The 57,671-nt window shown below is 49.1% G+C and carries 52 protein-coding genes (2 of these 52 cut by a window edge); 19 read left to right on the top strand and 33 right to left on the bottom strand.

Going from position 1 to position 57,671, the window contains the following annotated elements:
* The 8 genes from HA050_RS08160 to tkt all read left to right on the top strand — a co-directional run.
* Window positions 1-443: the 3' portion of an aminoglycoside phosphotransferase family protein gene (locus HA050_RS08160; protein WP_166824400.1), read on the top strand. It extends 550 nt beyond the left edge of the window; 443 of the gene's 993 nt are visible here — the last part of the coding sequence; the start codon falls outside the window, past its left edge; it ends in the stop codon at window positions 441-443.
* Window positions 443-1,135 (top strand): N-acetylmuramate alpha-1-phosphate uridylyltransferase MurU, encoded by a 693-nt coding sequence (murU, locus tag HA050_RS08155; RefSeq protein ID WP_166824397.1) that lies wholly within the window; start codon window positions 443-445, stop codon window positions 1,133-1,135. Before HA050_RS08160 ends, murU begins: the two co-directional genes overlap by 1 nt.
* 231 nt (window positions 1,136-1,366) lie before the next feature.
* Complete coding sequence (locus tag HA050_RS08150; protein WP_306475241.1) at window positions 1,367-1,897, top strand: iron transporter; 531 nt, start codon at window positions 1,367-1,369, stop codon at window positions 1,895-1,897.
* 117 nt (window positions 1,898-2,014) lie between these two features.
* Window positions 2,015-2,335: a cupredoxin domain-containing protein gene (locus tag HA050_RS08145; protein WP_166824394.1), complete on the top strand. Its 321-nt coding sequence runs from the start codon at window positions 2,015-2,017 to the stop codon at window positions 2,333-2,335.
* A gap of 416 nt (window positions 2,336-2,751) precedes the next feature.
* Entirely contained in the window at window positions 2,752-3,567 is an 816-nt protein-coding gene (locus tag HA050_RS08140; RefSeq protein WP_166824391.1) for an FTR1 family iron permease, read from the top strand.
* On the top strand, window positions 3,564-4,931 hold the full coding sequence (locus tag HA050_RS08135; protein WP_166824388.1) for a 4Fe-4S binding protein: 1,368 nt from the start codon (window positions 3,564-3,566) through the stop codon (window positions 4,929-4,931). Before HA050_RS08140 ends, HA050_RS08135 begins: the two co-directional genes overlap by 4 nt.
* Window positions 4,932-5,051: 120 nt before the next feature.
* Window positions 5,052-6,767 (top strand): PHA/PHB synthase family protein, encoded by a 1,716-nt coding sequence (locus HA050_RS08130; RefSeq protein ID WP_166824385.1) that lies wholly within the window; start codon window positions 5,052-5,054, stop codon window positions 6,765-6,767.
* 665 nt (window positions 6,768-7,432) lie between these two features.
* Complete coding sequence (gene tkt, locus HA050_RS08125; protein ID WP_166824381.1) at window positions 7,433-9,427, top strand: transketolase; 1,995 nt, start codon at window positions 7,433-7,435, stop codon at window positions 9,425-9,427.
* An 87-nt stretch (window positions 9,428-9,514) separates the two neighbouring features.
* Here the strand turns inward: tkt and HA050_RS08120 are convergent, their stop codons facing one another.
* The 3 genes from HA050_RS08120 to HA050_RS08110 form a co-directional block, all read right to left on the bottom strand.
* On the bottom strand, window positions 9,515-10,015 hold the full coding sequence (locus HA050_RS08120) for a GNAT family N-acetyltransferase (protein WP_166824378.1): 501 nt from the start codon (window positions 10,013-10,015) through the stop codon (window positions 9,515-9,517).
* Window positions 10,016-10,061: 46 nt separating this feature from the next.
* Window positions 10,062-12,404: a bifunctional diguanylate cyclase/phosphodiesterase gene (locus HA050_RS08115; RefSeq protein WP_166824375.1), complete on the bottom strand. Its 2,343-nt coding sequence runs from the start codon at window positions 12,402-12,404 to the stop codon at window positions 10,062-10,064.
* Between the two features lie 78 nt (window positions 12,405-12,482).
* Window positions 12,483-12,830, bottom strand: a complete 348-nt coding sequence (locus tag HA050_RS08110; RefSeq protein ID WP_166824373.1) for a YkgJ family cysteine cluster protein — start codon at window positions 12,828-12,830, stop codon at window positions 12,483-12,485.
* 226 nt (window positions 12,831-13,056) lie between these two features.
* Between HA050_RS08110 and HA050_RS08105 the strand changes: the two genes are divergently transcribed.
* Window positions 13,057-13,335 (top strand): peptidylprolyl isomerase, encoded by a 279-nt coding sequence (locus HA050_RS08105; RefSeq protein WP_115229987.1) that lies wholly within the window; start codon window positions 13,057-13,059, stop codon window positions 13,333-13,335.
* A 54-nt stretch (window positions 13,336-13,389) separates the two neighbouring features.
* Here HA050_RS08105 and HA050_RS08100 read toward each other — a convergent pair whose 3' ends face one another.
* From HA050_RS08100 to argS, 3 genes are all read right to left on the bottom strand, one after another.
* Window positions 13,390-13,965 carry an outer membrane beta-barrel protein gene (locus tag HA050_RS08100; protein WP_166824370.1) on the bottom strand — a complete coding sequence of 192 codons (576 nt, stop codon included), beginning with the start codon at window positions 13,963-13,965 and terminating at the stop codon, window positions 13,390-13,392.
* A gap of 290 nt (window positions 13,966-14,255) precedes the next feature.
* Window positions 14,256-14,798 (bottom strand): outer membrane beta-barrel protein, encoded by a 543-nt coding sequence (locus HA050_RS08095; protein ID WP_166824367.1) that lies wholly within the window; start codon window positions 14,796-14,798, stop codon window positions 14,256-14,258.
* 285 nt (window positions 14,799-15,083) lie between these two features.
* Window positions 15,084-16,799, bottom strand: a complete 1,716-nt coding sequence (gene argS, locus HA050_RS08090; RefSeq protein WP_166824364.1) for an arginine--tRNA ligase — start codon at window positions 16,797-16,799, stop codon at window positions 15,084-15,086.
* Window positions 16,800-17,145: 346 nt separating this feature from the next.
* Here argS and HA050_RS08085 point away from each other — a divergent pair, with 346 nt between their 5' ends.
* Window positions 17,146-18,732, top strand: coding sequence for a response regulator (locus HA050_RS08085; RefSeq protein WP_166824361.1), 1,587 nt, complete (start codon window positions 17,146-17,148; stop codon window positions 18,730-18,732).
* An 85-nt stretch (window positions 18,733-18,817) separates the two neighbouring features.
* Here HA050_RS08085 and HA050_RS08080 read toward each other — a convergent pair whose 3' ends face one another.
* The 4 genes from HA050_RS08080 to HA050_RS08065 all read right to left on the bottom strand — a co-directional run bounded on the left by HA050_RS08080 (window position 18,818) and on the right by HA050_RS08065 (window position 23,414).
* The gene (locus tag HA050_RS08080) at window positions 18,818-19,942 is read right to left on the bottom strand and encodes an ABC transporter ATP-binding protein (RefSeq protein WP_166824358.1); all 1,125 of its coding nucleotides are present in this window, start codon (window positions 19,940-19,942) and stop codon (window positions 18,818-18,820) included.
* A gap of 141 nt (window positions 19,943-20,083) precedes the next feature.
* Window positions 20,084-20,914 (bottom strand): carbohydrate ABC transporter permease, encoded by an 831-nt coding sequence (locus tag HA050_RS08075; RefSeq protein WP_166824355.1) that lies wholly within the window; start codon window positions 20,912-20,914, stop codon window positions 20,084-20,086.
* Between the two features lie 210 nt (window positions 20,915-21,124).
* Window positions 21,125-22,039 (bottom strand): carbohydrate ABC transporter permease, encoded by a 915-nt coding sequence (locus HA050_RS08070; protein ID WP_166824352.1) that lies wholly within the window; start codon window positions 22,037-22,039, stop codon window positions 21,125-21,127.
* 127 nt (window positions 22,040-22,166) lie between these two features.
* The gene (locus HA050_RS08065) at window positions 22,167-23,414 is read right to left on the bottom strand and encodes an ABC transporter substrate-binding protein (protein ID WP_166824349.1); all 1,248 of its coding nucleotides are present in this window, start codon (window positions 23,412-23,414) and stop codon (window positions 22,167-22,169) included.
* A 391-nt stretch (window positions 23,415-23,805) separates the two neighbouring features.
* Between HA050_RS08065 and HA050_RS08060 the strand changes: the two genes are divergently transcribed.
* From HA050_RS08060 to HA050_RS08050, 3 genes are all read left to right on the top strand, one after another.
* Window positions 23,806-25,026: an ABC transporter substrate-binding protein gene (locus tag HA050_RS08060; RefSeq protein WP_166824346.1), complete on the top strand. Its 1,221-nt coding sequence runs from the start codon at window positions 23,806-23,808 to the stop codon at window positions 25,024-25,026.
* Window positions 25,027-25,223: 197 nt separating this feature from the next.
* Complete coding sequence (locus tag HA050_RS08055) at window positions 25,224-25,940, top strand: response regulator (protein WP_166824343.1); 717 nt, start codon at window positions 25,224-25,226, stop codon at window positions 25,938-25,940.
* Entirely contained in the window at window positions 25,930-27,375 is a 1,446-nt protein-coding gene (locus HA050_RS08050; RefSeq protein ID WP_205836344.1) for an ATP-binding protein, read from the top strand. The genes HA050_RS08055 and HA050_RS08050 overlap by 11 nt, the downstream gene beginning before the upstream one ends.
* 10 nt (window positions 27,376-27,385) lie before the next feature.
* Here the strand turns inward: HA050_RS08050 and HA050_RS08045 are convergent, their stop codons facing one another.
* The 10 genes from HA050_RS08045 to HA050_RS08000 form a co-directional block, all read right to left on the bottom strand.
* Complete coding sequence (locus HA050_RS08045) at window positions 27,386-29,527, bottom strand: CHASE domain-containing protein (RefSeq protein ID WP_166824340.1); 2,142 nt, start codon at window positions 29,525-29,527, stop codon at window positions 27,386-27,388.
* Window positions 29,528-29,601: 74 nt separating this feature from the next.
* On the bottom strand, window positions 29,602-29,973 hold the full coding sequence (gene rsfS / locus HA050_RS08040; RefSeq protein ID WP_374700470.1) for a ribosome silencing factor: 372 nt from the start codon (window positions 29,971-29,973) through the stop codon (window positions 29,602-29,604).
* Window positions 29,974-30,086: 113 nt separating this feature from the next.
* The gene (nadD, locus tag HA050_RS08035) at window positions 30,087-30,713 is read right to left on the bottom strand and encodes a nicotinate-nucleotide adenylyltransferase (protein ID WP_166824337.1); all 627 of its coding nucleotides are present in this window, start codon (window positions 30,711-30,713) and stop codon (window positions 30,087-30,089) included.
* Window positions 30,713-31,969: a glutamate-5-semialdehyde dehydrogenase gene (locus tag HA050_RS08030; protein ID WP_166824334.1), complete on the bottom strand. Its 1,257-nt coding sequence runs from the start codon at window positions 31,967-31,969 to the stop codon at window positions 30,713-30,715. Before HA050_RS08030 ends, nadD begins: the two co-directional genes overlap by 1 nt.
* A 32-nt stretch (window positions 31,970-32,001) precedes the next feature.
* The gene (locus HA050_RS08025) at window positions 32,002-32,778 is read right to left on the bottom strand and encodes a trypsin-like serine peptidase (protein ID WP_166824331.1); all 777 of its coding nucleotides are present in this window, start codon (window positions 32,776-32,778) and stop codon (window positions 32,002-32,004) included.
* A 131-nt stretch (window positions 32,779-32,909) separates the two neighbouring features.
* Window positions 32,910-33,461, bottom strand: coding sequence for a histone (locus HA050_RS08020; protein WP_166824328.1), 552 nt, complete (start codon window positions 33,459-33,461; stop codon window positions 32,910-32,912).
* A gap of 131 nt (window positions 33,462-33,592) precedes the next feature.
* Window positions 33,593-34,891, bottom strand: a complete 1,299-nt coding sequence (locus HA050_RS08015; protein WP_166824325.1) for an ATP-binding protein — start codon at window positions 34,889-34,891, stop codon at window positions 33,593-33,595.
* Window positions 34,892-35,050: 159 nt separating this feature from the next.
* Window positions 35,051-35,776 (bottom strand): two-component system response regulator RstA, encoded by a 726-nt coding sequence (rstA, locus tag HA050_RS08010; RefSeq protein ID WP_115229392.1) that lies wholly within the window; start codon window positions 35,774-35,776, stop codon window positions 35,051-35,053.
* A gap of 134 nt (window positions 35,777-35,910) precedes the next feature.
* Window positions 35,911-36,156 (bottom strand): YfhL family 4Fe-4S dicluster ferredoxin, encoded by a 246-nt coding sequence (locus HA050_RS08005; protein ID WP_099399701.1) that lies wholly within the window; start codon window positions 36,154-36,156, stop codon window positions 35,911-35,913.
* Window positions 36,157-36,160: 4 nt separating this feature from the next.
* On the bottom strand, window positions 36,161-36,457 hold the full coding sequence (locus tag HA050_RS08000; RefSeq protein WP_166824322.1) for a hypothetical protein: 297 nt from the start codon (window positions 36,455-36,457) through the stop codon (window positions 36,161-36,163).
* An 18-nt stretch (window positions 36,458-36,475) separates the two neighbouring features.
* On the opposite strand from HA050_RS08000, the gene HA050_RS07995 reads away from it, so the two are divergent.
* Window positions 36,476-36,874 carry a YidB family protein gene (locus HA050_RS07995; protein WP_166824319.1) on the top strand — a complete coding sequence of 133 codons (399 nt, stop codon included), beginning with the start codon at window positions 36,476-36,478 and terminating at the stop codon, window positions 36,872-36,874.
* A gap of 60 nt (window positions 36,875-36,934) precedes the next feature.
* Here HA050_RS07995 and HA050_RS07990 read toward each other — a convergent pair whose 3' ends face one another.
* The 5 genes from HA050_RS07990 to HA050_RS07970 form a co-directional block, all read right to left on the bottom strand.
* Entirely contained in the window at window positions 36,935-38,260 is a 1,326-nt protein-coding gene (locus HA050_RS07990; RefSeq protein WP_166824316.1) for an NAD(P)/FAD-dependent oxidoreductase, read from the bottom strand.
* A 97-nt stretch (window positions 38,261-38,357) separates the two neighbouring features.
* Window positions 38,358-39,317, bottom strand: coding sequence for a lysylphosphatidylglycerol synthase transmembrane domain-containing protein (locus HA050_RS07985; protein ID WP_166824313.1), 960 nt, complete (start codon window positions 39,315-39,317; stop codon window positions 38,358-38,360).
* Between the two features lie 61 nt (window positions 39,318-39,378).
* Window positions 39,379-40,353 (bottom strand): glycosyltransferase family 2 protein, encoded by a 975-nt coding sequence (locus HA050_RS07980; protein WP_205836343.1) that lies wholly within the window; start codon window positions 40,351-40,353, stop codon window positions 39,379-39,381.
* 45 nt (window positions 40,354-40,398) lie between these two features.
* Window positions 40,399-42,411, bottom strand: a complete 2,013-nt coding sequence (locus HA050_RS07975) for a DUF2298 domain-containing protein (protein ID WP_166824310.1) — start codon at window positions 42,409-42,411, stop codon at window positions 40,399-40,401.
* 201 nt (window positions 42,412-42,612) lie between these two features.
* Window positions 42,613-43,407 (bottom strand): AraC family transcriptional regulator, encoded by a 795-nt coding sequence (locus HA050_RS07970; protein ID WP_166824307.1) that lies wholly within the window; start codon window positions 43,405-43,407, stop codon window positions 42,613-42,615.
* 117 nt (window positions 43,408-43,524) lie between these two features.
* Between HA050_RS07970 and HA050_RS07965 the strand changes: the two genes are divergently transcribed.
* Window positions 43,525-44,406, top strand: a complete 882-nt coding sequence (locus tag HA050_RS07965; RefSeq protein ID WP_166824304.1) for a DMT family transporter — start codon at window positions 43,525-43,527, stop codon at window positions 44,404-44,406.
* A 638-nt stretch (window positions 44,407-45,044) separates the two neighbouring features.
* Complete coding sequence (locus tag HA050_RS07960) at window positions 45,045-46,034, top strand: collagen-binding domain-containing protein (protein WP_166824301.1); 990 nt, start codon at window positions 45,045-45,047, stop codon at window positions 46,032-46,034.
* An 84-nt stretch (window positions 46,035-46,118) separates the two neighbouring features.
* Here HA050_RS07960 and metK read toward each other — a convergent pair whose 3' ends face one another.
* Window positions 46,119-47,285, bottom strand: coding sequence for a methionine adenosyltransferase (metK, locus tag HA050_RS07955; protein ID WP_166824298.1), 1,167 nt, complete (start codon window positions 47,283-47,285; stop codon window positions 46,119-46,121).
* 139 nt (window positions 47,286-47,424) lie between these two features.
* Here metK and HA050_RS07950 point away from each other — a divergent pair, with 139 nt between their 5' ends.
* Together HA050_RS07950 and HA050_RS07945 are read left to right on the top strand one after the other, a co-directional pair.
* Entirely contained in the window at window positions 47,425-48,306 is an 882-nt protein-coding gene (locus HA050_RS07950; protein WP_166824295.1) for a lysophospholipid acyltransferase family protein, read from the top strand.
* Window positions 48,303-49,166, top strand: coding sequence for a lysophospholipid acyltransferase family protein (locus HA050_RS07945; RefSeq protein WP_166824292.1), 864 nt, complete (start codon window positions 48,303-48,305; stop codon window positions 49,164-49,166). The genes HA050_RS07950 and HA050_RS07945 overlap by 4 nt, the downstream gene beginning before the upstream one ends.
* Before the next feature lie 150 nt (window positions 49,167-49,316).
* Here the strand turns inward: HA050_RS07945 and ptsP are convergent, their stop codons facing one another.
* From ptsP to HA050_RS07910, 7 genes are all read right to left on the bottom strand, one after another.
* Window positions 49,317-51,050, bottom strand: coding sequence for a phosphoenolpyruvate--protein phosphotransferase (ptsP, locus tag HA050_RS07940; RefSeq protein WP_166824289.1), 1,734 nt, complete (start codon window positions 51,048-51,050; stop codon window positions 49,317-49,319).
* 152 nt (window positions 51,051-51,202) lie between these two features.
* Window positions 51,203-51,475, bottom strand: coding sequence for an HPr family phosphocarrier protein (locus HA050_RS07935; RefSeq protein WP_099396356.1), 273 nt, complete (start codon window positions 51,473-51,475; stop codon window positions 51,203-51,205).
* A gap of 163 nt (window positions 51,476-51,638) precedes the next feature.
* On the bottom strand, window positions 51,639-52,040 hold the full coding sequence (locus HA050_RS07930) for a PTS sugar transporter subunit IIA (protein WP_166824286.1): 402 nt from the start codon (window positions 52,038-52,040) through the stop codon (window positions 51,639-51,641).
* A gap of 81 nt (window positions 52,041-52,121) precedes the next feature.
* A complete protein-coding gene (locus HA050_RS07925) occupies window positions 52,122-53,150 on the bottom strand; it encodes an FAD:protein FMN transferase (protein ID WP_166824283.1) in 1,029 nt (342 codons plus the stop codon).
* 106 nt (window positions 53,151-53,256) lie between these two features.
* Window positions 53,257-54,204, bottom strand: a complete 948-nt coding sequence (gene gshB / locus HA050_RS07920; protein ID WP_166824280.1) for a glutathione synthase — start codon at window positions 54,202-54,204, stop codon at window positions 53,257-53,259.
* 152 nt (window positions 54,205-54,356) lie between these two features.
* On the bottom strand, window positions 54,357-55,619 hold the full coding sequence (gshA, locus tag HA050_RS07915; RefSeq protein WP_166824277.1) for a glutamate--cysteine ligase: 1,263 nt from the start codon (window positions 55,617-55,619) through the stop codon (window positions 54,357-54,359).
* Window positions 55,620-55,713: 94 nt separating this feature from the next.
* On the bottom strand, window positions 55,714-56,328 hold the full coding sequence (locus tag HA050_RS07910) for a TetR/AcrR family transcriptional regulator (protein WP_166824274.1): 615 nt from the start codon (window positions 56,326-56,328) through the stop codon (window positions 55,714-55,716).
* 155 nt (window positions 56,329-56,483) lie between these two features.
* Between HA050_RS07910 and HA050_RS07905 the strand changes: the two genes are divergently transcribed.
* Window positions 56,484-57,671 carry the 5' portion of an NAD(P)/FAD-dependent oxidoreductase gene (locus HA050_RS07905; protein ID WP_308418895.1) on the top strand. Its footprint extends 99 nt past the window's final position, so 1,188 of the gene's 1,287 nt are visible here — the first part of the coding sequence; the start codon lies at window positions 56,484-56,486; the stop codon falls past the right edge of the window.

Below are 57,671 nucleotides of genomic sequence, written 5' to 3'. Positions count from 1 at the left end.
ATCGTGATTTTCACTCCCGCAATATCATGGTGCAAGGTAATGAACTGCGTCTGATTGATTTTCAGGATGCGGTGCTTGGCCCCATTACTTACGATCTGGTGTCTTTGCTTAAAGATGCTTACCTCGCATGGGATGAAGCCTTTGTGCTTGATTTGGCGATTCGTTACTGGGAGCAAGCCCGTGCTGCCGGCTTGCCGGTGCACGAAGACTTTGGCGATTTTTATCGCGCATTCGAATGGCAGGGCCTGCAACGCCATCTTAAAATTCTGGGCCTGTTTGCCCGGCTGAAGCACCGCGATGGTAAAGAGCAATATCAGGCTGATATTCCGCGTGTATTTGAATATGTACGCAAAGTTTGCCTGCGTTACAGCGAATTAACGCCGTTGGGCCGCTTGCTGCTTAATCTGCATGGCGAGCCTGTGGCAACAGGATTCACCTTCTGATGAAAGCCATGATTCTTGCCGCGGGGCGCGGCGAGCGCATGCGCCCCCTGACTGATGCTTGCCCTAAGCCCTTGCTGGAAGTGGGCGGTACGCCGCTCATAGGCTGGCATTTACGCCGTCTTGCTGCTGCGGGGGTTACCGATATAGTGATCAACCACGCCTGGCTGGGCGCCATGATAGAAGAGCGCCTGGGGGACGGCAGCAGCTACGGCGTAAATATCCGGTATTCAGCCGAAGAAGCCGCGCTGGAAACAGCAGGGGGGATTGCTAAGGCCTTGCCGCTATTGGGGGACGAGCCATTTGCCGTGATTAATGGTGATATTTTTACTGACTATGATTTTGCCAGGTTGCCAGCGATTGCCCGGGATTTGGGTGAAAACCTGGGGCATTTAGTCATGGTAAAAAAAGCGGATTACCCTACTGGCCGTGATTTAGCGATTAATGCCCATGGCAAGGCAAAGCTGTGCGAAGAGGGCGATCAGGCCATGACGTTTGCAGGTGTGGCGGTTTATCGTCCTGCGTTTTTTGCAGATCTCGCAACAGGGCAAGCCGCAGCGCTTCTTCCTTCATTTATGCGTGGCATGGAAAAATCTCAGCTGCAGGCAGAGTCATTTTCCGGGCTGTGGCTGGATGTGGGGACGGTGGAAAGGCTCAATCAGGCCGATGCCATGCTCAAGGCGGGTTTGGCCTGAATAAATACCGGATACTCCCGCCCTGCGTATTTATTAACTATGGCTGGCGGGGTTTTACCATCCAGTAATCGCTGCGCGTTTATTGATTTAGATCAATAAAACGCATTTACCTGCTTTCATCGTAAATAGAACCTTTTTAAGTTACAGCGATAGGAATAATATTGATAGTAGTTCGTATTCAATAATGAGTACGACATATATCGCTGTTTTTCTTCGCTTAAAGGTATGTTTATGAAATATCTGGTCCCCGCGATTGCGCTCGCGCTGTCTGCTCAAGCCTACGCTGCAGAGTATCCGATTGGTAAGCCAACGATTAAAAATGGCATGGAGCTGGCGGCAGTTTATTTGCAGCCGGTTAAGATGGATCCGGATGGCATGATGCGTAAGGCGGAAGCTTCGGATATTCACCTTGAAGCCGATATTCATGCGGCCAAAGGCAACCCGAATGGCTTTGGCGAAGGTGAATGGGTGCCTTACTTACTGATTAAGTACGAGCTGCAAAAAGTGGGCAGCAAAAATGTGATTAAAGGCGATTTTATGGCCATGGTAGCCAGTGATGGCCCGCATTATGGCGACAATATCAAGCTGGAAGGCCCGGGTAAGTACAAGCTGAAATACACCATTTTGCCGCCATCCGAAAACCCGCACGCCCACTTTGGCCGCCATGTGGATAAAGAAACTGGTGTTGCACCCTGGTTCAAGCCTTTTGATCTGAACTATGAATTTACCTACGCCGGAACAGGCAAGAAGGGCGGTTACTAATATCGCCTGACTCAACGGCTTCAGCCTTAGCGCTGAGTGAGTAAAACCCCTCGTACGCAGAGGGGTTTGTGCTTTCTTATGGCTTAAATTGTTGTTGGTTTATGGGATGGAATTTTTATGCGACGTATTGTGGTGGCTTTGTTAAGCACATGCAGCCTGATGGCGGGTGCGGATGATTTGCTGACTTTCAGGGTAGAGCTTAACGATGGCAAGGTCACGCCAACGCGTATCGAAGCCCCGGCAAAAACCAAATTTAAGCTGATTCTGGTGAATAAGGGCAAGTCGCCTGCTGAATTTGAAAGCCTGCCGCTGCGCAAAGAAAAAGTCCTCGCCCCCGGCGTGGAATCCTTTGTGGTGATTCAGGGCGTTTCGGCTGGTGAATATATCTACTTTGACGATTTCCACCCGCAGGCGCGGGGTGTGATTGTGGTGAAGTAAGGGTGTTGTTCAGCGATCATCTTTTTAGTGCCTTCGGCACGTTGATTTTGGAGCGGGTGCCCCCGCTGGGGCGTTCTTTTCTTGAACGGCCAGGAAAAGAACCAAAGCCGCAATCCCAAACGCACGAAACCCCTCACTGCGGACAGCGGCGGCTGCGGAACTCGCTTCGCTCAGACAGGCATCAAAGAAATCCCGCCCGCTTGTTCCTCGTGTCGCGGCTTCAAGGGGGGTGATGTAAGCCCCGTGCCACGATAAAGGGAAAGTTTTGGGTCACGAAGAGTTTGAAAGTACCCAAAACCTTAAAACAAACATCTTAATTTAAAACCTGTTTTTCTCCGCGTTCTCTGTGTCCTCCGTGGTTCAGTATTTAGGTTTTTGTTCTCTTGTGTTGTTGCAAATTTTAAAGGTTAAAGGCTATGGAACAAGTCGCATTTATTGTCTGGCGCGAAAGTGTGGAAGCGCTGCTTGTAGTCGGAATTTTATATGCGTGGTTGCGTGCCAATCCGGTGGCGGGCCAGCGTGGTATGGCTTATCTCTGGGGCGGTGTGGGCTTAGGTTTAGTGTTGTCGGGCTTGCTGGCGCTGACGCTATTGGGTGTTTCCAGCTGGCTGGATGATACGGCGCAGGAGTATTTCCAGGCCGCTATGCCACTCGTGGCCGCCGCGCTGATTGTGCAGATGGTGGTGTGGATGCGTAAGAATGGCCGCAGCCTCAAGCGTGAATTAGAGGGGGGCCTTGCCAGTAATGCAGCGGAGAAAAACTGGTGGGGTTTGCTGTTTTTAGTGGCGCTCGCGGTGGCACGTGAAGGCAGTGAAACCGTGGTGTTTTTATACGGCAGCGTGGCAGGCAGCAGCAATGGCGGATCATTAGCGCTGGCAGGTTTGGGCGGTTTTGTGGCTGCGTTGGCGACATTTATGCTCTTGCAATTGGGCGGTAAATATATTTCCTGGCGCTGGTTTTTTAAGGTGACCGAAATTTTGTTGCTGCTGCTGGCGGGTGCGATGTTGAACTCCGGCGTTGAACATTTGATTGGCATGGGTGTTTTGCCTGCGATTATTGATCCGCTGTGGGATAGCTCTGCCTGGCTGGATGAAAGCGCGAGTGTGGGTAAATTGCTGGCCGATTTTGCCGGTTACCGCTCGCACCCGGCTTTATCTTTGCTGGTGATTTGGAGTGGCTATTGGATTGCCACCACATATTTGCTGCGCCGTGTGAGTCGTAAAGGGCAATGACTATTTTGAATTCTCGCACCGCTCAGTTCGGCAATTTTTTACGGGACCACGCTCATTGGCTGCGCAAGCTGCAATGGGTGGTGGTTTTCTTTTATTTATTTCTGTTGATTATTCCCACTTTAGTCAGCCTGCCTGATGAAAGCGCGCGGGTTTTTAATCATCTGGTGATTTTTGCGCAGTTTGCCTTTTGGGGGATCTGGTGGCCGTTTGTGCTGATCTCCATGCTGCTGATGGGCCGTGTCTGGTGTGGCTGGTTTTGCCCGGAAGGCATGCTGACAGAATGGGCGAGTGAGCGCGGGCGGAATCATACGATTCCGCGCTGGATACGCTGGCAGGGCTGGCCCTTTGTGGCCTTCGCCTGTACCACCGTGTACGGGCAGCTGCTGAGCGTGTACCAATATCCTTTGGCCGCCATGCTGGTGCTGGGCGGTTCCACCCTGGCGGCGGTGGGTGTTGGCTATTGGTATGGCCGCAGTAAGCGGGTGTGGTGCCGTTATCTGTGCCCTGTGAATGGCGTGTTTAATTTACTAGCCAAGCTGGCACCCTGGCATTACAAGGTAGACGTGGAGGCATGGAAAACACCGCAAGCCAAAGTGATTCCGATTAACTGTGCTCCGCTGGTGCCGATGCGCAATATGCAGGGCGCAACCGAATGCCATATGTGCGGGCGTTGCAGTGATTATCGCGGCGCAATTGCCCTGAGCGTGCGCTCGCCGGAAGCTGAAATCACCCAGGTAGCGAAGGGCAGTGGCTGGGAAACCGTACTGATCTTATTTGGCCTGATGGGGCTTGCCGTTGGCGCATTCCAGTGGACGGCCAGCCCATGGCTGGTGGATGCCAAGCAGATGATGGCCGAGTGGCTGGTGAACCGCGATATCTTCTGGCCGCTGCAAGACAACGCGCCATGGTGGATTCTGACGCATTACCCCGAGGTGAACGATAGCTTCTCCTGGCTCGATGGCGGCCTGATCGTGGCCTATATCGGCTGCAGCATGCTGTTTCTGGGCGGCAGCCTCTATTTGTGCTTAAAACTGGCCGATTGGATCTTGCCCAAGCGCGATACTTTAAGCGTGCATAAGCTGGCGCAATCGTTTATCCCCGCAGCGGCATGTGGTGTGTTTTTAGGCCTGTCGGCACTGACGGTGAATTTACTGAAGCATGAAGGTGTTGCAACGGCATGGGCACCTGCCACCAGAGCCTTGCTGCTGAGCCTGGCGCTCTTGTGGTCTCTGCGCTTGTTTTGGCGCCTGGCGGGCCAGCGCACGATGCAATGGGGGCCGCGTTTGGGCGCGCTGACATTGGCAAGTTTAGGTTTGGCTTTATATGGCTGGGCCTGGGTATTGTTGTTTTTTGTGTGGGCCTGACGCAGAGGGTAGCAATTTGACATATTTTGGCTTAATAATCAGCGGGCTCTTTGATCTTACACATTGAGTTCTGCTGCACTGCAACCTAAGCTGGAACAACGATCTCAAGGGGGGACGGCCATGTCAGAGTTTACTTTTTTTTCAGAACAATCTCAGCGCTACGCCGATTTACAGCACAAATTAAGGCAATCGACCGATCCCTTTGGCTTGCTTGCCAGCTCGATTAAGGCTCAGCAGGCATGGCTGCAAAATCCCATGGCCTTATCCAATGAGCTGTTTCGCTATCTGAATGATGTAAGTAAGTGGCAAAACTTTACTACGCGGCGTTTCTGGGGCGAAGCTGATAGTGATGTTTTTCCGCCTCATCCGGAAGACGTGCGTTTTTCCGACCCGATCTGGAGCGACAGTCCCTATTGGGATGGCATTAAAGAATGGTATTTACTCAATACTCATTGGCTGCAGGATGCGCTTTATGCCACACCGGACATGGGCGAGCACGAGCGTAACCGCAGCGCATTCTGGCTTCGGCAGGTGCTGAACGCAGCGGCCCCGACAAATTTTTTGCTGACGAATCCGGTGGCAATTGCCAGAGCATTAAGTACCAATGGCGAAAGCCTTGTTGCAGGTTATAAGAACTTTAAAGAAGACAAAGCGCGTGGCGATATCAGCATGACTGATATGAACGCGTTTAAAGTAGGGGAAAATCTGGCGACGACTGCAGGATCGGTGGTGTATCGCGGGCGTTTGCTTGAAGTGCTGCATTACGAGGCGACTACACCCACTGTGCACAGCGTGCCGCTGGTCCTGGTGTCCCCATGGATTAATAAGTATTACATCCTCGATATGAACGAGAAAAAAAGCCTCGTGAAGTATCTGGTTGACCAGGGCTTTTCGGTGTTTATCACCAGCTGGAAAAACCCTGATGGCAGCATGCGCGATGTATCGTTTGATGATTATCTGAATGATGGTGTGGCACAAATTATTAAAGTGGCACAGGAAATCAGCGGCAGCGAACAAGTCCATTTATTGGGCTACTGCCTTGGCGGCACGCTTGCTACCACGTACCTTGCGTGGGCCAATAGAAAAATGCCGGGCAAGGTGCCGGTGGTGTCAGCAACCTTACTCACTACGCTGACTGATTTTGAATATCCTGGTGATATCGAAGTTTTTCTGGATGAAGAAGGCCTCGATTTTATTGATAGTGTGATGGAGAAAAAAGGCTATCTGGACGGCAAAGATATGGCCGCCTCTTTCAGAATGCTGCGCTCCAACAGCCTGATCTGGAATTACTGGGTAGATAATTATTTGCTGGGCCAGACACCAAGCGAATTTGATGTTTTATATTGGAATATGGATTCCACCCGTATGCCAATGAAAATGCACCGCACCTATTTGCGCGAATTGTATTGGAAAAATAAACTTATTCAGCCTGATGCCTTAGAAATTGCCGGGCAAAAAATCGATTTAGGCCAAATTAAGCAGCCGCTGTTTATGGTGAGTGCTGAAGAAGACCATATTGCGCCCTGGCGGCAAACGTACACCCTGGCAGATCGCAGCGGGGGCGATGTCACCTTTACCCTCTCCACATCAGGCCATATTATCGGCATCGTCAATCCACCCGGGCCATCATCCAAACGCAGCTACTGGCAAGGCGTGCCTGAGGCAGGCGAAAGCGCCGAAGACTTTTTAGCACGGCAAAAAAAGGTAGCCGGTTCATGGTGGCCTAACTGGGTAGAGTGGCTTAAACCGCAGTGTGGCAAGCAGGTCAAACCAAAATTATCCAGCCGTGCCCATCCACAACAAGGGGCGGCACCTGGGACTTATGTTTTGGAGTAGTGGCTAAAATTCAAATTCTTTAATATGAAGACCACCAAGGTTCACGGAGAAAAAGTTGCTTGAAATGTGGTCAATATAACTTTCCTGATTACGGACCGCTGGCGCAGCTTGGGTTAGCAGGTTTATTAGCGGTTTTCTTGCGGATAAACCTGCGTAACCCAAGGGGCTCTGGTGAAAAAAATATTGGATTACATGAAATATCGCTGAGCGAGGTAAACCTTGCATGCAGACCGCTATCTCAAAGCTATAAAATCGCGTTATTCGGGAAGTTATGCACGTGTTTATTAATGTGAGTTCACCACAGCGTAATCTCCGTTTTTAAGTAAAAACATCTACGGGTTTTAATTTATTCTAAGGCGGGCGAAAGCCCGCCTTAACACTTTGAGCCAGCTCAACGCTATGCGCGTTATCTCGTGTTAAAAATGATATGGTAATTTGATATTGTTGCAGACACAGTCCCTCAGTGATAATGGGGGCAGCGATTCGCTCTTATGCCTTTTTACGGCATTTAGAGTCATAAAAAGACTTGATGATGATTGGCCTTCCGGCCAAGGCAACGGGGCTTCCTGACAGATAGGGCAAGTCGCCCTGGCCTCCCTCCCCCTTAGCTTCTCTATGCAAGAGAGGCGGGCGCAGTTTCACCTTAATGCACACAAGGAAAAGATATGGCAACGCGTAATGATCTGGCAAATGCAATCCGCGCTTTAGCAATGGATGCTGTTCAAAAAGCGAATTCCGGCCACCCTGGCATGCCTATGGGCATGGCGGAAATCGGCTTGTCGCTGTGGGGCAACCACATGCGTTTCAATCCGACTAATCCACAGTGGGCTGATCGCGACCGTTTTATCTTGTCTAACGGCCACGGCTCCATGTTGCAATACGCTTTGCTGCATCTGACTGGCTATGATGTAACGCTGGACGATCTGAAAAACTTCCGTCAGTTCCACTCCAAAACGCCAGGCCATCCTGAAGTGCATTACACCCCGGGTGTAGAAACCACGACCGGCCCGCTGGGACAAGGGATCACGAATGCGGTAGGTTTTGCTCTGGCTGAAAAACTGCTGGCACGCGATTTCAACAAGCCAGGTCTGGATATCGTTGATCACCACACCTATGTATTCCTTGGCGATGGCTGCCTGATGGAAGGTATCAGCCATGAAGCTTGCGCTTTGGCGGGTACATGGGGTCTCGGTAAGCTGATTGCATTCTGGGATGACAACGGTATTTCTATCGACGGTCATGTAGAAGGCTGGTTTACTGACGATACCCCTAAACGTTTTGATGCCTATGGCTGGCACGTTTTATCCGTGGATGGCCACGATGTAGATGCGCTGGATGCTGCCATCGTTGCTGCTAAAGCGGTTACAGACAAACCAACACTGATCTGCTGCAAAACCATTATCGGTAAAGGCTCGCCCAATAAAGCGGCCAGCCACGATTGCCACGGCGCGCCACTGGGCGATGCAGAAATTGCCGCGACTCGCGCAGCCATTGGCTGGAACCACGGCCCGTTCGAAATCCCTGCTGATGTATACGCAGGCTGGGATAAAAAAGAATCCGGTGCGCGTTTAGAATCAGATTGGAATGCGCTGTTTGCTAAATATGAAGCCGCATATCCTGTAGAAGCTGCAGAATTCAAACGCCGTATGAGCAATGAATTGCCAGCCAACTGGCAAGATGTGGTGAAAGCGGCGGTAAGTGATGCCAATACCAAGGCAGAAACAATCGCCTCACGTAAGGCATCACAAAACGCACTGAATGCCTATGCGCCGCAAGTGCCAGAACTTCTTGGTGGTTCGGCGGATCTGACCGGCTCTAACCTGACCAATTGGAAAGGCTGCGTTTCACTGAAGCGTGAAGGCAATGAGCTGATTGGTAACCATATCAGCTACGGCGTGCGTGAATTTGGCATGAGCGCCATTATGAATGGCGTGGTGCTGCACGGTGGTTTCCGTCCTTACGGCGCAACCTTCCTGATGTTCTGCGAATACGCACTCAATGCCCTGCGTATGGCCTCCCTAATGAAGACCAATAACCTCTTCGTTTATACCCATGATTCGATTGGTCTGGGTGAAGATGGCCCGACGCATCAGCCGGTAGAGCAGCTGCAAACGCTGCGTTGCATCCCTAATCACCATGTATGGCGTCCATGCGATACCGTAGAATCCATGGTGGCCTGGGCGCATGCCATTGAGCAAAAAGCAACGCCATCATCCTTGATCTTCAGCCGTCAGAATCTGATGTTTATGGCGCGTGATGAAGCCACTATCGCCAATATTAAGAAAGGCGGTTATGTATTAAAAGAAGTGGCAAATCCGGCTGTTATCCTGATTGCAACCGGTTCTGAAGTAGAGCTGGCTGTGAAAGCGGCTGAAGCACTGGCAAGCGAAGGCATTGCTGCCCGTGTGGTTTCTATGCCATCGACCAATGTATTTGATGTGCAAGATGCCGCTTACAAGGCCGCAGTATTGCCGCGTGGCGTAGCACGTTTGGCCATTGAAGCTGCAACTTCAGATTTCTGGCGCAAATATGTAGGTCTGGAAGGTGATGTGATTGGTATGGATACCTTTGGTGAATCCGCACCGGCTGGCCAACTGTTTAAACACTTTGGCTTTACTGTAGAAAATGTAGTGGCTAAGGCTAAAGCAATTATTGCTTAATTGCTTTGGGCTGAAGAGGGGGTGCTAACAAAGCCCCCTGAATAAAAAAACGGGCATTTATGCCCGTTTTTTTATGATAAAAATAATTTAAAGCTCAAGGGCGAATAATTTTAGTTCTTTATGCAGAGACAGCGTTTTAATCAGTTTAAAGTTTAATTTATTCAGCAATTGCATTGATGTTTGATTATTTAAATCTGTTGTTGCCAGCAGGCGGGGCATATTTAATACTTCTTTAGCGTATTTAACAACACCCGTGGCCGCCTCAAATGCAAATCCCTGGCCCCAGTATTGCGGCAAAAAGGCATAGCCTAAGTCTGCATCTTCCAGATAATCTCGTTTTAACAGGCCACAGAGGCCAATGGGTGTTGCTGAATCTTTTAGTTTTACAATATATAAGCTAAAACCAAGCCGGTTTTGCATATCAACAGGGCCATTTATAATTGCAGTTTGTGCATCTTCTAAAGTGCGAATTCCCCGGTCACCAATAAATTGATGCCACGACGGCTCGTTCAGAAGCTGCAGATAAAATGCAGCATCATGAATGCTGATTGTACTGAGACAAAGGCGGGCGGTTGAGATGTGAGGCATGGCAGTATCTGCGAAATGGGTAGAATTCAATTCTACCGCGATTTGCCTAATGTATAAGTTTTGGGCTGGTTTCCTGATGAGTAAAGTTAAACAGCCACATGGATAATTCAGCCGTAGCCATCGGCTTTGCATAAAGATAGCCCTGAATGTAGTCGCCACCAAGTTGAGTAATACAGCTGGCTTGCCCGGTGGTTTCTACTCCTTCGCAAATGACTTTCATATTTAAACCATGAGCCATTTCGATGACAGCCTTAATCAGTGTTTCTCCTCCCTCGCCAATTCTGTTAACAAAAGCACGATCAACTTTTAATATGCTGATAGGCAGCGCATGCAGGCGTGCTAAAGAAGAATAGCCAGTACCAAAATCGTCAATATGAAATTTTATTCCCAATTCGCAGCATTTCAGCATGGTTTCGGTTAGCTCAGATTCATTTTTTGCAAATAAAGACTCGGTTACTTCCAGATTTAATAAATGAGGAGGGAAATCAGTTTCTAATAGGATGGCGTGCAAATCATCAAAAAAGTCATTTTCCAGCATTTCCTGAACACTGATATTAACAGAGAGGCGTAAATCCGGATAAACTCCAAATTCCATTTTAGCCACCATGCAGGCTTTTTTTAGTACGCCCAAAGTATAGCGGCGGATAAGCCTGGCGTTTTCTGCAATAGGAATAAAACGATCCGGGCTGATTAAACCAAGCCGGGGATGAAACCAGCGCCCTAATACTTCCAGTGATTCCAGCTTTTTTCCATCTGTAGATAAAATAGGCTGAAAAGAAATATCAATTAATTCCCCATCAACGCTTGATCTTAAATCGTTTTCTAATTTTTCATATTCATCGAGCAGAGATTCCATGGCCTTATCAAAAATAACAGTCCTGTCCCGCCCGGCCTGTTTGGCCTGATACATGGCAATATCTGCCTGCTTGATAATATCTTCGGGAAGTAATGTTTTACTAATATTATTATTTAAATACACTAGGCCAATACTGGCTGAAACGCGTAATGTTTTATTCGCAAAATCTACAGGTAATGAAAGTTGTACGCGAATTCGTTCTGTGATTTGCTCCGCAATAGGCATGCTAAGCGGGTTTGTCAGCATAATGGCAAATTCATCCCCTCCCAGCCGTACTGCACAATCACTTTCACGTATGGTTTCTAAAATTCGTTTAGAAAGCACAATAAGCAGCTGATCGCCGGCCGGGTGTCCGTGCACATCATTAATCATTTTAAAACCGTCTAAATCAATTAATAACAAGCACAGTGCCTGCATTGATTTTCTGCGCAATAAACTAAGCGATAACTTTAACTGCTCATTTAAACGGCTGCGGTTGCCAAGCGATGTTAGCGGATCATAAAGTGCATCTCTGATTAGTTTTTGATGCTGATTTTCTATTTCATCGAGTAATTCATTGACGGAAAGGGCAAGAAAATCTATTTCATCAATGCCAGAATGTTGCAGGCGCCCGTCTGATTGTTCTCCTAAGCGAATTCTGTGCAGTTTCTGGCTGTAAAAGGTAATCCGTTTAATGACCAGGTGGCCCAGCCCCAGCATGACTAATATCAGAGAAATAGCCCAGACAGAAATTAAATTAATAAGCAGTAAAATATAAGCAAATTGCCCTTCTTTATAGAGCGGGCGTACACCATCAATGCTGATGATAAATGGGTGGGCATCTTTGATTTGCCGTATTGCATGGTATTTCTGATCACTAAAGCTGATATTTTCTGCCTGAACATCAGGGGGTAAGAGTTTAAATGGTGTCTGGCTTAGTTTTTGCATATGCTGCAGCCGGCTGGCACTAATATGCCTGCCCATAATCGTCATTCCCATTGCCGGGCCACTGCCATTGCTTTTTACGATAGGTGAAAATGCTAAAATATAGGCCTGATCATTTAAAAAATATAAAGCTGACCTTGAGCTGGTGATGGCCATTTCTTTTTTAATATTTAGTTTTTTTAAAAGCGTGTCAGTTTCTCTGCTGTTTGAATTAATGATGGATTTTCCTGATTCCTCTCCAAGAAAGTCGCTGAGAATCACAGACAGCGCTATTTCACCATTTGGATGAATTAAAAATATGAAATCATTTCCCATATTGCTAATGGCTTCATAAGTGTAATTTGAAGCAATATATTTTTTATTACCATCTTTCATAAAAGTGCATGTGTCATCCCAGACAGAATAATCGGTTGCAAACTTTTTATGAGAGAGGAGTTGTTCGTTAATCAGTAAATTAGCAGCATCTAAATCACTTTGGATGCTTCTTTTTTCAAATTGGGTGAATTTTTCAGAGAGTATCTGGTAAGAAAAATACGAGCCAAAGCTAACGGTCACCAATAGTGTGATGCCGAGCAGGCGTAATACTCTGATTCGTAATTTGCTGATCAAGAGATAAATCCTAGTGCAGGGTCTATGTCAGCATAGTTCTTGAATGATTATTTTGCTTGTGGGCCGTTGCTGTTTTTACTAAACCAGAACCTGGCGCGTTTCTTTAAAAAATTGATAAATCTGTTGCTCAATAACCTCGTCTATCATCATTTCCGGGCGTTTGCCATGTGGGCAGGCCAGGGCGGGAGTGGTGCCAAATAGTCTGCAAATCAGCGGGCGCTCTGAATAGACGGTACAGCCTTTCCCCGCGAGGTGGGGGCAGCTCAGGTTTTCCAGTGCATCGGCTTGTTCTGCGGCGCTTTTGCGGGGCAGGCGGGCCATTTCTTCACTGGATGTGGTGACGGGGCCGCAGCAATCGTGACAGCCTGGAATGCATTCAAATGAGGGAATTCGCTGTCGGAAAAAACGGATTTTTTGACTATTCATCGTTTGGCCACGGTGCATTAAAAGGGAGGACGGGCTATTTTATGGCACTTTGCTTTTTTGTATCGAAAAAGTGCGGCCATTAATCTGCTGTGATGGTATGACTGTGGTGTTTTTTCATGTTTTTACTTGAAATTGATCATAAAGGCATCATATTGCCTTTTAACCTATGCGCTCAGCGCTTTTTAATGATGCCACAGAGTGGCGTCATCTTTTTTGGAGTTTTGAAATGGTACAAGCGACAGCAAGCCACCTTTTAGTAAGCAGCGAAGCCAAGTGCGAAGAATTAAAACAAGAAATTCTGGCCGGTGCTGATTTTGCTGCCGTAGCTAAAAAGCACTCCAGCTGCCCTTCATCTGCTCAAGGTGGTGATCTGGGCTCGTTCGGCCCGGGCATGATGGTGCCGGAATTTGATAAAGTTGTTTTCAGCGCGCCATTGAACGAAGTTCAAGGCCCGGTAAAAACGCAATTTGGTTATCACCTCTTGATCGTAACCAGCCGCGGTTAATAAACGGCCAGTTTTAAAAAAAGCGCACTCCGGATGGGTGCGCTCTTTTTTTGCTTAGAATTTGAAGTTAGCACCCAGGGAAAGTGAGCTTATATTGTGGTCGCCGGTATATTCGCTTAATTCCGTACGCAAACTGATTTGTTTTGTAATGGCAAATTCAACGCCCAGCCCGAGTAATGCTTTTGTGTCGTTATGGTCCTGGTAGGTATAGCGGTTATCTTTTAACGTGCTTTTAAGTTGAGCCACGCCAAGGCGGCCAAATACACTAAATCTGCTGGTAAATGGATAGGTGCCAATAAGGGATGCCTGAATGGCACTGGCTTTGGATTGGGTCTGTGCAACTGTAAAATCAATATCACCCAAATCGCGGTAAGCAACTTCAGTGGCGAAATAAGGCGAAAATTGATAGCCGGCATGAATGCCCCAGCCCACTCCTGTTTTATCTTCTACTGAGCGGTTGTTTATTTCCAGGCTGGCTCCACGGGCATTAATTTCAGTGCCTAAATAGAATCCTTCTGCAAAGGCAGGGGTAGTCAGGATAGAAACAAGAATTAATGGAGCTAAAAACAACTTTTTCAAAGGATATCCTTTCTTTTTGTATGTGCAGAATGTATTTTTATTATCTTTCATGATCTGTAATGCATGGCAAGGGTAGGTTTTTTTGATTCATTTGTCATGTGAATATTGCCATTTTTACTTTAATAATCATTTCATGTGAGTCATGATTTTGGTTGTGAATGATTATAAATTTTGGACGTTGCGGTATTCGGTAATTAACAAATGCAGGTAGGTTTTAAGCAGAACAGCTAAGGCAGCGAGAAAATGGGGGATTTAATATTCAGAGACATCATGCAAAAAAAAAGCGCAATCTCATAAAATGAAATTGCGCTTTTCAAAGCTAAAAATGATTTAATTCATTTTTAGAAGCTGTAGTTTGCGCCAATAGTGATCGCAGACAGTTTTACATCTTCGATTTCAGCATATTGCGTGTATTCGGTACGCATGCTCAAGTTCTTATTGAATGAGTATTGAGCGCCGATACCAAACAGTGCTTTAGTGTCTGTTTGATCATTTTGAGCATTGTAGAAATCGCTGCTAATTTTTGATGTTGTTTTGATACTTGCAACACCTAAGCGACCATAAATATTAAATGCTTCAGAAAATGGGTATGAACCGATTACCGAAGCTTGAACTGCGCTGGCTTCAACAGAGCCTTTCATAAAGGAGTAGTTTTCTTCAAACTTGCCAAAGCTGCGATAGCCCAGTTCTGCAGCTAAATAAGGAGAAAACTTATAACCACCATGAATTCCCCATGCGGTGTCACTTTTTTCAATAGAATAGCCATTAGAATCAGCTTTTGCCTTGCTGCTACCTACATCAGCACCAATGTAAAAACCTTCAGCAAATACGGGTGAAGCAATCAAAGCGGATAAAACTAAGGAAGCAAGAATATTCTTTTTCATTTTTTTTCTACAAAGAAGTATTAGAGAGTTGCGTCAGAATGTATAGGTAAAACCCCTTATTTTTCTGACGCTGCCTGTAAATCGGCGGAAAATATTAGCACTCTCTTTTGGTTTATCTATTGTGAATATTCCCGTGCCATATTGGGGGAGTAGTTGAATGTTGTATTTGCTAATTATGTTTTTTTTGTAAAGCTATATTTTTCAAAGACTTATCTAAAATAAAAAAACGCCACTCTATTTTTTATAAAGTGGCGTTTATTCATTTTAAAGAACGGATGTTTAATATTACATCTCTTGCAGCACTTCAATTCCTAATAAATCCAGACCCGTTTGCAGGGTTTTAGCTGCTGCCTGGCAAAGGGCTAAGCGGCTGCTGCGAATCTCGCCTTCGGCTTTAAGCACAGGGCAAGCATCGTAAAAGCGTGAGAAGCGGGTGGCCAGGGTATAGAGATAGCTGCATAAAACGTGCGGGCAGGTGTCGTTTGCGGCTTGTTGCAAGATATCCGGAAATTGAACCAGGGTGAGTGCAAGCGCGTGCTCGGCTGGCTCGATTAACTCGATTTTTGCATTGGCGTCTACATCACCCGCCTGACGGAAGATGCTGGCGATACGGGTGTAGGCGTATTGCAGATACGGCGCGGTATTGCCTTCAAAGCTGAGCATGCTGTTCCAGTCGAATACATAATCGCTGGTGCGGTGCTTGGACAGATCCGAGTATTTCACCGCAGCAATACCTACCGCGTGGGCGATATGGTGGCGGGTGGCTTCATCCATATTTGGATTTTTGCTGCTGACCAGATCAAAGGCGCGGCTTTCCGCTTCGGAGAGTAAATCCACCAGCTTAATCAGTTCGCCACTGCGGGTTTTGAATGGCTTGCCATCGTCGCCCATCATCGTACCAAAGGCGACGTGTTCCATATGGGTGTCGGCAGGCACAAAGCCTGCTTTACGGGCCACGGTAAACAGCTGCTGAAAGTGCAGGCCCTGACGGGCATCAACCACATACAGAATGCGGTTTGCGCCCAGCACGCCGGTACGGTAGCGGGCTGTGGCTAAATCGGATGTGGAGTAAAGAAAGCCACCGCCTTGTTTTTGCACGATAAAAGCGGCTGCATCGCCATCTTTATTGCGAAACTCTTCAAGGAATACAACCTGTGCGCCCTGGCTTTCGGTGAGCAAACCTTGGGCACGCAGATCATCGATCACGACGGGTAAATCATCATTATAAGAAGATTCGCCTTTTACATCATCGCGGGTCAGCAGCAGGCCCAGTTTTTGATAAACATCTTCGCAATGCTTCATCGAGATATTCAGGAAACGCTGCCACAGCGCGCGCACTTCAGCGTCGCCCGATTGCAGCTTCACGACGTATTCGCGGGATAAATCAGCAAAAGCAGGGTCGGCATCAAAGCGCACTTTGGCGGCGCGGTAGAAGCCTTCCAAATCGCCCAGCGCTAATTCTGAATTTTGGTTTTCGTTTTCCAGCATATAGGCAGTCAGCATGCCAAATTGCGTGCCCCAATCGCCAACGTGATTCTGACGAATTACATTGTGGCCCAGGTAGCTGTAAATACGTGTCAGCGAATCGCCAATAATGCTGGAGCGCAAATGGCCCACATGCATTTCTTTAGCGAGATTCGGCGAGGAATAATCAATTACCACTGTTTCTGCTTTGGCCACCGCGGTGCCAAGCCGGGCGTCGGCCTGCTGGGTGCTAAGGGTTTGCGACAGAAACGCATTACTCAGTGTGATATTTATAAAGCCCGGGCCCGCGATTTCCAGCTTATCAGCAATGCCTGCCAGATCAACACAGGCCAGCACTTGTTCAGCCAAGGCGCGAGGATTGGTTTTCAGGGCTTTTGCAGCGCCCATAATCCCATTTGCCTGGTAGTCGCCAAATTCTGGTTTGGATGCTACTTGAATATTTGGTGACGCATCAGGAGCGCCAACCTGGGACAGTGCAGCAGCAAAGCGGGAGGTGAGTAGTTGGTGAATAGCCATAATGGGGACTCGGTATGAATTTAGCCTCTATTGTAATCGCATTCGAAAGGCAAGCGGACGTAGATGTCATGATTGCCGTTGTTTTAACCTTATTGGGTGGCGCTGATTAACTGAATACAGAATCTGTTTTATCAAACTGCCCGTATTGCCTTAGTTCCCGGATGCTTTTTTTATGCAAAGATGATTTATCGCAGAGTGTGCTTGTTCAAAAATAATGGATTAAGTGCGGTGATCAAGGCTTGGCATTGCTTGTTAATCACTCTATTCTTAAATGAAAAATATATTGATTCAGGCAAACCAGCCGGGGCCGCCTCGAAGCATGAGTTTGAACTCAGGAAAAAAATTAATGGCACTTGATCATGATGAAGACTGGATGCTGGAGGATGATGAGAATGATGCGTCAGCCTCTGCTGCGCTTGTTCGTCAGCCTTGGAAGCTGCTCATTGTGGATGATGAGCCTGATGTTCATCGGGCTACGATTCTGGCCTTAAAAAATATCGTTTTTAAAGGGCGTGGTTTAGAAATTCTCCATGCTTATTCCGGGCAGGAAGGGTTTGAGAAGCTCGCGGAGCATCATGATATTGCTTTAGCGATTTTAGATGTGGTCATGGAAACCGATGACGCAGGCTTACGCCTCGTGCGGCGTATTCGTGATGAATTAGGCAATCAGCTGGTACGTATTGTGCTGCGTACCGGGCAGCCGGGACATGCTCCGGAGCAGCAGGTGGTACTTGAATACGATATTAATGATTACAAAACTAAAACCGAGCTGGTCGCGAATAAAATATTTACCACGGTTATTGCTTCATTACGCAGTTTTGAGAGCCTGCATGCTTTAGAAAAAAGCAGCCAGGGCTTAGCCAAAATATTGGAAGGTGCAACCAATCTTTATCAATTGCATTCCTTAAAAGAATTTGCCTCCGGTGTTTTGAAGCAGGTCGGTGCGATTTTAAATTTGGGCGAATACGGCATGCTCTGTGCTCAGTCCAAAAATAATCAGCAGCATTTTGAGGTACTTGCGGCAACAGGCCCGTTTACGCCTCTTTTAGATGGTCAATCCCTTGCAGAAGACAGCCGTTTGTTGACTGCTCTGAATACGGCATTGCAAAAAAAATGCAGCCAGTCTGATTATCCTTACGAAGTGCTATATATCGCCGGGCGTAACAGCTACGACTTTGTGGTGCATTTCTCACCGCCATGGCCTTTAGAGGCGGTAGACAGAAACCTGCTGGATATATTCTGTGAGCGTATTTCTGCTGCTATGGATAATTTATATCTTTATCAGCAATTACGCCGTTCGCAAGAGGCCACGGTAATGGCCTTGGCTGATTTAGGAGAGTTCCGCGATCAGACGACGGGCGATCATGTCTTACGCGTGCAAAAACTGACTGACGCAATTGCGGGCCGGCTCAAAGCCAAAAATGCTTTTCCGGAGCATATGGATAATGCATTTATGGAAATGGTTGGCATGGCCAGTATCTTGCATGATGTGGGCAAGGTGGGCACGCCGGATCATATTTTATTTAAGCCGGGCAAGCTCACAGCAGAAGAGCGGGAGATTATGAATCAGCATTCACCTATGGGGGCGGCCATTTTAGCCAGAACGGTGGCGCTGGTTGAGGGGACAACTTATTTATCGCTGGGAGCCGAAATAGCGGGCGGCCACCATGAGCATTTTGATGGTAATGGCTACCCCTTGGGGATTAAGGGCGAGGAAATTCCGCTTTCAGCAAGGATTGTGGCTTTGGTGGATGTGTTTGATGCCCTGCTGCATAAGCGCCCTTATAAAGAACCATGGACGCTGGATGAAACCATGGCTTATGTCAGAGAGCGCTCTGGCACACAATTTGATCCGCTGATTGTGGCTGCGCTGGATGAGGTGGTTGCCGAAGGCCTGCTGCCTTTGGATTTATTGAAAGACCCTGATGCTTAGCAGGCCGCTGTTTGATTTTTCTTCAGAATATAAATAAGCCGTTCATCTTCTCCGAAGTGAACGGCTTTTTTACGGTGAGGTTTAATTATCTGGTTTTGGATGTGCTCATATTGCCTGGCTTGAGGCGTCTTAGCGCGAGGCCATCCTGATTGAAAACATGAAAAGCCGCAGCAGGCGCTGAGACCTCTAATTGAGTGCCAATATGAACCTCACGGTCACCATCGCCGCGCACCACAATATCCTGGCCGTTGTTCAGGGTGAGATACACATAATTCGCTTCGCCTAAATGCTCGACGATGCTCACCGTGCCGCTAAAGCGCTCGTTAAAGCGCTGATCTTCGGCAAGGTGTTCGGCGCGAATACCTACTTTAACTAAATCACCTGTTTTGACAGTGCTGCCATCCACTTCGGCCTGAATCGTGTCGCCGGTGCTGAGTTTAATGTTTACAGCGGTGGCGCTGGCATTGAGCACGGCACCTTCGATTAAATTCATTTTTGGCGAGCCAATAAAGGTTGCCACAAACAGATTGGCAGGCTGCTGGTAAAGCTCCAGCGGCGTGCCGGCTTGCTGAATTTTACAATTATTCATCACCACAATTTTATCCCCCAGCGTCATGGCTTCGACCTGATCGTGGGTTACATAAACGATGGTGGCATTCAGGCTGCGGTGCAGTTTAGCGATTTCCAGCCGGGTTTGTACCCGCAGCGATGCATCCAGGTTTGACAGTGGCTCATCAAATAAAAACAGCTTAGGCTCACGCACAATGGCGCGGCCAATTGCAACACGCTGGCGCTGGCCGCCAGATAATTCACGCGGCAGGCGATCAAGCAGATGGTCGATTTTTAAAATACCAGCGGCGTGCAGAATACGTTTTTCAATTGCGGCCTTATTTTCTCCTGCTACACGCAGGCCAAACGCCATGTTTTTATATACATTCATATGCGGATAAAGTGCGTAGCTCTGAAACACCATGGCAATGCCGCGCTCTGCAGGCGGCAAATCATTGACTACTTTTTCATCGATCAGCATCTCACCGCCGCTGATGCTTTCCAGTCCAGAAAGCATGCGCAGCAGGGTCGATTTGCCACAGCCTGAAGGGCCCACCAAAACTACAAATTCACCGTGTTTTATATCCAGATTAATATCGGTCAGAATCTGAGTTTTATTGTCGTAAGACTTGCTTAAATGATTGAGTTTTACAGTTGCCATGGTGTTTTCCAATCGGGTAAAAGATCTGCAGATACAGCGAGCGGTGAGAACACAGAGCACACAGAGAAAAAAATTAATTTTTTTCTTGGTTTTCTCTGAGTACTTTGTGTCTGCAGATTTCAGGGTTTGGGGTTCAAAAGCTTATTTCACCGCGCCGGAGGTCAGGCCGCGTATTAATTGCCTTGAGAAAATCACATACATAATCAGCACCGGAATCACTGCCAGGCTGAGGGATGCCAGTACGGCGTTCCAGTCGGTAACGTACTGACCAATAAACTGCTGTACACCTAAGGTGACTGTTTTTGTGGTATCGCCAGGCGCTAAAATCAGCGGAAACCACAGATCGTTCCACACCGGAATCATGGTAAACACCGCAACGGTAGCTACCGCTGGGCGAATGAGCGGCAGGATAATTTGGAAGAAAATCTTGTATTCACCCACGCCATCACAGCGCGCTGCTTCTTTTAGCTCTTTGGGCACCTGGGCAATAAATTCACTGAGAATCATCACTGCCAGCGGCAGGCCCTGGGCGGTGTAAACCAGCACCAGAGCGGTGAGGGTGTTGATTAAATCCAGCTTAACGATCAGTTCCAGAATCGATACCGTACCCAAGCGGATCGGCACCATAATGCCGATGGCTAAAAAAAGTGCCAGCAGGCGGTTGCCGCGAAATTTGTATTCAGACAAAGCCCATGCTGCCATCGCACCAAACAGTAAAATCAGCGCCAGCGAGATCAGCGTTACGCTCAGGCTGTTGCCAAAATAAAGCAGGAAATCTGACTTAGCCAAAACCTTGTGAAAACCAATCAGGGAGAAGGTTTCGGCGGTGGGCAGCGCCAGCGGATCATCAAATATCCCAGCACGGGTTTTGACTGAGTTAATTAAAATCAGCACAATCGGAAACAAGGCCAGCAGGGTGTAGCAGAGCAGCGTGAGCTGCACGACCAGGCCACCCGCTTTGATTTTTTTCATGGTGTTCTCACTTTTATTCAATTCGTTCACAAAACCTGGAAAAGCACTCAATCAGGTCAAGTGTGTTATGCCTTGAACCTCAGAGAGCCAAGGGCACAGCGTTTCACAGAGGAAGGCATACACGTATGCTTGTGTTCTCAGCGCTCTCATTGGTGGTTTAAGACTTGGCGCCATTGCAAGGTGAAGCTGAAGCTTTTGTAGCAACAATATTTACAGCTCAAACCGCTGCAATTTGCGCTGGATAAAGAAGAAATACGCCCCTACGCCGCTTAAAATCACGAGGAACATCATTGTCGCTACCGCTGCGCCCATGGTGGGGCTGCCGATCTGGCTCTGGTAGCCAAAGAAGGTGCGGTAAAACAGGGTGCCCAGGATATCCGTGCTGTAATTTGGCCCGGCAATCGCGCCTTTCACCGAGTAAATCAAGTCAAACGCGTTGAAGTTGCCAACAAAAGTCAGGATGGTGACCAAACCCAGCGTGGGCAGAATCAGCGGCAGTTTGATTTCCCAGAAAATACGAAGGCTGCTTGCGCCTTCCACATGGGCGGCTTCAACGATATCTTCTGGCACGGCCAAAAGAGCGGCGTAAATCAGCATCATTGGAATACCAACAAACTGCCATACCGAGATCAGCGCAAGCGTAATGAGCGCCGAGCCTTCATCGCCTAAAAAAGGCGCAAAGTAATCAGCCAGGCCTGCAAAGCCCATGAGCTTTTCACCCACGCCCCAGAGTGGCGAAAGGATCAGCTGCCAGATAAAGCCAATAATGACTACCGATAGCAGGGTGGGCAAAAAGATCAGCGTGCGGTAGGTTTTTGCGCCTTTTAAGCTTTTCAGGCTAAGCAGGGTGGCCAGTAATAAGCCGATTGGGTTTTGAATCAGTAAATGCAGAACAAAAAACTTACAGTTATTCCACATCGCATTCCAAAACGAATGTGACCATTCAGGATCAAATAAAATGGTGTGGTAATTGGCAAGGCCGGCAAAAGTTTGATGACCGTTTTCACTGGTGGTGAAAAAACTCAGTCGTAAAGTATCCAGCAGGGGCAGGGCGCTGAATACGGAATAGATCAGCAGGGCTGGGGCAAGAAACACCAGAATATGCCAGGGGACTTTGCGCTGCATTGCGCGCCTCCGCAAAAAAATGTCGGCAGCGATTCGCCGCCGACCAAGATCCACAGTCGAGTGTGAAATAGGAAAAAGACTCAGATGAACTCTGGCCGGGCGGGGTAGCCGCCCGGGCGCTAACAAATTATTTTTGCTGCGGTTTGTACCATTTAGCAAAGCCGGCTTGTACCTGAGCTGCTGCTTCTTTTGGTGCGAGTTTGCCGTTCAATACCTGGCTGTTTACATTCCACAGCTGGTTTTCCATCGAAGGCTCACCACGGTTTAAGATTTGCGCGTTCAGACGGATGGTCGAGCCGCAGCTCTTACGCCATTCCAGCATTTGTTTTGCCACAGGGTCTTTAACGGTGATCAGGTGGTTAGACAAGCTGAAGAAGCCGGTTACTTTATTGGTGTAAAGGTCAGCAAATTCCTGGGAAGAAAGCCATGCAAGGAATTTATAAGCGTCTTCTTTATTTTTTGATTTGCTGTTCACGCCCATGCCAATATCGGTGTGATCAGAAATCTCGCACTTGTCCCCTGCTTTTGCAACAGGAGGTGGAAATGCGCCAAATTCAAAACTGGCTTCTTTATTGAAATAGCCGATATCCCAAGAGCCAGTTGGGTAGATGGCGGCTTTACCCATGGCAAACAGATTCTGGCTGTCTGCATAGGTTTGAGCAGAAGCACCTTTAGATAAATATGGTGCCCATTTGCTTATGGCATCCCAGGCCGCTACAAATTGCGGATCGGTGAATTTGGCTTTGCCGGAGATCAGCGCTTTGCGGCCAGCTTCGCCTTTCCAGTATGGTGCGCCAACGCTGGTAAAGACAATTTGATTCGCTTCCCACTGATCTGCCGTACCCAGCGCGATAGGGGTGTATTTACCGCCTTTTTTGATGGCTTCACTTACTTTCAGAAACTCATCTGTGGTTTTCGGTGGATTCAGGCCTAATTCTTTAAAGATTTTTTTGTTGTAGAAGAAGCCGTGAATGACAGAAGCCATCGGCATACAGAAAGCATCTTTGCCATCATCTGTTTGCCATGCTACTTTGGCCGATGCAGGGAAGTTTTCCATACCCGCTTTGCCATCTAATTTATCCAGGCTGCCTTTTTTGTAGTTAGCCAGAGAGACATCAAACGGACGGCAGGTAATCAGATCGCCCGCGGTGCCACCAGCCAGACGTGCAGTCAGGCTGGAGTCATATTCTGTTGGGGTAGTGGGGGCAAATTTAACCTGAATGCCTGGGTTCTTTTTATTGAACGCAGGTAACAGCACTTCTTCCCACAGCGCTTTATCATCAACGCGCCATGATTCGATGGTCAGTGTGCCAGCCTGTGCTATGCCCGCTGCGAGTAAAGCGGCCAGGACGGCGCTTCGTGCAAGTGTACTCATTGTGGTGACTCTCCTCAGGGTTAGCCGTACTCAGCGTTATTTTTTTGTACGCTTTATTCGCGGCGAAATCACAATAGCATTACTGAGGAGGTGACATTTAAGTACTTTTGTTTGTGTTGTGTTTTTGTTAAGTTGTTGATTTTTAATGACAATGTGTTTTTTGTTGCGCTGCGGTATGTTACATTTCTTTACGCGTAAATATTGCCTTTTTTTGTTTTATCTCAATGCAGTCTGAGTTGTTGTTTGTTTTGTATAGCCGCAAAAATATTGAGCTCAGAAACATTTTTTTACAAATAAGCAAGATAGCTTACGTTATAGTCCGCAGCACCTTCCAGATAGGTTTGAAATTTTGCTGATCGCATTGTACAACGCGCTTTTGTGTGCACTTTTTATGCTTATGGCTCTGCCTGCATCTGCTGAAAGCTTAGAGGTATTGCACTGGTGGACTTCGGCATCGGAGCGTCGTGCGGCAGATTTTCTGGTGGAGCGCCTCGATAAAGAAGGCCTGGAGTGGAAAGATGCCGCTATTCCTGGTGGCTCCGGGCTGGGGGCGATGAAGGTGCTTAAAAGCCGCGTGCTGTCTGATAAAGCACCACAAGCTGCACAACTGATTGGCCCTGCCATTGCAGAGTGGGGGGAATTAGGCCTGTTATTAGAGCTCGACAACGTGGCGAAGCAAGCTAAATGGGGCGCCTCCGTTTTGCCTGCGCCCTATGCATCGGTGCGGCTGCGTGGCCATGTCATTGCTGCGCCTCTGGGTGTGCACCGTATCAATACTCTTTTTTATAATCAGAAGATATTCAAAAAACTGGGCTTGCTGCCTCCGCAGAACTGGTCTGAATTTGAGCGGGCCGCAGATAAAATCAAGCGTGCAGGATGGATTCCGCTTGCGCAAAGCGGCGAGCCCTGGCAGCTGGCTACTCTGTTTGAAACATTGGTATTGAGTGAAGGCGGGCCGGCTTACTACCGCGATCTGTTTGTGCGCCGCCGGGCCAATGCATTTTTTGATCCGCGTTTAGCAAGAGCTTTAGAGCGGCTGCGTGCGTTGCGCCGCTATATGCCCGATCCCGTAGCAGAAAAACCATGGGCGCAAATGGCTAAAATGCTGGCCAAAGACGAGGCCGCCATGATGATTATGGGCGATTGGGTTAAGGGTGAACTTAATACATGGGGCCTGGCTACTGATATTGCTTTTGGCTGTGTGGCGGTGCCGGGAACGGCAGATATGCATCTTTACAGCATTGATACGCTGGTGATGTTTGCTGGTAATTATTCGCGGCAGGATGCCCAGGAAAAGCTGGCTCAGCTGATTGTCTCGCCTGCTGTCCAGGCAGGATACAATCGGATTAAAGGCTCTGTACCTGTGCGGCGTGATGCCGATATCCGCCAGATGGACAGCTGCTCGCGCTCGTCATGGCTGACCTTTGTAAAAGGCGGCATGGTGCAAGCGCCAAGCCTGACGCACAGAATGGCATCGGATGAAACAGTAAAAGACGCCATCGTGGCGCAGGTTCACCGCTATTTTATGGATACCCAAATGCCCACCAGCGAGGCACAGCGCCGCATGGCAGGCATCGTCCGTGCATTAGGGGCAGGGGAAAAAGACATTTGATTAATAAGATACTTCAGCTGGCATTGGCAGAGGGCTAAACCTTGAACCACAGAGAGCACAGCGTTTCGCAGAGGAAACAGCAGATTTGATGATTTTCTCTGTGAAACTCTGTGGTTCGGGATTTTGATTCCTTAGTTTTTAGCTGAAGCTTGTATTTGCAACGCATATAAAACACTCACCAAGTTAAAAGGCCACCCATGAGTCGTAAAATTTTAGTGGTCGATGACGATCAAAAAACGCGCACCCTGCTTAAGACCTATCTGGAAAAAAACCAGTATGAGGTTTACCTAGCCCACGATGGTGCCAGCTTTCTGGCGGAATTTACCCGCTATCACGAAGAACTGAGCCTTGTGATTCTGGATGTGATGCTGCCGGACACCGATGGCTTTGCGCTTTGCCAGGCGGTAAGACGGCAATCGAATGTGGCTATTATTATGCTGACTGCCAATTCGGATGAAACGGACCGGATTGTGGGGTTGGAGCTGGGTGCGGATGACTATATTGCCAAGCCCTATAATCCGCGCGAATTACTGGCCCGTATCAAGGCGATTCACAGACGCAGTGGTTTAGATAATGCCATTGCACCGCGCTACTATCATTTTCTTGGTTTTTGCTTAGATACCGTAGAGCGCAGCCTGGTTGATCCGGCGGGTGTGAATGTGGTGCTGACTGGCCTGGATTTTCAGCTGCTTAAATACTTTGCCGAGCATTCAGGGCAAATCCTGGACAGAAACATCCTGGCCGAGCAAACCCGTGGCCGGGATGTAGGACCACTGGACCGATCATTAGATGTGCAAATCAGCCGCTTGCGCCAGCGCCTGCACGATGATGGCAAACAGCCAGAGCTGATTAAAACAGTAAGGGGCGCGGGTTATGTTTTTTCTGCTCAGGTAAGTACCAGCCATGCGCCTTAGCCGCCTGGCCCGGCGTTTGATGCCGCCTTCTCTGCTGGGACGATTATCTTTAGTGATGGTGCTTGGGGTGCTGACCACCATGCTGATTGGTAATTTGCTTTGGGCTAATCAGCTTAAGAGTAAAGCCGCACTGGAGGCAGGTGCTGCAGCTCAGCATATTGGTGCTGGCGCTGCGAGCGCCTTACGTTTTTTTCAGAGCCTGCCACCCAATTACCGGCCTATTCTGATTGAACAACTGCGCGATATGGGCGGTACGCGTTTTTTTGTCAGCGTGAACCGCGCCCCGGTAGAAATTAAAGATATCCCTGAATCTGTGCTTTCTAAAGCTGTGCTGGATACAGTAAGGCGTACGCTTATTCATGATTTACCAAGATTAGCAGAGGCCCGCATTGGTTTTGCCATGCCGGATGGGCTGGTGGTGTCTGATGAAGGCGTAACCGTTGCCGATCTGCCCGAAGAATGGGTGCAGCACACCTTGCTGATTAAGCCCCGGCCCGCTCCGGTTTTGGTTATTCAGGCAGAGATCGAGCCGGGGGGCTGGCTGTATCTCGCCACCCTGATGCCGGATCCCTACTTTTTAGACAATGGCAATCCATTACCGTTTGATCGCCTGCTCTTGCAGGGCTTAACCCTTGCCACTGTCTTGTTGCTTTCAATTTTGGTGGTGAGCTGGATTACTCAGCCGCTGGCGGCCTTATCAGAAGCGGCGGTTGCTTTTGGTAAGGGCGAATCGCCTGCGCTGCCAGAAACAGGCAGCCAGGAGTTTGTGCGCACAGCAAGGGCATTTACTGCGATGCGCGAGCGTATTCAGCAGTATTTAGAAGACAGAGAGCGCCTGTTTGCTTCAATCTCACATGATTTACGCACGCCGATTACCCGGCTGAAATTACGTGCCGAGCTGCTGGATGATGAAGAGGCAGGCCAGGCGTTTCATGAAGATTTAGACGAGCTGGATATGATGGTGAAGGGCGCTTTGCAAAGCGTAAAAGACACGGATATCCATGAAAACCATACCGAGCTGGCTCTGGATCAGCTGATTGGCCGTATGGTCAGAGATGCCTTGCTGGCAGGTCATAATGTGGTTTATCAGCCCTCTGGGCTGAAAGTAAAAGCAAAGCCGCTGGCCCTGCGCCGCGCCTTGGTTAATTTGCTGGATAACGCCCTGCTGTATGGTAAGGCTGCAAGGATTGCAGTCAGCAAGGTGGATGCAGGAACAAATATCACCATTCATGATGATGGGCCAGGCGTTCCGCCCGAAGCTTTATCTACGCTGTTTCAGCCCTATACCCGTTTAGAGCATGGCAGAAACAGCAATCAGCAGGGCATGGGGCTGGGATTAGGCATTGCACAAAATATTATTCAGGCTCATGGCGGAACGCTTGTGCTGAGCAATCATCCACAGGGGGGGCTGTGGGTCTCCATTACGTTGCCCTGAACCGGTCTGTTCAGACAGGCCGGAAAATCAGTGCGAGTCCCGTGAGCGTCCCCTTGCTGTTTTTTAAATGAATTACTGATTCCTGAATGAGTAACGATTGTTGATGGGTATTGAGCAGTACGGTTCTTGAAGCGGGATTCTTTTCTATAAAATCCAGTGCAATTGAAAATAAGGAAGTTAAAGGGCTGTGGTCTTCTGAAGAAACAACCTGATATATATGATCAATATGTTTCCCTATGCTTGCTGCTGTACGGCAATTAAGTAATCGCACCGCCGCAGGATTAATGAATTCCACATCGCCGTTTAATGCAATAGTAATGACGCCATCGGCCATCGAATTTAATATAGAAGCAATTCTTTGCTGCTCAAGATGAATAGCCTGCTCATTACTTCTGCTGGCCGTAATGTCATAGCCCACTCCGCGGTAACCCAGAAACTCTCCGCGCTCATTATAAAAGGGTTGCCCTGAAATACGGACAATAAGGCTGTCTGTTCCCACTTTGAGCGTGTAAATAAAATCATGAAAGCTGCGGTGGGCTTCCAGCAATGCTTTATGTATCCGCCATTCTTCTGTTGATAAACGGCCATCGCTTAATTCCCAGCGGTAATGGCCAATGACAGACTTGCGGCTAAGCGCGTATGAATTAAAAAAACCGGGTGATACCTGAGTAAAACGGAAGTCTTTATCCTGCTCCCAGTACCAGTCAGCAGCAAGCTCAACTAAAGCCGAAAAACGTTCGCGGCTTTTTTGTAACTCAATAATCAGCTCTTTGTGCTGGGTGATATTGTGTGCAAACATGGCAAAACCTGAACGCTCATTTTCCTGATTAAAAAGCGGGAAAAGCGTGAGTTCAAAATAATGCAATTCACCATCGGAATGCCGGTGCTGGCATTCTTGCTGTATGGGGGTTTCGTTGATGGCCAATTCTGCAGAAAGTAAAAGAGGTTTATTCTTTCCAAGCAAAATGGGGGTGTTGTCGGCGAAATAAATCCGGGCCGCACGATTTGCATAAGTGATTTTTCCATTTAAATCACGGCTGATAATTAAATCATGTGCATCTTCTGTCAGCTGGGCAACCTGCTGGTAATGAAGCTCGTTTTTGCGTAAGTCCTGAGTGATTTGTTCAGCCAGATCAAGGGCAGATTCCCGATTATTGCGTTGTCTTTGCAAAAGAAAGGCAATAAAAGCGGAGAGAGAAACGCCCAGTATCCAGATAAAGTAATCTAATGAATAAGGTCTTGGAAAGCTGCCTGATGTGGCAAATAAGCTTAGCCGCCATTGTCTGCCAGGAAACTGTATTAATGAGCTGGCACTTAATTCATTAAAATTGCTGGCAATGGATTTGGTTGCATAAATGATTTTGCTTTTTTCTGCATCATTTAAACCAGAAGTAGTGCCTGTATCTTGCAGCTGAATACGAATGTTTTTTTCTGCATCATGCCCAATCCACAAAATCATTTTATCGATTGTAAATGTGGCACCTAATGAGCCTATAAATGCAGCACGCCTTTCTTTTTGATTGTTCAGTGATTTATTTGGGGTATATACAGGAAAACGAATAACAAAACCAAGAGGGGAGTTTTTATATCCCTTTAATTGATAAGTGGGGGATGCTACGCCACGCCCCTGATCCCGGGCATATTCTATTGCTGTTAAATTGGCCGTTTGCCCGCTGATTTCTAATCCTTCAGATTCATGTAATACAGCATGCTCAGGGAAGATGTAGTCAATGATTTGGTAAACTGGGCGGGGGCTGTCTTGCTGAACGTTAAAGGCGGGGTCATCAAGCTGGCGGTTTTTTATAAAACGTTCAAGGTCAGAGGAAATGATTTCCCGGATAAATTGGACGGATACAAAATCGGGAAAGCGTCCTTGAATATTTTGTTGTTTTAAAATGGCAGAGAATGTTTTTTTATCAAGATCAGGATTGGCAATAAAGGCATTTTGTATGCCGCGCAAAATATTGATTTCTGCATCTAATCTGGATTCAATCCGTTCTGCATAGAGGTGGGCAAGCTGATTTAGCTGGGCTTGTACATGGGCCTGGTGCTGAAAATTAAGCCAAAGCTGTAAGCCGGCTGTGAGCAGAAGCCCCACTAGAAAAGTTCGCAGCGCCACGGGATAGCGGCGAAAAAGCGAGAAAATATTCATTTAAGCGGGTCTCTGCTTACATTGCTCTTTTTAGAAGGCCTGAAACTCAGTGCCTCCCAGGGCTGCAAATATCCTTATACGGCGCTCCAAGGCTTGCCAAGCGGGCTGAATGTAGGTTTTTGGCCTCCCCAGAGTTGTTCCAGATCGTAGTAATCACGTACCGGCGGCAGCATAACGTGAACAACCAGTGAGCCTGCATCAACCAGTACCCATTCGCCAGATTCGTGGCCTTCGGTACTCATGATTTCATAGCCTTTGGCTTTCAGATCAACAACGACATTGTTTGCCAGTGCGCGAACCTGGCGGTTTGAGTCACCCGTGCAAACAATCATGCAATCAAACAGATCGGTGAGCTCTGTGGTGTCCATATCCACAATGTCTTTGCCCTTGATATCTTCAAGAGCCGTGATTGCAAGTGCGCGCATTGCTTGGGTGTATTCGTTCATTGCCATAATTTATGTGTTTCCAAAGTAAAAAGTGGCTATTGCAAAGGGGCCGCAATAGCTGTGCTGCCTGAAAGTTGAGTCAACAAAGCAGTATTTCAAAATATAAAAACACATTAAGTGTTTTTAGAGTAAAGGCCTGATTGCTGCAATATCGCGGCAATTGGGCTCAGATCGCTTACATCTTCGCCGCGCGCAAGCTTCTCACGAATCAGTGTGGATGACGCGGGCATCGGTGGCAGAGGCAAAACGCTGATTTTACCCCGAGCCAGGGTCTGCGGCGAAGCTTCTGCATGGCGTTTGGCAAATTCACCGGCAATTTCTGCCGGAAGTTTGCTAAAGCCGGGGCGATTGGCAACCACCAGATGCCCCATTTCTAATAGCTCTTGCCATCGATACCAGCTTGGCAGATGGGCGAAAGAATCGCCACCTATCAGCCAGACTAACAGGCTATGCGGTTGTTCTTGTTGTAATTCTGTCAGGGTGTCAAAAGTAAAACTGACATTCCCTTTTCTGACTTCCCGGTCATCGGCAACCAGGTTTTGTTCACCGATTAAAGAAAGCTTCAGCCATTCCAGACGTTGTGCGGCGCTGATGTCTGGTGTGCGGTGTGGTGGTACGCCCGTTGGGATGAGCCGGACTTCGCTTAAAGCAAAGTTATCCCTCAGGGCACGGGCTAAAGCTATATGCCCAAAGTGCACCGGGTTAAAAGTGCCGCCATAAATGCCCAGTGCCTGTTGCATCAGCTGCGGATTTCGCCGTTACCAAAAACAATCCACTTTTCGCTGGTTAAGCCATTGAGCCCAACCGGGCCGCGGGCATGAATTTTATCGGTTGAGATGCCAATTTCAGCACCTAAGCCATATTCAAAACCATCGGCAAAGCGGGTAGAGGCATTAATCATGACGCTGGATGAATCCACTTCACGCAAAAACTGCCGTGATTTAGTGTAGTTTTCGGTAACAATCGCATCGGTGTGATGGCTGCCCCATGTGTTGATATGCTCAATCGCCTCGTCCAGATCGCTGACGATTTTAATCGCTAAAATAGGCGCGAGGTATTCTGTGGCCCAGTCTTCTTCCGTTGCAACGTTGATTTGTGGCAGCAGGGTCAGTGTTTTAGCACAGCCACGCAGCTCTACGCCTTTGCTGGCATAGATTTCTGCCAGCGGTGGCAAAATCAGCCCGGCAACGTTTTCGTGCACCAGCAGCGTTTCCATGGTGTTGCATGTGCCATAACGATGCGTTTTGGCGTTATCGCTGATGGCAATGGCTTTTACCGGGTCGGCTTCTTCATCGATATACACATGGCAAATGCCATCTAAATGCTTGATAACGGGCACGCGGGCATCGGCAGCAATGCGGGCAATCAGGCCTTTACCACCACGCGGCACGATCACATCGACAAACTCGTTCATGGTAATCAGCTCACCCACGGCTGCCCGATCTGGTGTTTCAATAATTTGCACCGCAGTTGCAGGCAAACCGGCCATTTGCAGCCCTTCGCTTACGCAGCGTGCGATGGCTTGATTACAATGAAAGGCTTCCCGTCCACCGCGTAAAATAGTGGCATTACCCGATTTAATACAGAGACCGGCAGCATCCGCAGTTACATTGGGGCGGGCCTCGTAAATAATGCCAATCACACCTAAAGGCACACGCATTTTGCCTAACTGGATGCCGGAGGGGCGAAATTTGAAATCGCCCATCTCGCCAACCGGGTCGGGCAGGCTGGCAATCTGATGCAAACCTTCTGCCATGCTTTCAATGGTCTTGGGTGTGATTAGCAGGCGATCAAGCATGGCTGGCTCTAAACCATCTTGCCTGGCTTGCTCCATATCGCGATTATTAGCAGCGAGCAAAGCTTCTGCATCGCGCAGCAGTGCATCGGCAATTGCATTTAATGCCCGATTTTTAGTCTGCGTGTCGGCTTTTGCCATCTGGCGGCTGGCTGCACGAGCCTGGCGCCCCACTTGCTGCATATAAGCTTTGATATCCATGTCTCTACCTTTTCGCCTTTGAACTGCAATTATCAGGGTTTAGGCGGTAGTTGCAAGACTGTTACACCCACGTTATCGGCTTTTTTACGATTAAACCAGTCTGGAGCAGAGCTTTGCACTGCAATAATTTGCGGGCCGCTTGCGGTGTTGATCCAAATTGGCGAGCCTGAATCGCCAGCTAAAGTATCGCAGCGATGATAAATCGTGTTATTTGTGCGTAAGCGGGTGATCTTGCAATCTTTGTGCGCAGTCAGCTCGGTGTCGTGATCTTCAGCAAAGCCTGCCTGAGTGATCAGTGATTTGCTGTGTGCAATCCCCGCTTTTAATTCTGTTTTATTGCCGCTGAATAAGGCGAGGGGGGCGGGGGCATTGCCGTCAACTAATTTCAGCTTTAGCCAGGCAATATCATAGGCGGCAGCAGAATCCTGAATATAAACATCATCGCCTTTATAAACTAAGCCTTTTTTAAAGCGCGGATGGAACGTTTGGGAGAGTACCTGATAGCGGGCCTGGTATTCACCTTTATGAAAACCCGCTTTAAACCACCGGCCAGCATCCAGTTTTTTTGCGTCCATTAAAAAGCAATGCGCTGCAGTAATCGCTAAATCTGGTGCAACCAGGGTTGCTGTGCAAGTGCTGGCGGCGGCTGTTTCAAGCTGGCCTATGGCCGAAAAAGGCGCAGCATAGGGAGCTTCAATAAAAACACGGTTATCAGTGCCAAAAAAAAGCGCTTTTTTTTCTTTATTGCTTAGTGCGAAAGCATTGCTTGATAAAGCAATCACTAAGGCGATCAGGTATCTGCGTTTCATTAATCTGTGTTCTGAAGGGGTAAGGTTGATTTAGATAAGAAACGGAGCGATCTGTTCCCTGTTGAAATCAATCTTTTACAGAAAAACAAAAACGGGGACCGAAGTCCCCGTTTTTGGTACAGCAAGTGTTATTACTTAGCAGCAGAAGCGGCAGAAGCAGCAACTTTCTTGGCTTGAACTTTTTGTACAGCAGAAGCAGCAGAAGCAGCAGCTTTCTTAGCTTGAGCTTTTTGTACTGTAGAAGCAGCAGAAGCAGCAGCTTTCTTAGCTTGAGCTTTTTGTACTGTAGAAGCAGCAGAAGCAGCGGCTTTCTTAGCTTGAGCTTTTTGTACTGTAGAAGCAGCAGAAGCAGCAGCTTTCTTAGCTTGAGCTTTTTGTACTGTAGAAGCAGCAGAAGCAGCGGCTTTCTTAGCTTGAGCTTTTTGTACTGTAGAAGCAGCAGAAGCAGCAGCTTTCTTAGCTTGAGCTTTTTGTACTGTAGAAGCAGCAGAAGCAGCGGCTTTCTTAGCTTGAGCTTTTTGAACTGTTGATGCAGCAGATGCTGGAGCTACTTTTGCTTTTTTAGCGTGCTTTTCAACTTTAACTGTCTTAACAGTAGAAGCTGTAGAAGCTGTAGTGTCAGCAGCGAATGAAGTAGCTGAAGCGAAAACTGTAGCGAGCAATACGGCAAGAAGCTTGTTCATTTGTTTGTCCCTGGAGGAAGTATGTGATTGGTGTTGCTATGAAATGGATTATCAACACTTCTTCTTTAAAACTCGATAAGCCCTTGGTAGCAGTCTGTAACGCTATGTACGTGCCTCGCCTGGGAATGGAATTAAAGTGCATTTTTAAGCGGGCTGGGCCAGCATAGTGTGACGCGCGCGCCACCCAGCGGAGCATCGCTGATAACTGCGGCCCCGTTGTGCCCGCGCATAATCATCGAAACAATCGCCAGCCCCAGGCCAAAGCCGCCAGTTTGGCGATTGCGGCTGACTTCTAAGCGCTCGAAGGGTTGCAGGAGGCGCTGCCGTTCGGATTCTGGAATCCCCTGGCCATTATCATCGACATGAAGTTTAGCCAGCCCGTTTTCCCATTCAATCGTGAGCATGATGGCTGTACCGCCATAGCGTCTGGCATTGCCCATTAAATTTGCCAGTGCGCGGGTGAGATAGTGGCTGTCTGCTTCCAGAAAAGGCGTTTTTCCGGGCAATAGATTGACGAGCTCGGGGGTGATATTGCCCTGGCTGCTGAACTCACTGATTTGCCGTCTGAGCCATGGCAGAATTTCAATCGCCTGGGTTTCAAGCTTCAGCTGTGGCTTATCCAGGGTAGACATGGTGAGCCATTCTTCGATCAATTCATCGATTTGCCCCAGATCCCGTTCAATGGCCACAATTTGCTGGCTGCTTTCTGCTCCGCCTTTGATGGCTTCTAAGCGATAGCGCAGCCTTGCCAGCGGGGTGCGTAAATCATGCGATACCGCATCGATCAGAGCTTTGCGGCTGGCTGTGAGTTCTTCTACGTCGTGCGCCATCCGGTTAAAAGTGACGCCCAGCGAATTCAGTGTGGAGCCTTCATGCAGGGTTACTCGGGTGCTGAAATCGCCTTCACCCAGCTGGCGGCTTTGTCTGGCCATATGTTGTAAATCGCGCCACAAAGGGCGCAGCCACAGCCAGGTGGGCACACCTAAGGCTGCACACATCAGCAGCAGGGCCACTAAATCGGCCCATGCAAAGTTATCTAATCGTTGCAGATAGGGAACAGGGCCAAGGACCACCATCAGGCCGGTGTCTGGAATACGGTGCAGGTAAACATCCTGGTTTTGTAAAAAAATAATATCACCATTGATCAGCGCGTCCTGATTGCCAGGGCTGAGCGTATAGGTATTGAGCGTTTCAATTTCTACAGGCAGGGGCAGCTTATTTTTCAGGCGTTTTACTTCATCGTGCCAGATGGAGGGCGGTAAATCGCCCAGGGTGGATTCAACAACACTGATCGTTGTTTTAAAAATATCAGAAAGATAATGTTCATTGCTGCGCTCAAGTAAGTTTTTATAGAGCGCACCAATCACAAGGGACGAGGCTAAAAAGCAAACCACCACGGTAAGATAAAAACGTAAAAAGAGTTGGCGCATAGTCAGTCGTCAGGGATAAGGGTAGCGCATGGCTTAGCGGTTTATTACGGCTTGAGGGGAATAAACCGGCATAAGCCAATGCGAAGGAGAAGATGCTGGAATCCGGCCTTTACTGCCAGTGCTCTGCGGATACTCAGCTACGCTTTCGTGCGCCCTGATTTATTCCTGCCACCAGATATCGGTAGCAAATAAATAGCCTTTGTGGCGGATGGTTTTAATTTTGCGCGGCTCGTTAGGATCGTCGTCCAGTTTTTTACGCAAACGGGAAATGGCAACATCGATACTTCTGTCCATGCCATCGTATTCAATCCCGCGTAATACTTTTAATAAGTGATCGCGCGACAAAATATCACCTGCCTGGCTGGCCAAAGCCCAGAGCAAGTCAAAATCACCCGTTGATAAGCCCAGCGCTTCGCCGCGATAACTGGCGGTGCGGTTACGCAGATCAACTAAAAGCTGGCCAAAATTAAGCGTGGAGCGGTCTGGCGCAGGTGCGGCACTCGATACGATAGGCGTGCCGCCTGCTGTTTTACGCAGGTGAGCACGAATTCGGGCGAGCAATACTGAAGGGGGGGTGGTTTTAACCACATAATCAGTTGCACCAATTTCAAAGCCCAGAATCTGGTTCATATCGCTATTGAGCGAGGTGAGCAAAATAACTGGCCCTGTCCAGAATTCGCGTAATTCCCGGCAAAGGGTAAGCCCGTCTTTACCGGGCAGCATAATATCAAGCAACACGAGCGAGGGCGGATTATTGCGCACTGCTTCGATCAAGCCGCTGCCGTCGGGCAGGACTTCAATATTAAATTCAAACGAGCGTAAATAACTACCAACCAGTTCTGCCAGTTCAGCATCATCTTCAACAAAAAGAATGCGGTGATTCATTTGAATATTCTCTGGAATGGGATAGTGGGCTAAATGATCTCAAGCTGTCTGGCAGGCTTGAGCAGGGTGAAGCAAGCAAGATATTGATTGCGTATCGCTGGCGACAGTGGCTGGCGATACGCTGTGTATACGCCTCAGGCGCTGATAATCAGATATTTTTTATGTAATTCTTCTTTGGTTTCCTGATGTTCAGGATCCAGCGGGATACAGTCTACAGGGCATACCTGCTGGCACTGTGGTTCGTCATAGTGACCCACGCATTCTGTGCACAGATTAGGATCGATGACATAAATTTCATCGCCTTGGCTGATGGCGCTGTTCGGGCACTCTGGCTCGCAAACGTCGCAATTAATACATTCATCGGTAATGATTAGGGCCATGATGCTAAATCCTTGGCAATGCAATAAAAAATAGATATGCAAATTGTCCCATGTTCTGCCATGCCACGACAACGATGCCGTAAAAATGCTGAACCGATAAAAGGGCAAAAACATGGATATTTACATCTTCTTTGACCTGGAGCTGCTTTATTGTGAGTGGGGTTTTATCCGGATTGAGGCCGTTTTGACGGGGGAAGCGGGTTTCAGAGGCGAATATTCCCCCCGGAATGGATGGTGTTAACTCATCCGGAAAAGTCTGACTTTTTACCTCTTTTTTAGGGCAGAATGGCTGCTCGCTCATCTCACTGGAGTAAACCGTATGGGACTTATCGATCAGTTGGCCGGACAGTTTTTGGGTGGAAAAGAATTACCGGAAGGCTTTGCACAATCTTTGTCTGGCCTTTTGGAGCAGCAGGGAGGTATTTCTGGTTTGTTAGAGAAGTTTCAGAGCGGTGGTTTATCTGAGTTAGTGCAGTCATGGGTGGGCACGGGTGAAAACTTACCTGTGAGCAGCGAACAAATTCAATCTGTGCTGGGCAAAGATGCGGTGGCTTCTGTAGCAGAAAAACTGGGGATTGATCCGTCTGAAGCGGCGGGGAAAATTTCTGAATATCTGCCTCAGCTGGTGGATAAGCTCACGCCCAATGGTGAAGTACCCGAAGGCAATAATGTTCTGGCCGCTGGCCTTGATCTGCTGAAGGGCAAGTTGTTTGGTTAAGAAAGGATTCGCCATCAGAAAAAGCCCCGCTTGGGGCTTTTTTTATGCATGGCGATTGCATTAAGGCTGAATTAAATCGCTTAAATGCCTGCCCATTCTGCGGCCTTCGCGAATTGCGTAATTGGTGCCCCGGTCTTCCGGGTAGATTTGTGCCATCGAGGCTAAAAACAGCCCGCGCTTAGGGCTTTCGCAAGCGGGAATGAGCTGGCTGTAATGCTTTTCAACCACGGGTTGCGCCCAGCGGGCATGCCAGACATGGTGTTTTTTGATCCAAGCGTCTTGAAACTTTGGAAACATGCGTTTTAAGTGGGGCAGGGCAAAAGCGAGCAGCTCGTCATCGCTCATTAAATACAGTGCGTCGGTATGAGGCAGGTATTTAGATAAATAAACAATATGCTTGCCGTCGTAATTTTTAGTGCTCTGAAAATTGGTGTGCTCAATTACACCTACAAAGGGGAAGCTTGGGTCGTTTACATTCAGCCAGTAGGTATCCGATAAGGAATGATCCAGCTCGAGCACAAGGCAAACATTGGCCAGATAGTTAATGCGGCCCAGTTTGGCTAAATACTCCGGGCTGGCCCAGCTTTCAATCATATTTGCGAGCAGTGGCAAGGCCGGGGTGGAGATCACCCTGTCTGCATGAACATCGCCATTCGCGGTTTTAATCAGCCAGCCGCCGTTGTCCGGTGCAACTGAAATAACCGGGCTGCTGGTTTGGATTTTGCCGCCTAGCTGCATGATTTTTGCGGCCAGGGCTTCAACCAGAGCAACAAAGCCGCCCTTAAAGTAGGCAAGCCGCTCTTCGCCCCCTTTACCCCGGCTGCTGCCGCGCAGCTTGAGCTTGTTCCAGAACCAGACCGCTGAAATCTGATCGGCTACTGCGCCAAATTTACCGCGCAATAATGGCTCCCAAACGATTTTATAAACGTTTTCCCCGCCTAATTCCCGCAGCCATTCTGCTGCCGTTTTATGCTCAAGCACCTGCCAGTTCTCTACCTTGCGTGCTTTTAAGGCGAGTAAGCCGAGGCGGATCCGGTCTGGAAAAGCGAGGGGTTTAAATTTAAGTAAATCCCATGGCGTGGAAAGCTTGAAAAATTGATTGGCAAAATACATGCCGGTATTACTGGGATTTGTTTTTACTTTATCGCAAAGATTCAGCTCTTTAATTAGCTGCATGACTTCCAGATCATTGGTGAACCAGTGGTGGTAAAAACGATCCAGTTTTTCTGACTGATCACCAATATCAAATGCTGCGGCCAGGCCGCCAATATCTGCTTCTGCTTCCAGAACAAGCACGCTCACGCCTGCTTTACTGAGCTCATAAGCGGCAGCGAGCCCGGTAAAACCTGCGCCGATGATGGCAACTTGGGTGTGCTGGGTTGTCATTTTTTTCTCCGGGAAGGCAGATTGTTTTTTATCACTGAAAGAAAAGAGAGGGGGATCATTTCTGATTGAGTAAATTCATCAGTAATGGCGTGTTCCTTCATGGTTTCTTCCGCGAAATTAAGAGCCATATCCCGCCTGCCAGGGTAGGCGGGAGCCATATCAGTAAGTGGGCGATAAGGGCAAAGGCCGCGGCGGATATGCCGTCATTGTTCGTGAGTTTCATTGCAAGAATGGCAAAGTAATCAAAAGTGCCCACATAGCCGGGGGTGCTGGGAATTAGCGTGGCCAGTGTGGCCAGCGGCAGGGCAAACCATGCGCCGGCACTATTGATTATTCCTGGAACACTTTGCGCTACACACCACAAAGTAAGCCCTTCTAAGCCCCATACCATCAGGCTGACGGCGATCAGCGGCAAAATGCGTTTCCCGCCAAGGGTAGCCAGCAGTTTGATGGCGTCTGCTGCTTCATCGGCCAGATGATTGCCACTACTGGGCGCTAATTTATGAATAAGGCGCAGGCAGGCATCAATAAGAATCTGTAAGAAGCGGGGAAACGCCAGTAATACAAAAATGAGCAGGGCGATGAGCGCTGCCCCGCCCGCGCCAATTTTTCCAAAAGTGGGCAGGCTGTGTATATCAAAAGCCCATAAGCCAAGCGCCAGAAACAGCAGCAGGCTGGCTAAATCGAGCAGTCTTTCTACAAAGATAGAAGCGAGCACCTGGCCCGGGCCTGTGCCCAGCTCCTTGTTAAATGCAAAAGTGCGCGCCAGATCCCCGGCACGAAAAGGCAAAATATTATTGAGTGCAAGGCTGCTTAAAAAGGGCTGCAGGCAGGCGCGTGGTGTGGCTTTGGGGCTGTTGGCCCGCAGCATGCTGCTCCAGCGGGCTGCACGGCCAACCAGCCCGAGCGAAAATACGATCAGGCCTGCAAGCAGCCCGAGCGGGTTGCTGCTTTTCATGGCTGCAATCAGCTGAATGCCATCGGTTTTCTGAAAAATAAGCCCAATTAATACAATGGCAACGATAAGCCCAATAATGGTGCGGATATGGCGTTTCATAAAGATTCTTTAAAAGAGGCGGCTGCAATCCGCCATGTGCTGCTTATGGCTGTTCAATGGATTATTTTCTGTCGGCCACGGGGCTGCGTGAAAAAGTGATCTCATCGCTAAAGCCACAATATTCCTGCACAACATAGAGTGGTCTTTGCTTGGATTCTGTATAGATGCGGCCAATGTACTCGCCTAAAATGCCGACGCAAATCAGTTGAACCCCTCCCAGGAACAGCACTGCAATCATCAGGGCCGTCCAGCCTTCTACCCAGATATTGGTAAAGATACGTAAAAAGAGGGCATAAAAAATACCGATCAAGGCCAGAAAAGAGGCCCCCATGCCCATCGCCATGGCCAGCTGTAAAGGTTTGGCAGAGAAAGACATAATGCCATCGCTGGCAAAGCGGATCATTTTAGACAGGGGATATTTGCTCTCCCCGGCAAAGCGTTTGGCACGCTGATAAGGCAGCGCAACCTGTTTAAAACCCGCCCAGCTCACCATGCCCCGCACAAAACGATCACGCTCGGGCATGGCTTTGAGCGTGCTGACAACAGCACGGCTCATCAGCCTGAAATCACCCGTATCCAAGGGGATAGGCACATCAGACAGGCGATTAAGCAGGCGATAAAAGCCTTTGGCTGTGGCGCGTTTAAAGGCCGATTCGCCGGGCCTGTCGGTGCGCGTGCCGTAAACTACATCGTAGCCAGCCCGCCATTTTTCTATCATGCCGTGGATGGCTTCGGGCGGGTCTTGCAGATCGGCATCGATCAGTACAACTGCATCACCCCGCGCGGCGTCGATGCCGGCTGTAACTGCGATCTGGTGACCAAAATTGCGTGAAAAGCCAATCAGGCGAATACGATGATCGTGGGTGGCGTGCTGTTTTAATATGCTGCGTGTGGCATCTTTGCTGCCGTCATCAACAAAAATAAACTCTGTATCCAGGTTGTGTACTTCTTTGCTGAAGGCGCTCAGGCGTTTGAGTGTTTCAGCAATAACGGCTTCCTCGTTATAACAGGGCACGACAATCGACAGCAGCATCATCTCGTCATCCTCGGTGATATGGGCCGTGCTTATGCCGGCTCATTATTATCGTTTAATCCAAAGCCCCATGCGGGTATCGGGCGTATCCAGGAAAGGGTGCCAGTCGTATCCGGGGCTAATTGCAGCATTGATTGTTTGCCATGCGGGCGATGTGCTTTCAGGCCTGCCCCAAACGATATATTTAACTTTGTTTTGTTGCAGCCAGGCGAGAGGGGTATTTTGCGCGCCAGCGTAGAAATCTTTGATTTGCTGATTAAGCAGCCACACTTCCTGAGGCGCACCGTGCCACAGGCTGACGTGATTAGGCCATCCAAGCAATGAAGGTTGTTGGGAATAAAGTGAGTAGAGTGTTTGATTGGTGTAAGCATCACCCAGCCAGTTTTCCAGCACGATGCCTTGTGGCGCTTGGTTTAGATAGCGGATGGTGTCTTTAACCGGGGCATCATTACTAAACCATTGCGTGCCCGCCAGTTTGCCCATGTCACCCTTGGGGGTATGCCAGATATATTGCGCGGTATTGAGGGCATAGCTGCAAGTGAGCAGCAAAACGCCAGTCGCGGTGTTGCGTACCCAGCGTTTGCCCGATCCTAATGCCATCGCACCTGAGGCCAAAAGTGCTCCGCTCCACATCCAGCCCCACCATTTCATGGTGGTATTGGTGCGCTCAAATTTACCCACGCTTGGGTCGTCTACAAAAATAAACTCACCTAACAGCAACATAATCGCAAAGGCAGCGACCAGGGCAATGGCCAGCGGGCGCTGGCGTTTTTCGGTCAGTGCCAGTGCAAACAGTGCAAACAACGGCCAGAGCAGCAGAATAAACTGGGCCAGCGGCGTGTGGTCAATGGAATGAACCAAGCGGATAGGCGTGCCGATGGCCTGGCTGGCAAAGCCGGCAAGGAAAGGATAAATCAGCAGAAATCCAAGTGTGCCGCCTGCAAAAATGGCACCCCAGGCTGGTGGATTTTTGCAGTAATGCCGCCAGCCTGCCCAGGTAAACAGCAGCACAGCCAGCATGGGGGTGATCCATGTATTGGTGATCAGCATGACTGGCAACGTGAGTGCCAGCAGGCCTTGGGCAAAGCGCCCGTACAGGATTTCTGCAGGCTGATCGCTGCGTTTTTGTTCCAGCCATGCGATTAGTGCCAGTGCTAAAAACAGCAGGAAAAAACCACCAAGTGGCGGATGGTAGTCACCCAGGAAAAACTGATAGCCAAAGTTTTCCAGCGGCAAATCACGTGCTTCAAAATCTGCTGTGGGTTTGGTTTCCGGGGCAGGCAAGGGGAAAAGCTGCCGGCCCAAATCAGTATTGACCCGCGCATCATAGCTGCCAATAAAACGCGCACTGGCCCACATTTGGTCGTTGGCCTGCCAGCTGATTGGGGTATCGCTGGCCGGGGTAACAAATAAATTTAAAAAAGGTGAAACACCGGTACCGCCCAGAGCAAGGGCAATAATCAGTACCAGACGATGTATGCGCCCTGCAACAAAGCGGGTGGTGAATTCCCATGCAAGGCTGAGGCCCAGGGCCATTAATAGTGCAAAAGAGATGTTATAGGCGAAACCAATCTCCCAGCCAAACAGCCGCCCCATCAGGGCCGCACCGTAGTGCTGAAACGCATAGTAGAAATCAAAGCGATGGCCGGCAAACCAATGATCGGGCGGCGGTAATACGCTGCCTGAATAATAATTGGCCATAAAATACAGATCAGTGACCCGCTCGGAAGTTGGATAAATCGCAGGGAATATAAATTTCCAAATCAGCCCATAGGCGAGAGCCAATAGAAAGGCGATTTCGGCGGCTTTAAAGCGGCTGCTTTGTGCTTCTTGTTTAAACAGATAAAGAGACGCTGCGGCTAAAATCGCTGTGATGGGCCAGATGCCATTGAGATTACCTAAGCCAATAAAATGCTCAATAAAAAACAGCATTAGTGTAATCAACAGCACACCCGATGCTCTGGCTATTGCATAGGGCAGCCAGCGGCCCAGCACAAGGGTGAGGCCAGCCAGATGCAGCCACAGCAAGGCAAGGCTTGCGGTGAGGTGAATCATCGTCATTTGTGAGCATCCCTTCTTTTTATTTTTCAGGCGATGAGCGCTTGAGCCTCGTTTTTATCCTATTTCTGCATTAATTACAAATGGCAATCGTCATTTTTTATTGATGTTGATTGCATATATTCATCCGGCTTTCGTTTTCTTGTAATAATCCTAATGGGGTAATTGGCCGGATAGTCATTTTTTATTACAAATCATCCTCTTTTAAGATTTAGTAACAGGGGATTGCTGTTGCCGGTAGCGTTCCGGAGAAAAACCAATTAATTGTTTAAACATGGCAATAAACGCCGATGGTGTGCTGTAGCCCAGCTGCCATGCAATATCCTGAATGGTTTTCCCCTCTTTTAACCATGCCAGTGCATGTAATACACGAATGCGATTGCGGCACTGGCCAAAACTCATTCCCAGCTCGCTTTGAAAACGCCGGGCCAGCGTGCGTTCGGTACTGTGCACTTCGCTGGCCCAGCTGCCTAAGCTGCGGGCATCGTCTGGCCTGGCTTGCAGCGCTTTTAAAATGGGGGAGATCAGCGTATCGCTGCTGCCGGGTAAGAAGTTTGGTGCACTTTTACACTGGCTTAAGCGGGTAATCAGCAGCTCCGCCTGATTCTGATCACTTTGATCCTGCATATGTCCCAGCTGCCGCTGAGCAAAGTCGCTGATTAAAGCGCTGATGAGCGGGGTACTGGTAAGCAGGCAGGCTTCCTTTGGCAGCAGGCTGGCTAAATCGTCTGAAACATAGATGGATGTGTAATTGAGCGCCTCGCGTACATAGGCAGAATGCGGGATGTCGGCAGGTACCCAGATTAAGCAGTTAGCGGGTGCAATCAGATGCTGCTGTTCCAGCTCAAGATCCATAATTCCAAGGCTAATCCAGCTTAACTGGCCCCATGGGTGCCGATGGATGCTGTATTGGGTGTCTGCCTGCATCTGCTGATAGCGCAAATACAGCGGATTGGGCGCTGACAGGGCTAAATCGGCGGCAAAATAGGCGTTGGTCATTTTATGTTTGTTTCAACTTGTCTGTTTCTGAATATGAAATGTCTGTTTTAGCGTACTTGCATTAAAAAAGACAAGCTTATACTAGTGACAATTTATTCATTCAGAAAGATAAGCGTGATGCCCATCCTTTTTCCCCTGCTGGCGGTCATGATCTGGGCCACTAATACCGTGGTCTCCAAAGCTGCGGCAGGCGTACTTGATCCTGCCGCCATTTCTTTTTATCGCTGGTTTTTAGCGGCTTTAGTGCTCACGCCTTTTTGCCTGAAAGCAGTCTGGCAGCAACGACTCGCTATTCGCCCATATTTGGGTAAATTTTTAGTGCTGGCATTACTGGGCATGGTGTTGTTTCAGTGCATTGCCTATTACGCAGCACATAGCACGACCGCCACTAATATGGGGGTGATTACTTCTTTGGTGCCGCTCTCATCATTGCTGCTGAATGCTTTTATCACTAAAACCAAACCTGGTGCTGCTGCCGCTATGGGGATTTTTTGCTCGTTTTGCGGTGTGTTGTATCTGCTGGGTGAAGGGCATCCTGCCAGCTTGTTACTGAGCGGGGTTAATCATGGCGATGCCCTGATGCTGATTGGCACCGTGGCCTATGCCCTGTATGGCATTCTTTTGCGCCGCTGGGCCTTGCCGTTCAGCCACTGGCACAATCTGTACATCCAAATTGTGCTGGCGGTAGTGATTTTGATTCCGGTGGCGTTCAGCGCGCAAACAATGGCGATTCCGGAGCAGGGCACAGGCTTGGTGTTGTTTGCAGGGATTGCTTCGTCTTTGATTGCTGCCTATTGCTGGATGCAGGGTGTGCATCGCCTTGGGGCTGATCGTACGGCGGTATTTATGAATTTGCTGCCTTTATTTACGGCTTTGATTGCGATGTTCAGTCTTGGGGAAAAAATTCAGGGCTATCATTTATTAGGTGGTGGTCTGGTGCTGTCCGGGGTTGTTTTGGCACAAATTAAATCATGGCGGTTTCTGTTGATTACAAAATAATGAAATAAAACGTGTTGGGTTTTATTCACAAAAACGCACTTTATTCTTTTGATTGCAAAAGAGGAAAGTGCGTTTTTCTTTGTGACTCAGCCGGGTTTTTTTGCCACGAAAGCTTGTATTTGCTGAGCCATAAGACCTTGCTGCAGATGATTACCGGTACTTGTATAGCATGGATTTTGTGCCTGGCTGTGTGAGTATCATCGCATCGCGGTGTAAGTTAAAACCCTGGGTGTTGATGTTTTTGGCATAATTCGGTTTTTGATATAAACGTGAAGCCTGAGCGATGTATTTTAGTCAGGCTGCGTATTGGGATTTAAACAGTATTAGTTTCTTCTAATTTATATAATGGTAATTAACTGATTAATTAAATTTAGTAAAAATTAATCGTAATTAAATAGCGGCTTGCTATAGTGTTTGGGGTTTCTGCGATCGTAATCCACAGAATGATACGGGCAGATTAATGTTTTAGAATAATTAAATACTTATTTCACTTGCTATTGGCGGATTGTTTTTGAGTTGTTTTTTTAAAAACAATGCCTTAGCCTGGTGGGGGGCTGTGTTTAGTTATGCGGCATGACTTAAGTTTGAAAATTAAATGGTTTGATGCGCTGACATTAAGCCGGGGAGATATAAACATCATGCGAGTGACACATATTATTGCAGCGCTGGGTATTACGCTCAGCGCCTGCGCTCAGGCTGGCATTGTTGATTTTGGCGTTGCCAATGGTTATAGCGGCTTTTTCTTTGGTAATGTAAATGCCGCTTCTGACGTGGAAGGCCGTTTGGCTGTGGGTGGCAATCTGACTTCAGGATTTGACATAGGCTATCGTAATCCCTATGGCACCACAGCACCTTCTTTGGTTGTACAAGGAAATGTATCTTTAACGGGGCCGTGGGGCAAAGTCGGCTCTGTTTACAATGGTCCAAAAACCAATATTGACACCAATACATCGATTGGCCCCAGCTCGATTGATCTCAGCACGCTGAATAAGGGCAATCTTGTTTATGGTGGCTCATTAGCCGCGGTTGAGTGGCAGTATGGGCAGGCGGTAAAAAACGCCAGCTTTCTTGATTTTGCTGCAGCTAAGACGCAGTTGAGTGGTTTATCTTCCTTTTTATCCGGGCAGGCTCAGCTGGGGAGCTGGACAAGCAGTGGTGGTGGCTTGGTTTTGACGGGCGATGGTAAATCAGATGTGCAGGTTTTTAATCTGGGCAATACGGCACTGCAAAATATATCACTGAAAAACGTGAAAGCCGGTGCCAATATCATCATTAACAGCACTTTATCCGATGTCGTGTTTTCGGGTGATTTTGGCGGCAATTTAGCCGGATCCAAAGACCCGCTGGCCCTGCATCGTGACCGGATTATTTACAATTTAAGCAATGCTAAGAGTGTAAACGTTTCGACCTTCTTAAATGGCAGCGTACTTGCCGTTAATGCGGATGTTGTTGGCTCTGGCCATCTTGAAGGCACGCTGATTGCTAATTCATTAAGTGCCGGAGCAAATGGCAAACTTGAATTAGGCTACGAGCCTTATAAAGGCAGCGCATTGCCTGTGCCAGAGCCTGAAACCTACGCCCTGATGGGTTTAGGATTGGTTGGCTTAGTAATGCGTCGCCGCAAATAAGCCGCGTGATGAATAAAAAAACGGGGAAGCTTTGGCTTCCCCGTTTTTTTATATGGCTGAATCACTTCAGCCATGATGAATCGCTTACAGCCCCGCAGCAGCGCGCAGGACTTCGACTTTGTCGGTGCGCTCCCACGAGAAGTCTGGTTCTTCACGGCCAAAGTGGCCGTAGGCTGCAGTGCGTGTGTATACCGGACGCAGCAGATCAAGCATCTGGATAATGCCTTTCGGGCGTAAATCGAAGTGCTGTTTGATCAGCTCAACAATTTCGTGCTCAGGTAATTTACCTGTGCCCCAGGTATCCACCATGATCGATACCGGCTGCGCCACACCAATTGCGTAAGACACTTGTACCAGGCATTGCTTGGCAATCCCGGCTGCTACGATGTTCTTTGCTACGTAACGGCCAGCGTAAGCGGCTGAGCGGTCTACTTTGGATGGGTCTTTACCTGAGAAAGCACCGCCGCCGTGAGGGGCTGCACCGCCGTAGGTATCTACAATGATTTTACGGCCGGTTAAACCGCAATCGCCCATCGGGCCGCCGATCACAAAACGGCCTGTCGGGTTAATCAGGTATTTAGTGCCCACTAATAATTCTGGCGGGATCACTGGCTTGATGATTTCTTCAATCACGGCTTCAGAAAGCTGGGCGTGGCTGACATCCGGGTGGTGCTGGGTAGACAGCACAATGGTGTCGATGCCGGTTGCAATGCCAGTGTCTTTATCGTAGCGAACGGTGACCTGCGATTTAGCATCCGGGCGCAGCCATGGCAGGCGGCCGTCTTTGCGTACTTCAGACTGGCGCTGCATCAGGCGGTGCGAGTAGTAAATCGGCATAGGCATCAGCTGCGGTGTTTCATCGCAGGCATAACCAAACATCAGGCCCTGATCGCCAGCGCCCTGGTCTAAATCCAGGCCCTGGCCTTCGTTTACGCCCTGGGCGATATCCGGGCTTTGCTTGTCGTAAGCCACCAGCACGGCGCAGGTTTTGTAATCAAAGCCAATATCGCTGTGGTCGTAACCGATACGCTTGATGGTATCGCGGGCAATTTGAATATAATCCACATTGGCATGCGTGGTAATTTCACCAGCCAGGACCACAAGACCGGTATTTACCAGTGTTTCGGCTGCAACGCGGGCGTGTTTGTCTTGCGTCAGAATAGCGTCAAGGATGGAATCCGAGATTTGGTCTGCCACCTTATCTGGATGGCCTTCAGAAACCGATTCAGAGGTAAAGAGGAATTCTTGCATTATTGTTTCCCTGTCAATGAGGGGCTTACTAAGGGTTTTCTTCATAAAGTGATTTGTTACATGCTTGCACAAATGACTTATTGTCCTAAACGCTTAGTAACAGCCTGTTTTGCCGGTAGAATCCGGAGCCTGCCCTTGGATGCGTAAAAACCTGATGCTGCTGCTTAAACCTATTGCTTACTTGCCCCTATGGCTATTTCATGGCCTTGGAGCCTTGCTTGGCTGGCTGGCTTGGCTGTTATCGCCACGCTACAGACAGCGTTTGGCTGCCAACTTGCAGCAGTCGGGTATTGCGCAAAATGGCGGAGATTATAAGCGATTGCACCGCTTAAGTGTGAGTGCCCACGGCATGGGGGCGTTAGAACTTTTACCAGCCTGGCTTAGAACGCCAGAGCAGGTTGGCCGTTGGGTGAAGGAACGCGACGGCTGGGAGCATGTTGAAGCGGCAATGCAAAGTGGTCGGCCCATGATGTTTGTTTCTCCGCATCTTGGTGGAATCGAAGTCTGTGGTGTGTATATAAGCACACAGATTCCCTGCGTGCTGGCCGCTTTATACCGGCCTCCCAAGCTTAAATGGTTAGAGCCTCTGATGGTGACAGGGCGAAACCGTGCCAATGGGCGTGCAGCTCCTGCGAATGCCAGTGGCGTAAAGATCTTACTGCGCACCTTAAAAGAGAAGCAAGCAATTTATATACTCCCTGATCAGGCTCCCGGTGCCGGGGAGGGGGCATGGGCCCCGTTCTTTGGTAAGCTTGCTTACACCATGACTTTATTGCCTCGTTTAAGCAAATCAACCCAGCCTGTGATCCTGATGTGCTTTGCCGAGCGTCTGCCTTGGGGGCGTGGATTTAAAATGCATTTTGCCCCGCTGGATGAAGCCTTTGCGGGTGATGCACAGGCTGATGCCCTTATTTTGAATCGCAATGTAGAAGCGATGATACGTCGTGCTCCCAGCCAGTATTTGTGGAGTTATAACCGATATAAGCGCCCCGCAGGCGCACCCTTGCCCGAGGATGTATGAGTTACCGTTTGTTGATTGTTTTGTTCTGGTGTTTAAGCTGGCTGCCTTTATCACTCTTACGCGGCCTGGGATATGTGCTGGGCCGGGTACTTTATTTTGCAGTAAAGAGCCGGCGTAAAATCGGGCTGACTAATTTACAACTCTGTTTTCCGGAGTGGCCCGCGGGGCAGCATGAGCGGATATTAAAACAACACTACCAGGAGCTGTGCACCTGCATTTTTTTCTACAGTAAGCTTTGGTTTGGCTCGCAGGATACTGTGGAAAAGCTGGTACGCCGCGAAGGCTATGAGCATTTTAATGCCGTTGAAGAGCATCATTTGATCTTGCTTGCCCCGCATTTTCTTGGGCTGGATTTTGGCGGCATCCGCCATATGGTGGATCACCGTGGTGCCAGCATGTATTCCTCTTCCCACGACAATGCTTTTGATTTAATGCTGCTGCGCGGGCGCAGCCGTTTTAATGATCCGCTGCTGATTAAGCGCAGCGAAGGCATTCGCGGTATTTTGCGGGCCATTAAGCAGGGTATCTGTTTTTACTATCTGCCTGATCAGGATCTGGGGCCTAAAGAATCTGTGTTTGTTCCATTTTTTGGGATTCAGACGGCCACGGTGCCGGGCCTGTCGCGCCTTGCTTTAATGGGTAAAGCAAAAGTGTTGCCGATGATTACCACGCTGGAAAAAGATGGTTTTGTCAGCCGGTACTACCCCGCATGGGAAAACTTTCCCAGCGATGATGCGCTGGCTGATACTGCCCGTATGAATGCTTTTATTGAAGAGCGGATTCGTGAGCACCCTTCGCAGTACTACTGGCTGCACCGCCGCTTTAAAACCCGCCCTGAGGGTGAGGCAAGCTTATATTAAAGCTTTGAATGGCCTGTTACTGCCCTCACCGTTTGGGGGTGAGGGTAAAGCAGGCCAAAGGCCCTTACCATGTTTTGCCTGGTAAAGGCCTGAGCTGCGTAAAGCCTGTGGTTTTGAGGTTTTTAGCAATCAGCCAAAGCGGCTGTTTAATCATTCATCCTGATGCAGCTGCTGCAAAAGCTCACGCAGGCACTGGCTGTCTTCCGCAATCAGCATTTTTTCTACCAAAGGCTTAATTTTTTGCATTTCGCCGGTCAGAATTTCTTGTTTTACCTTCAGCAGCTGAATCGGCAGCATAGAAAAGCGTCTTAAACCAAGGCCCAGCAATAGACGTGTGAGCGCCGGGTCACCCGCCATTTCCCCGCACATTGAAACTGGCTTGCCAAGGCGGTTGGCTGTGCTGATCACATGGTGCAGCAGCTGAATAACGGCCGGGTGCAGCGGATCATAAAGGTGAGAAACCGAATCGTCGTTTCGGTCAACGGCCAGCGTGTACTGAATTAAGTCGTTGGTGCCGATCGAGATAAAATCAAGATGCGCTAAAAACTGGGCAACCTGCACGGCTGCTGCAGGCACTTCGATCATGCCGCCCAGCTCGATATTTTCATCAAAAGCGATATTATCTTCGCGTAATTGTGCTTTGGCTTCTTCCAGATGCTTACGGGTCTGCCTTACTTCGCCCACATAAGAGAGCATGGGCAACAGCAGTTTAATCTTGCCATAGGCAGAGGCCCGCAGCAGAGCGCGCAGCTGGGTGCGGAACATCTGTGGCTCGGCCATGCAAAGACGAATACCAGTCAGCCCCAGTGCCGGGTTAGGCGTTTCACGCTCCTGCTGCCATTTAGGTATTTTGTCTTTGCCCAGGTCTACGGTACGAATAATCACCGGCTGGCCTTTCATGGCTTCAGCGACTTGTTTGTAGGCGAGGAACTGTTCTTCTTCTGTGGGTAAATCAGATTCGGACAGGAATAAAAATTCGGAGCGGAACAGACCGACACCTGTTGCCCCGTTTTCTATGGACAAAATGCAATCGTCGGGCACTTCAATATTGGCAAACAGCTCGATTTCTTCGCCATCTTTGGTAACAGGGCGGCTGGTGCGGATATCTTGCAGTGCTTGTTGTTTTTTCAGCCAGTCTGCCTGCAGATGGCGGTATTCTTTGAGGATGATTTCATCGGGGTCGATAATCACCACCCCGTTAATGCCGTCGACAATAATCAGCTCATCTTCGCGGATCAGCTCGCGGGCGTGGCGCAGCGCCAGCACCGATGGTAAATCTAAGCTGCGGGCCAGAATGGCGGTGTGAGAAGTCGGGCCACCCACATCGGTAATAAAGGCAAGATAGGCCGTATCTTTAAACAGCACCATATCGGCCGGGCTGAGATCGTGCGCAACCAGAATGCAGTCGGGGGCAATTTCAGCAAGGGCGTGTGAATGGTTTTCGTGGCCAGCCAGCGTTTTAAAGACCCGCTCTACTACCTGAATCACATCGCTGCGGCGCTCGCGCAAGTATTCGTCTTCGATCTCATCAAACTGAGCGAGCAGCACTTCCAGCTGCAGCTTAAGCGCCCATTCCGCATTGCAATGCTGCTGTTCGATCAGATTGCGCGGCTCTTTGGAGAGCATATGATCATTCAGCAGCATAATATGCAGTGACAAAAATGCGCCCAGCTCGGCGGGGGCATTTTCAGGGATACTGCCCCAGAGCATTTCTAAGGATTTTCGGGTTACCCGGATGGCATTATCAAAGCGGGCCAGCTCGGCGGGAATGTCTGCATCAGTCAGTTGATAGTGAGCAATTTCGATATCGGCATGCGATATAAGGTGGGCCTGCCCAATTGCAATCCCACCCCCAATGCCAATCCCTTGCAGCGTAATGCTCATAAACCTTCCTCTTTTGCCACCGTGCCGGTGATCGCGGTCGTTATTTTGAGTACAAAACTGATCTGAACTATCCCTGATAATGCCTGTTGTCTTGCAGTTTTAAATAAATATTTTATGACTAAATGATGATACAGAGCGGATGAGACAAAGCCTTATTCGCCTTCGCCAAACTTATCAGCGATTAAGGCAGAGATTGCCGTCATTGCGCTTTCTGCATCCGGACCGTTGTCGGTTTCTAGCAGAATTTTGCTGCCTTTGCCTGCAGCTAACATCATGACGCCCATAATTGACTTGGCATTCACCCTTTTTTGATTGCGGCTAAGCCAGACTTCACACTGAAACTGGCTGGCCAGTTGGGTGAGCTTGCTGGATGCACGGGCATGTAAACCCAATTTGTTTATGATTTCTACTTCACTTGTTGGCATATCACTTATTCCTGAGCGCTGCTGGGCAGCTTATAGAGAACACCTTCCAAACCGTCTGAAATTGCTTTGCTGACGGCAATCTGTACATCACTTTGCTATCCCGCTGATTTCTGCATGCTGCCGCGCAGTACGCAAAAAACGCGTTTTACCTTCATGTTTTCATTTATTCCTGAGCACTGCCGGGCAGCATATAGAGCACACCTTCCAGCCCCCCGGTAATGGCCTTACTCACAACAACTTCAAGCGCCTGGTGGCTGTAGCTCAGTGTTCTGACCAGCATGGGCAGATTGACACCGGCAATTGCTTCTACTTTGCCTGCCCTGACTAAACGCTGAGCAACATTGGATGGCGTGCCGCCATAGATATCGGTGAGCAGCAGTACACCTGAGCCATCGTCTAATTGGCTGATCATTTCGTTGGCGCGTCTTACTACATCATCGGGCTCATCCGCTTTGCTTACTGATAATTGCAGTAAGTTTGGCAGATCCCGCGCCATAATATGTTGGGCACACGAGACTAAGGCTTCGCCTAAAGACACATGCGTCACAATGATAATACCAACCATACCTTCCTACCTTAACGGGTGTAAGTTTGATGTTATTAAATACAAGAAAGCAAGATGCTCTAAATATACCGCTTTTGCTTGCTACCGTAAGCGGTAAATATGTACCGGGGGCTTGATCCACGTCAGCCGGCGTTGTAAATCTGCTGTCACATAGACACTGCCATCATTACCTGCGATGAGTACATCTTGCAATCCAAAACGTTTGGCATGGCGTAATGTATTTCCTATCCCATCAATAAAAATAGGCTTAGTGGCTGCGTCAGAGATCGCTCCTGCTTCTAAGCTGGGCGGGGCAATCACGGTAGCTGCTTCCATGGTGGTGGCGGGCTGACCGGTTCGCGGGTCAATTAAATGCGAATAACGCTTGCCGGCTACTTCAAAAAAACGCTGGTAATCACCCGAAGTGCCAATTGCTTCGCCATCCCTTAAAGCAATCGTTGCCATAGCTTGCGGCTCGCGAGGGTGTTGTATGCCCACAATCCATGGCGTCTGATCTTTTTTGCCAAGTGCCAGCACATTGCCGCCGATATTAATCAGCGCATTATTTACCCGGTGTTTACGCAAATAGGCTGCTGCACGATCAAGCGCCCAGCCCTTGGCAAAGCCGCCGGTATCAATTTTTACTGCCGGATTACTGCTGCTCACCGTGGTTGCGTCAAAAGTCAGGTCGCTCATTCTGGGCTGGGCAGCCAGTAGACCAGCGATAGTTTCGCTCTTGGGCAGAGTGGCGGTGTAGTTATCTTTATGAAAGCCCCACGCTTCAACGAGGCCACCCATGGCAGGGTTAAACAGCTGCTCAGACTGATCAGCATATTGGCTTGCTTGCTTGAGCAGTGCCGCGGTTTCAGTATCGATCAGAGCAGGCTCGCCCCTGGCAAAACTGGCATTTATCCGGGTGATTTCGGAGGGCTGCCAGGGGTGCAGGCGGGTATGAATACGATCTAAATCAGCAAATACGGCCGCCACATGTTTTTGCGCTACATCTTCGGGTAAGCCCCATACAGAGATCTGTACCCGCGTTCCAAATACATAGCTTTCTTGCTGATAAAGCGGCGCTCTGCTGCAAGCGCTGAGCAGCAGGGCCGCGATAAGCAAGAAAAAGCGCTTCATGCTGCTGTGTACTTTTTTAGGTTATTAATAAAAAGACCTGCAATATTGATGTCTGATTGCGCGGTGATTTCGGCAGGGATATTGCCTGCTGGCCGTTTAATACGCATCAGTTCGCATGCTTTTCTAAAGCGTCAATAAACAGGGCAGCAACGTTGATGCCAGATTGCGCGGTGATTTCGGCAAAGCAGGTCGGGCTGGTAACATTCACCTCGGTGAGGTTTTCGCCAATCACATCCAGCCCCACCAGCAGCAGGCCCTGAGCTGCAAGCTGCGGCCCAAGTGCTTCGGCGATTTCCCGGTCTCTGGCTGTTAATGGTCTTGCTACGCCGCTGCCGCCCGCAGCCAGATTACCGCGTGTTTCACCTGCCTTGGGAATGCGCGCCAGGCACCAGTCCACCGGCTTGCCATCGATCAGCAGGATGCGTTTATCGCCTTCTTTAATCGCTGCAATATAGCGCTGCGCCATGATGGTCTGTGTGCCATTGGCCGTCAGCGTTTCGATAATCGAGCCTACATTAGGATCCGCCTGTGTAAGACGGAAAATCCCGGTGCCGCCCATACCATCAAGCGGCTTGAGAATAATGTCGCCGTGCTCTGCCAAAAACGCCCGCACATCGCTTTCAGACTGGGTAACCAGCGTAGGTGCAGTAAATTGCGGAAACTTTAAAATGGCCAGCTTTTCATTAAAGTCGCGCAGTGCCTGACCACGGTTAAATACTTTTGCCCCCTGTGCTTCGGCGAGTGTAAACAATTGCGTGGCATAGAAATATTGCTGATCAAAAGGGGGGTCTTTACGCATGATTACGGCGTCGAAGTCTTTCAGTGCCGTAATGGCGGTTTCACTCTGGGTATACCAATCGTGGCCGCTTTGCGTGCCGGTAAAGTGCAACTGCGCTGCCAGCGCTTCAACGATGCCGTCTTTGACTCTCAGGTTTTCAGCGCCGCAGGTAAACAGCAAATGTCCGCGCGAATTCGCCTCGCGCATCATGGCATAGCTGCTGTCTTTATAAATTTTTAAGCTGGCAAGCGGATCAAGCACGACAAGGATTTTCATAGCGGCCTTCATATTGGGAGTCGTGAGTCGGGATTGGTGAGTCGGGCCCAGGTTGACTCCCCACTCCCCAGTTGTTGGGTGAGTCGGGAGAAGAGAATCGGGTGTTGGGTTTACTCCCCACTCCCAAATCCCGGCTCCCCACCTTTAGAAACTTATTCCAGCTCTAAAGACCCGGCCAGTAAGGCCAGTCTTGCCACTACGCCGTAGGAGTAGAAGCGGTTTGCTTCACAGTCTGGCGAGCCATCGCAATCGGGGGTGGAGAGCGGGGAAGCAAAGGCAAGTGGTACAAAGTGCGCGCCGGGTGCATTCAGATTTTCATCAATGCCACGGCCTGTATGCACGCGGTAAAAGCCACCAATCACAAAGCGGTCCAGCATATAAACCACCGGTTCTGCCACAGCGGCGTTGATTTGCTCGAAGGTGGGTACGCCTTCCTGCACGATCACATCGTGTACTTCCATGCCTTCTTTAATCACGCTCATTTTATTGCGCTGCTTGCGGTTTAAGCCGAGTAATTCTTCACCGGATTTCACACTCATAATGCCCATGCCGTAAGTGCCGGCATTGGCTTTTACAATGACATAAGGCACCTGATCAATGCCGTGCTGCTGGTATTTAATGCGGATTTTTTCAATCATTGCATCTACGGTAGCGGCCAGCTCGTCTTCGCCTGCGCGGGAGTGGAAATCCAGCCCGTCTACGTGTTCAAAGTAAGGGTTAATCACCCAGGGGTCGATATCGATCAGCGCAGCAAATTCCTCAACCACTTTATCGTAGGCGGTGAAATGCTGGGTTTTACGGCGCACGGCCCAGCCTGCATTGAGTGGCGGCAGCAGCGTTTGCTCGATATCTTGCAAGATGGCCGGAATGCCAGCTGATAAATCGTTATTGAGCAGCACCACACAGGGATCAAAGCCCGCAATGCCAACCCGTTTGCCGCTGCGAACAATCGGCTCCAGCGTCACCTGGCCGCCATCAGGCAAATCAAGCGTGGTGCTGGTCGTGATTTCTGGATTCATGCTGCCTAAACGTACCACGAGGCCTGCCTGGCGCAAGATTTTGGCCAGTGCAGCGACGTTTTGCAGGTAGAAAGTATTACGGGTGTGGTTTTCCGGAATCAGTAAAACACGGCGCGCATCCGGGCAATAGCCTTCCAGTGCAATCATGGTGGCCTGCACGGCCAGCGGGTGGAATTCCGGATTCAGATTATTAAAGCCGCCCGGGAATAAATTCATATCCACCGGTGCCAGCTTATAGCCTGCATTACGCAAATCGACCGAGCCATAAAACGGTGGCGTGTGTTCCTGCCACTGGTTGCGGAACCAATGCTCGATTTCAGGCTGGGCAGCCAAAATTTTACGTTCCAGATCCAGCAGCGGGCCTGTAAGTGCGGTGGTCAGATGAGGAACGCTCATTTTGGGGTATTCCTTAGTGGTTTCATGCAGGGCATATGCGGGCGCCGGGCCTGGGATTCAACTCCGGAGGGCCGCTAATTCGCTTGCCTGCTGTTTATGCTTGGTTTTTCAGCCCGGAAAAACAGACTTCAAGCATGGATTCGATAATGGTTTCGTGATCCAGCTTGCTGTAAAGCTGCAAGTATTCTACGGCCGGATCGCAGGTTCTTGCGTAATAGGCAAACAAAATCACATCAACAGGCAGGGCAGGGTTGAGCTGGCCTTGTTTTTGAGCTTGCTGAACGATGGCCTCTATCTTGCCATTTAATTTCAACACTCTCATGACGTATTTCAGGTTGCGTGTCAGCATTTCACGAACATGCGCGCTGGTTGAAGGCAAAAAGGGCATACCCCCCTCCAGCCTGATTCTTAAAGCCCAAGCCAGCAAATCTTTTAGCTGCTGTATCGGGTTTAGCCCTGAGGGCATGGCATCCAGATAATCAAGCGCACCATCTATCAGGCGAATCATCGCTGCCCCCACCAGATCTTCCTTGGATTTAAAGTGCTTATAGAGGCTGGGTTTTGAAATGCCTACTTCCTGGGCAACATCGTCCATGGTCATCAGGTCAAAGCCCTTGCTGGCCAGTATGGCGGTGGTTGCATCGAGGATCGCCGTTTCGCGCAGCTTAAAGGCCTGATCTTTGAAGCTTAATTTGCTTAAAATACTCATTGGTAATTAAAGTTACTCTGTGGTAGATTTAATTGCATGGTGGTTTAGATGCCATATTAGCCGCTGATGAGAGGAATGGATAGCTTGAATATTCAGCCTTAGCTTCAGCCCTTATTCAGGTGCTTGTTTTTTAAACCATTCAAAGGAAACCCCCCGTGGCGCTGCAAGTCTCTTCTGGTTTCAGACAAAAAATCGCCGTGATTGGCGCAGGCATATCGGGCCTTGCCAGCGCATATTTGCTCAATCGCAAGCACGATGTTTGTCTGTTTGAGGCGGGAAGCTATCTGGGCGGGCATAGCAACACGGTGGATGTGTCAGTTAACGGGGTCAGTCATCCTGTTGATACCGGCTTTTTGGTGCTGAATGATAAAACCTACCCCAATTTAGTGGCTCTGCTGGCCGAGCTGGATGTGGCAACGTACAGCACGGATATGTCGTTTGGCGTGTCTATGGATAAGGGCCAGCTGGAGTGGGCAGGCACAGATCTGGATGCCGTATTTGCTCAGCGGCGCAATCTTTACTCCCCCCGCTTCTGGGGCATGCTCAAAGATATTTTGCGATTTAATAAAGCTGCAGAGGCAAATTTACTAAGGGCTGGCAATAGCGGGGAAACATTAGGGCAGCTGCTGGATGCAGGTGGCTACGGCCAGCTGTTCAGGGACGCATATTTGCTGCCCATGGCTGCAGCAATCTGGTCGAGCTCACCTCAAGATATTCTGGGTTTTCCCGCGCTGACCTTTTTGCGTTTTTGTATTAATCACTCTTTATTACAAGTGAATGGGCGGCCGCAATGGCAAACCGTGCAAGGTGGCTCCCGCAGCTATGTGCAGCGTATCGCCGCCACTTTGCCGGATATCCGTCTTAATACGCCGGTGCTGGGCGTGCGCCGGGATGCTAATGGTGTGCGTGTTTTAACCGCCAGTGGCGAATCACATTTCGATATCGTGGTTTTTGCCGGGCACGCCCCCGATACCTTAAGTATTCTGGAGGACGCCAGCCCCTGCGAGCAAAAGCTGCTGGGGGCTGTGCGCTACCAGCCCAATACCGCTTATTTACACCTGGATGAGCAGCAATTGCCCCAAAACAAAAAAGTATGGTCGGCCTGGAACTACCTGGGCGGCGCGGCGGTGGATGGGCAGCGGCCTGTATGCGTGAGCTATTTGCTGAATCAGTTACAAAACCTGCCGTTTGAATACCCGGTAGTGGTGACGCTTAACCCATTTAAAAAGCCAGATTTAGTGATTGCGCAGTTCGAATACCAGCATCCAATCATGGATCAGCCCGCCATAGATGCCCAGCAGCGTTTGCCGCAGCTGCAGGGGTGCAACCGCACATGGTTTGCC

Origin of the sequence: Iodobacter violaceini, from assembly GCF_011601265.1 — a bacterium.
In the GTDB taxonomy this organism is placed as follows: domain Bacteria; phylum Pseudomonadota; class Gammaproteobacteria; order Burkholderiales; family Chitinibacteraceae; genus Iodobacter; species Iodobacter violaceini.
This window is presented reverse-complemented; position numbering and strand designations above follow the sequence as displayed.

Excerpts from the sequence above, each read along its gene's own strand:
- murU (WP_166824397.1), top strand. The coding sequence starts at position 443 with ATGAAAGCCATGATTCTTGCCGCGGGGCGCGGCGAGCGCATGCGCCCC.
- HA050_RS08150 (WP_306475241.1), top strand. The coding sequence starts at position 1,367 with ATGAAATATCTGGTCCCCGCGATTGCGCTCGCGCTGTCTGCTCAAGCC.
- HA050_RS08145 (WP_166824394.1), top strand. The coding sequence starts at position 2,015 with ATGCGACGTATTGTGGTGGCTTTGTTAAGCACATGCAGCCTGATGGCG.
- HA050_RS08140 (WP_166824391.1), top strand. The coding sequence starts at position 2,752 with ATGGAACAAGTCGCATTTATTGTCTGGCGCGAAAGTGTGGAAGCGCTG.
- HA050_RS08135 (WP_166824388.1), top strand. The coding sequence starts at position 3,564 with ATGACTATTTTGAATTCTCGCACCGCTCAGTTCGGCAATTTTTTACGG.
- HA050_RS08130 (WP_166824385.1), top strand. The coding sequence starts at position 5,052 with ATGTCAGAGTTTACTTTTTTTTCAGAACAATCTCAGCGCTACGCCGAT.
- tkt (WP_166824381.1), top strand. The coding sequence starts at position 7,433 with ATGGCAACGCGTAATGATCTGGCAAATGCAATCCGCGCTTTAGCAATG.
- HA050_RS08120 (WP_166824378.1), bottom strand. The coding sequence starts at position 10,015 with ATGCCTCACATCTCAACCGCCCGCCTTTGTCTCAGTACAATCAGCATT.
- HA050_RS08110 (WP_166824373.1), bottom strand. The coding sequence starts at position 12,830 with ATGAATAGTCAAAAAATCCGTTTTTTCCGACAGCGAATTCCCTCATTT.
- HA050_RS08105 (WP_115229987.1), top strand. The coding sequence starts at position 13,057 with ATGGTACAAGCGACAGCAAGCCACCTTTTAGTAAGCAGCGAAGCCAAG.
- HA050_RS08100 (WP_166824370.1), bottom strand. The coding sequence starts at position 13,965 with ATGAAAGATAATAAAAATACATTCTGCACATACAAAAAGAAAGGATAT.
- HA050_RS08095 (WP_166824367.1), bottom strand. The coding sequence starts at position 14,798 with ATGAAAAAGAATATTCTTGCTTCCTTAGTTTTATCCGCTTTGATTGCT.
- argS (WP_166824364.1), bottom strand. The coding sequence starts at position 16,799 with ATGGCTATTCACCAACTACTCACCTCCCGCTTTGCTGCTGCACTGTCC.
- HA050_RS08085 (WP_166824361.1), top strand. The coding sequence starts at position 17,146 with ATGGCACTTGATCATGATGAAGACTGGATGCTGGAGGATGATGAGAAT.
- HA050_RS08080 (WP_166824358.1), bottom strand. The coding sequence starts at position 19,942 with ATGGCAACTGTAAAACTCAATCATTTAAGCAAGTCTTACGACAATAAA.
- HA050_RS08075 (WP_166824355.1), bottom strand. The coding sequence starts at position 20,914 with ATGAAAAAAATCAAAGCGGGTGGCCTGGTCGTGCAGCTCACGCTGCTC.
- HA050_RS08070 (WP_166824352.1), bottom strand. The coding sequence starts at position 22,039 with ATGCAGCGCAAAGTCCCCTGGCATATTCTGGTGTTTCTTGCCCCAGCC.
- HA050_RS08065 (WP_166824349.1), bottom strand. The coding sequence starts at position 23,414 with ATGAGTACACTTGCACGAAGCGCCGTCCTGGCCGCTTTACTCGCAGCG.
- HA050_RS08060 (WP_166824346.1), top strand. The coding sequence starts at position 23,806 with ATGCTTATGGCTCTGCCTGCATCTGCTGAAAGCTTAGAGGTATTGCAC.
- HA050_RS08055 (WP_166824343.1), top strand. The coding sequence starts at position 25,224 with ATGAGTCGTAAAATTTTAGTGGTCGATGACGATCAAAAAACGCGCACC.
- HA050_RS08050 (WP_205836344.1), top strand. The coding sequence starts at position 25,930 with ATGCGCCTTAGCCGCCTGGCCCGGCGTTTGATGCCGCCTTCTCTGCTG.
- HA050_RS08045 (WP_166824340.1), bottom strand. The coding sequence starts at position 29,527 with ATGAATATTTTCTCGCTTTTTCGCCGCTATCCCGTGGCGCTGCGAACT.
- rsfS (WP_374700470.1), bottom strand. The coding sequence starts at position 29,973 with ATGAACGAATACACCCAAGCAATGCGCGCACTTGCAATCACGGCTCTT.
- nadD (WP_166824337.1), bottom strand. The coding sequence starts at position 30,713 with ATGCAACAGGCACTGGGCATTTATGGCGGCACTTTTAACCCGGTGCAC.
- HA050_RS08030 (WP_166824334.1), bottom strand. The coding sequence starts at position 31,969 with ATGGATATCAAAGCTTATATGCAGCAAGTGGGGCGCCAGGCTCGTGCA.
- HA050_RS08025 (WP_166824331.1), bottom strand. The coding sequence starts at position 32,778 with ATGAAACGCAGATACCTGATCGCCTTAGTGATTGCTTTATCAAGCAAT.
- HA050_RS08020 (WP_166824328.1), bottom strand. The coding sequence starts at position 33,461 with ATGAACAAGCTTCTTGCCGTATTGCTCGCTACAGTTTTCGCTTCAGCT.
- HA050_RS08015 (WP_166824325.1), bottom strand. The coding sequence starts at position 34,891 with ATGCGCCAACTCTTTTTACGTTTTTATCTTACCGTGGTGGTTTGCTTT.
- rstA (WP_115229392.1), bottom strand. The coding sequence starts at position 35,776 with ATGAATCACCGCATTCTTTTTGTTGAAGATGATGCTGAACTGGCAGAA.
- HA050_RS08005 (WP_099399701.1), bottom strand. The coding sequence starts at position 36,156 with ATGGCCCTAATCATTACCGATGAATGTATTAATTGCGACGTTTGCGAG.
- HA050_RS08000 (WP_166824322.1), bottom strand. The coding sequence starts at position 36,457 with ATGAGCGAGCAGCCATTCTGCCCTAAAAAAGAGGTAAAAAGTCAGACT.
- HA050_RS07995 (WP_166824319.1), top strand. The coding sequence starts at position 36,476 with ATGGGACTTATCGATCAGTTGGCCGGACAGTTTTTGGGTGGAAAAGAA.
- HA050_RS07990 (WP_166824316.1), bottom strand. The coding sequence starts at position 38,260 with ATGACAACCCAGCACACCCAAGTTGCCATCATCGGCGCAGGTTTTACC.
- HA050_RS07985 (WP_166824313.1), bottom strand. The coding sequence starts at position 39,317 with ATGAAACGCCATATCCGCACCATTATTGGGCTTATCGTTGCCATTGTA.
- HA050_RS07980 (WP_205836343.1), bottom strand. The coding sequence starts at position 40,353 with ATGATGCTGCTGTCGATTGTCGTGCCCTGTTATAACGAGGAAGCCGTT.
- HA050_RS07975 (WP_166824310.1), bottom strand. The coding sequence starts at position 42,411 with ATGACGATGATTCACCTCACCGCAAGCCTTGCCTTGCTGTGGCTGCAT.
- HA050_RS07970 (WP_166824307.1), bottom strand. The coding sequence starts at position 43,407 with ATGACCAACGCCTATTTTGCCGCCGATTTAGCCCTGTCAGCGCCCAAT.
- HA050_RS07965 (WP_166824304.1), top strand. The coding sequence starts at position 43,525 with ATGCCCATCCTTTTTCCCCTGCTGGCGGTCATGATCTGGGCCACTAAT.
- HA050_RS07960 (WP_166824301.1), top strand. The coding sequence starts at position 45,045 with ATGCGAGTGACACATATTATTGCAGCGCTGGGTATTACGCTCAGCGCC.
- metK (WP_166824298.1), bottom strand. The coding sequence starts at position 47,285 with ATGCAAGAATTCCTCTTTACCTCTGAATCGGTTTCTGAAGGCCATCCA.
- HA050_RS07950 (WP_166824295.1), top strand. The coding sequence starts at position 47,425 with ATGCGTAAAAACCTGATGCTGCTGCTTAAACCTATTGCTTACTTGCCC.
- HA050_RS07945 (WP_166824292.1), top strand. The coding sequence starts at position 48,303 with ATGAGTTACCGTTTGTTGATTGTTTTGTTCTGGTGTTTAAGCTGGCTG.
- ptsP (WP_166824289.1), bottom strand. The coding sequence starts at position 51,050 with ATGAGCATTACGCTGCAAGGGATTGGCATTGGGGGTGGGATTGCAATT.
- HA050_RS07935 (WP_099396356.1), bottom strand. The coding sequence starts at position 51,475 with ATGCCAACAAGTGAAGTAGAAATCATAAACAAATTGGGTTTACATGCC.
- HA050_RS07930 (WP_166824286.1), bottom strand. The coding sequence starts at position 52,040 with ATGGTTGGTATTATCATTGTGACGCATGTGTCTTTAGGCGAAGCCTTA.
- HA050_RS07925 (WP_166824283.1), bottom strand. The coding sequence starts at position 53,150 with ATGAAGCGCTTTTTCTTGCTTATCGCGGCCCTGCTGCTCAGCGCTTGC.
- gshB (WP_166824280.1), bottom strand. The coding sequence starts at position 54,204 with ATGAAAATCCTTGTCGTGCTTGATCCGCTTGCCAGCTTAAAAATTTAT.
- gshA (WP_166824277.1), bottom strand. The coding sequence starts at position 55,619 with ATGAGCGTTCCTCATCTGACCACCGCACTTACAGGCCCGCTGCTGGAT.
- HA050_RS07910 (WP_166824274.1), bottom strand. The coding sequence starts at position 56,328 with ATGAGTATTTTAAGCAAATTAAGCTTCAAAGATCAGGCCTTTAAGCTG.